The following is a 57,671-nucleotide window of genomic DNA, read 5'->3' as shown; positions in this document are numbered from 1 at the left end:
GAGTGCGGATAACCACAATACAAAGGTGATGCCCATTTCAAACAAGCCGACATAAGTCACTGCTGCCCAGCCTTTGGCTGTGATTTGGCCCCAATTCGCGCCTTCATAAACACTTAAACCAATCGCAAATGGAATCGCAACCAAGAAGCCAAGTAAGACACCTACCACAGGGTCGGCTTTGTTTTTGGTATTAAGAATCCAGTAGCTTGCCCAAAGCAGGGTCGAAAGTAATGCCAAGCCAACACCCAGTGGGCTTTCAAAATCCATTCCTAACACATTACCTTTAGTCGCAATCACAATCACGCCGAGGTAACTAAAACCACAAGCGATCCAGTCTTTACCTCGGATTTTCTGACCCAAGAAAACCGCCGCCATTAAGGTAAGGGTGATTGCCCAACTGTAGTTAATTGCTTGTGCTTGAGACGCAGGTAGCAAGTCATAAGCTTTGAATAAGATCAGGTAATAAGCCAGTGGGTTAATCAAACCAAGCAATAGGTAATACCAAGGGTTAGATAAAAATGTGTTACCCAACTGGTTGAGCTTGCCCTGTGCACCACACACAGTGATAAGTGCGATAGCCGAAACAATACTCGCTATGGTAAGCATCTGAATCGGTGTGAATTCCGCCAAAGTCAATTTAAATGCGGTCGCTACTGTTGACCAAAGTAATACCGCTGATAGCCCAAATCCTAGGGCGCGACGCTCGTTCATGATACCTCTGTGTGATGAAGTGCTGCTCATTGATGCTGATTTGAGCTTGGGTGAGTATGTTGTACGGAGCGCCTAGTGTATGCGAGGATTTTTCATCCAACAAACTGGACATTTATCCAGTATGTAAATACCATTATTAAAGATAAAAAACACAGGCTAACTCGCTATTATGCAATGGATTCTTGAGTATCAATCTCTCATTCTGTCTTCTCTTTTTACCGCGACCATCAGCGGTGTTGCAGTGGGTTGGTGGGTTAAACAACGCTTTGCCACGCAAACTCAATTGCTCGAACAACAGCTCTCCTCTGAAAAACAGCTTCATCAACAACAACTTGAACAGGTGAAGCAAAGCCTTGCCGAAGCACAGCAAGAACTCGATGAGCTTGATGACGAGCGCGACAAAGCAGCATTCGAAGTGCGCCAAACTCACGGTAAATTGATGGCCGCGATGGAAAAGCTGCGCTATTTCGAAGCGGTGAAGCAAGAGCGTCAGCAGTATTTTGATGAGCTAGGACAGATGCGTGAACACAAATCGCGTCTTGAAACCCAGCTTGGTGAGCAGCAAGCGCGACACGAACAAATCAACCAAGCCAATGCTGAAAAACTGCAAATTCTTGAGCAAGCAGAAGTGCGTTTGAAGCAGCAATTTGAACACCTAGCGAATCAGTTGTTTGAAGAGAAAACCGCCAAAGTCGACATGCAAAACCGTCAGAGTTTGGAAGGTTTGCTGTCTCCACTCAAAGAGCAACTGGAAGGGTTCAAGAAACAAGTCAACGACAGCTTTAGCCAAGAAGCCAAAGAGCGTCACACCTTGGTGCATGAGTTGAAGAACCTGCAACGTTTGAATGAGCATATGACCCGAGAAGCGGTCAATCTGACTCAAGCTTTGAAAGGTGACAACAAGCAGCAAGGCAACTGGGGTGAAGTGGTTCTGGCTCGTGTATTGGCAGAATCTGGTTTGCGTGAAGGGCACGAGTACCAAACTCAGGTGAGCTTGCAAAACGAAGCAGGCAAGCGCTATCAGCCGGATGTGATAGTTCACTTACCGCAAAACAAACAAGTGGTGGTCGATTCGAAAATGGCGCTGGTGGCGTACGAGCGCTACTTCAACGCAGAGAACGACATTCAACGAGATCAGGCGCTGAGCGATCACCTAGCCGCGCTGCGCGCGCACATCAAAGGCTTGAGCCTTAAAGATTACCATCAGCTAAAAGGCATTCAGAGCCTAGACTACGTACTGATGTTTATTCCGGTGGAACCTGCATTTCAAGTGGCGATACAAGCTGACCCGAGCTTGGTCAAAGACGCGATGGAGCAAAACATTATTTTGGTCAGCCCTACCACTTTGCTGGTGGCGCTACGTACGATAGATAACTTGTGGCGTAACGAACGCCAAAATGAAAACGCTCAGTTGATCGCTGAACGAGCGGCAAAATTGTACGACAAACTGCGTTTGTTTGTTGATGATATGGAAGGGCTGGGCGGTGCACTAGACAAAGCCAACCAAACGTACCAAGGCGCAATGAATAAGCTAGCAACAGGGCGAGGCAACGTGATCCGTCAAGCGGAAAGCTTTAAGCAACTAGGAGTGGAAGTAAAACGTCCAATCTCGCCAGATCTTGCTCAGTTGGCGCAGACAGAGTCATTTTCGGAAAATGCTTCTTTAGTAGAAAGACATCCGGCTGAGGATAAAGTAAACTAATCGCCCGCAGTACAGTGGGCGACCCTATTTGTTATCAACCGCCCCGAAGTGAAAAAGTGCTGCCCAAGAGGAATCAGAATGACGGACACAAGTGTGCAATCAAATACAGCGTTAGATAACGACACTACCCACTTTGGTTTTACCACAGTGGCAAAAGACGAAAAAGTGACCAAAGTTGCCGAAGTTTTCCACTCAGTGGCAGCAAAATACGACATCATGAATGACTTGATGTCAGGTGGTGTTCACCGCCTTTGGAAGCGTTTTACTATTGATTGCAGTGGCGCTCGTCCGGGACAACGCGTTCTCGATCTAGGTGGTGGTACAGGCGATTTAACAGCGAAATTCTCACGCATTGTTGGCGACCAAGGTCACGTGATCCTAGCGGACATCAACAACTCAATGCTGAATGTCGGTCGTGACAAACTGCGTGATAACGGCATTGTGGGTAACGTGCATTACGTTCAAGCGAACGCAGAAGAACTGCCGTTCCCAGACGATTACTTTGACGTGATCACTATCAGCTTCTGTCTACGTAACGTCACCGATAAAGACAAAGCGCTGCGCTCTATGTTCCGCGTATTGAAGCCAGGTGGTCGTTTGTTGGTACTTGAGTTCTCAAAACCAATCCTAGACCCACTATCAAAAGTGTACGACGCGTACTCGTTCCACCTATTGCCAAAAATGGGTGAGCTAGTGGCAAATGACGCAGACAGCTACCGTTACCTAGCAGAATCTATCCGTATGCACCCAGACCAAGAAACACTGGAAGGCATGATGAAAGAAGCGGGCTTCGAAAACACCAAATACTACAACCTAACGGGTGGTATTGTGGCGCTGCACCGCGGCTACAAATTCTAAGGATAAGCGGTATGCCATTTGAACCTCTTATCACTGCCGTTATTGAAACGACACTAAATACGCTGATTAAAGACGATCCTGAATTGGATCGTCGTTTGTCACGTCTTAAAGGTCAGGTGATTCAAATTCACCTCAAAGAAATCAATAAGACGCTGACGTTCATCTTCAGCCAGCAAATCGATGTTTTGGGCAATTACGAAGGTCAGCCAGATTGTTATCTGTCGCTGAATCTAAGCGTACTTCCTGAGCTGCGCGATCAAGCCAACATCACTCGCCTTATCAAGCAAGACAAACTTGAGCTTGAAGGTGATATCCAACTTGCACAGAAATTCTCTCAATTGATGGTCGATTGCAAGCCAGATATTGAAGAGTGGCTGTCTCGAGTGACGGGGGATGTCGTGGCACATACCTTTGTGCAAGGCACCAAAAACGTCGGCGGTTTCTTTGCTTCTCAAGCGGAAAAACACCAACGCCACCTTGCTCAAGTGGTAACAGAAGAATGGAAATTGGCGCCAGCACCGCTGGAAATCGCCCACTTCTGTGACCAAGTGGATGACGTTCGTAGCCAAGCTTCTCGTGTCGAAGCGCGCCTAAACGTACTACTAAATAAGTTCGACTCGGATAAGCCTGCGCTGGAGAACTCATGACGCCAGCAGAAATAAAGCGCTTATATCAAATCATTAAAGTTCAGCTAGAATACGGCTTGGATGAGTTGTTGCCTGATCATCAACTGACCAAAGCGCCGCTTTTGATGCGCAAAAGCTTATTCTGGATTAAGAACAAGCACCCAGAGAAACCGTTAGGTGAGCGTCTTCGTCTCGCTCTGCAAGAACTAGGTCCGGTTTGGATTAAGTTTGGTCAGATGATGTCGACCCGCCGTGACCTTTTCCCTCCACATATCGCTGATCCTCTTGCGCTTTTGCAAGACCAAGTTGCGCCATTTGATGGGCAGTTAGCGAAAGAGCAAATGGAACTCGCTCTGGGCGGTCCATTAGAAAACTGGTTTACTGAATTTGATATCAAACCGTTAGCGTCTGCGTCGATTGCTCAGGTGCATACCGCGCGATTAAAAGACACTAACCAAGAAGTGGTATTAAAGGTCATCCGTCCAGATATTCGTCCGGTCATTGATTCAGATCTAAAACTGATGCACCGAATGGCGCGTATAGTCGCCGGAGCGATGCCTGAAGCACGTCGTTTGAAACCAGTTGAAGTGGTTCGCGAGTACGAAAAAACCTTACTTGATGAACTCGATTTGCGTCGTGAAGCGGCGAACGCGATTCAACTGCGTCGCAACTTCGAAGGCAGTGAAGAGCTTTACGTACCAGAAGTTTTTCCTGACTTTAGTAATGAAACTGTCATGGTTTCTGAGCGAATATATGGCATCCAAGTCTCTGATATTGAAGGCTTGGAAGCGAATGGCACCAATATGAAATTGCTCGCGGAACGCGGTGTGAGTGTCTTCTTCACTCAGGTGTTCCGAGACAGCTTTTTCCATGCCGACATGCACCCAGGCAACGTGTTCGTTAAACCGGAGCATCCAGATAATCCGATGTGGATTGGGCTGGATTGCGGGATCGTTGGTACACTTAACACTGAAGACAAACGCTATCTGGCGGAAAACTTCCTCGCTTTCTTCAATCGTGATTACCGCCGCGTAGCGGAATTGCACGTTGATTCGGGGTGGGTACCTGCCGATACCAATGTCGATGAATTTGAATTTGCGATTCGCATCGTGTGTGAACCAATCTTTGCTAAACCACTGTGTGAAATCTCTTTCGGTCACGTACTGTTGAATCTGTTCAACACTGCGCGTCGATTCAATATGGAAGTGCAGCCGCAGCTTGTATTGCTACAAAAAACGCTGTTGTACGTCGAAGGACTGGGTCGCCAGTTGTACCCGCAACTAGATTTGTGGGAGACCGCGAAACCTTTCCTTGAAGAATGGATGATGAACCAAGTCGGTCCGCAAGCTTTAGTGAATGCCATTAAAGACCGTGCGCCGTTTTGGGCAGAGAAGTTACCGGAACTGCCGGAGCTGCTTTACGATAGCCTTAAACAAGGTAAAGCCATGAATCAACGCATGGATCAGCTTTATCAAAGTTACCGTCACAGCAAGCGTCAGCAGGCGACAGGAAAGTTTTTATTTGGTGTTGGAGCCACTTTAGTCGTATGCTCGGCAATATTGGTGGATAACGCTTATGAGCAGCTATCGATGGCCAGCGGTATCGCAGGTGTCACATTTTGGCTGCTTAGTTGGCGAGCTTATCGTCGATAGACGTTAAACTCTTGAAATAATTTTGTTTAAAGACCCGAGGTAAAAAGAATGGGTGGTATCAGTGTTTGGCAACTTTTAATCATTGCTGTAATTGTTGTATTGCTATTCGGAACTAAGAAACTGCGCGGTATCGGTGGCGATCTGGGTGGTGCCGTTAAGGGCTTCAAGAAAGCGATGAGCGAAGATGATTCTGCGAAGAAAGAAGACAAAGACGCAGACTTCGAGCCAAAAAGTTTAGAAGAGCAGCAAAAGAAAGAAGCTGCTCCTGAAACGAAAAAAGACAAAGAGCAGGCGTAAAACGTGTTTGATATCGGTTTTTGGGAACTGGTATTAATATCTGTTGTTGGTCTGGTTGTTCTTGGTCCCGAGCGTTTGCCACATGCCATCCGCAGTGTCTCTCGTTTTGTCGGAGCAGCGAAGAGTATGGCAAATAGCGTCAAAGACGAATTGTCACACGAGCTAAAAGTCCAAGAACTGCAAGAAAACTTGCGTAAAGCTGAGCAAATGGGGATGGATGATCTGTCTCCTGAGCTAAAGTCTTCTGTTGAAGAACTGAAGAAAGCCGCGCAATCTGTAAACCGCCCTTACGCGGAACCAACCAAATCAGACGCAGAGCCGCAAGAAGCTGCAAAAGCGACTGAAACCGTTGAGAAAGCGGAAGAGATTAAGGTTACAGCGGCAGATAAGAAAGCCGAATAGTCTCATTAGGAGGAGCTACTAGACATTGGTAGCTCCTTTTTGATCTGGTTTTTAAAAAGAGGTTTGCCATGTCTACCGTCGAGCAGACACAACCTTTAATTAGTCATCTATTAGAACTTCGCAATCGACTGCTAAAAGCAATTGCCGCAGTATTGGTCGTGTTTGTAGGGCTAATTTATTTCTCCAACCACATTTATGAATTTGTTTCTGCACCTTTGGTAGAGCGTTTACCTGAAGGCGCGACGATGATCGCAACCGATGTGGCTTCACCCTTCTTTACACCGCTGAAGCTAACGCTTATCGCATCGGTGTTTGTCGCGGTGCCGTTTATTTTGTACCAAGTTTGGGCATTTGTGGCGCCCGGGTTGTACAAGCATGAACGTCGTTTGATCATGCCATTGTTGTTCTCAAGCTCGTTGCTGTTTTACTGCGGTGTGGCGTTCGCGTACTTCGTGGTATTTCCGTTGGTGTTTGGCTTTTTTACTGCTATCTCATTGGGTGGAGTAGAGTTTGCAACCGACATTTCGAGCTACCTCGATTTTGTACTAGCGCTGTTTATGGCGTTTGGTATTGCGTTTGAAGTACCAGTCGCGATTATCTTGTTATGTTGGACAGGCGCAACGACACCACAAGATCTGAAAGAGAAGCGTCCATACATTATTGTGTGTGCGTTTATTGTCGGCATGCTATTGACGCCGCCGGATATGATCTCGCAAACCCTTTTAGCAATCCCAATGTGTTTGCTGTTTGAGGTAGGCTTGTTCTTCGCACGTTTCTACACTCGCAAAGATGAAACGGAAGAGGCGGAAGCAGAAGAGTAATCTCTCCTTCTCAATAGAGAAAAGCGGCTTTTTCGAGCCGCTTTTTCGTTTTCTAAACCTAGCCAAATTATCTCACACGCTTGATGTATCCACATCGTGAGCAAACATACACCTCTTTAATCCCCATTAATTTCTCCCAAAGCCTGCGCTGACGACGCTGTAAGTAACCCCCATGTTTGCACATACATATCCCTATTTTTATTGGTTGTTTATTTGGGGGACTTTATGTGATGTTAGTTCCATTGTTAAATAAAGCTTCTGTATGTGATTCAGTAGGTTATCTATCAAATCAATACAGTCATATTTAACGGAATAAAGTTCTAATTATCTGAGATGGAAGTATGGTGCACGTTTGAAACGAGTTTAAAGGTTATTAGGTGAAGTGAGTTTGACTGTGTAACGACTTGTAATGGTTGAAAGCGGGAAAGGCGACCCATGAAGAGCCACCTTATTGCGGTTGGATTGGACTGAGCCAATTATCTCAGCTTAAGGACATAACCGCATTTAGAACAGACATAAACTTCTTTAATGCCGATTAGTTTTTGAATCCAACTGCGCTGCTGACGTTGCAAATAAACTCCATGATTACACATTATGAGTCCCATCTATTTTGATTTTATAAGCCGACGGGCATTTTATGTGAAATTATTTCCATACTGCAATGATGTGAATAATATAGTTATCCATCTCAAATATATGATTTTTCTATACTATACGTAAAGATCCCATACGAGCTCAAAGTCAGACGGAGGTTCATAACGTTTTAGTCCAAGTTGTTCGCTTTGAAGTCGGGATAAAAAGTGTGACAAGTAGAGAAGAAATTATTTAACTCTGAGCATATATCCACATCGTGAACAGACGTAGACTTCTTTAATTCCGATCAGTTTTTGCCAAAAAGTTCGTCTGTGGCGCTGTAGGTAAATATTGTGTTTGCACTGTTCCATAAATTGCCCAACTCAATAAGTGTATGAGCAATACTAGGAATCTTAATGGCTCTGTCTCAATAGCACGGATTTTTGAATTTATCAGCCGGTGCTATAGAAATAGAGTAAGGTGACTGAATGTGAGGTCTATAACCCTGAGGCTATTTGAGGTTAAACAGCGCTTCTGCGTTTTTGGTCGTTAGAGTATCAATCACTTCAAGGCTTTCCCCACGCAGTTCGGCCACGCGCGCCGCCACTAGAGAAGTATAAGCTGGCTCGTTGCGTTTACCACGATGTGGTACAGGTGCAAGGTAAGGACAGTCTGTCTCTAGAATCACCCAATTCATGTCCAAATACGGGATAACTTTATCCATGCCGCCGTTTTTAAACGTAGAAACACCACCTAGACCTAAGTGGAACCCTAGCTCATTGATCGCTTGCGCTTCTTCTACGCTGCCACCAAAACAGTGGAATACGCCACGCAAGCGACCGTCTTGTTCTTGACGCAGTAAGGTCAGCGTTTCTTCAATCGAGTCACGTGTGTGGATAACGACAGGCAAATCCATCTCTTTTGCCCAGTTTAACTGAGTCACAAACGCCATTTCTTGTTTCGCGCGGAAGGTTTTATCCCAGTACAGGTCGATACCGATTTCACCCACTGCAATGAAGTTGTGCTTTTCAAACCAACCACGAATGATTTCTAGTGTTTGCTCAACATTGCCATCTACATAACATGGATGCAGACCCATCATTGAGCGACAAACCTCAGGATAAGCCGCCTCGGTTTTTAGCATCGGCTCAATAGATTCAAGATCGATGTTTGGTAGCAGAATTCTATCAATGCCTTGTTCTAAAGCACGTTTCACCACCTCGTCGCGGTCGTTATCAAATTCGCTAGCGTAAATATGAGCGTGAGTATCGATCATGGTTGGTCTCTATGGTTCATCGGTGTATGGAATTAGTGAGAAGTATACTTGAGTGTGAGTGCTGGGTCATTTTCGGTTTTTTTCATGCCGTTTTTCCATATTGCTGCTCGCAAGGTGCATCAAGAGTGATATGATTTTGCCACCAGATGATTTGATCATCGTAACCTTCCAGACAAGGAGAAAGTGGTGTCTGTATCAATTCAAGGTCCATTCCCTGCACGCCGTATGCGTCGTATGCGTAAGCACGATTTTAGTCGTCGTCTGATGGCTGAAAACCAAGTTTCAGTAAACGATCTGATTTACCCAATGTTCATTTTGATGGGCAAAGATCGTCGTGAAAGTGTTGAATCGATGCCGGGTGTAGAACGTTTGTCGATTGATTTAATGCTAGAAGAAGCACAATACCTAGCAAACCTAGGCGTACCAGCAATCGCGCTTTTCCCTGTCGTAAACCAAGACGCTAAAAGCTTATGTGCTGCTGAAGCTTACAACCCTGAAGGTTTGGTTCAGCGCGCAGTACGTGCATTAAAAGAGCACGTGCCTCAAATCGGTGTGATCACAGATGTGGCACTCGACCCGTTCACTACTCACGGCCAAGACGGCATCATCGATGAAGATGGCTACGTGATGAATGATGAGACAACCGAAGTTCTCGTAAAACAAGCGCTTTCTCACGCAGAAGCAGGCGCTGACGTGGTTGCACCATCAGACATGATGGATGGTCGTATCGGCAAAATCCGTGAAGCACTAGAAGAAGCGGGTCACATCCATACTCAAATCATGGCTTACTCTGCGAAATACGCATCAAACTACTACGGTCCATTCCGTGATGCCGTTGGTTCATCAGCGAACCTAAAAGGTGGCAACAAGAAAAACTACCAAATGGATCCTGCTAACACGGATGAAGCGCTACATGAAGTGGCTCTTGATATCAATGAAGGCGCTGACATGGTGATGGTTAAGCCAGGCATGCCTTACCTTGATGTGGTTCGCCGTGTTAAGACTGAGCTTCAAGTTCCAACGTTCGCTTACCAAGTTTCGGGTGAGTACGCGATGCATAAAGCAGCCATCATGAATGGTTGGCTGAAAGAGCGCGAGACAGTGATGGAATCGCTACTTTGCTTCAAACGTGCAGGCGCAGATGGCATCCTGACTTACTTCGCGAAAGATGTAGCAGAGTGGCTAGCGGAAGAAAATGCACAAGCTGCAGAGCATCTAGTCAAAGCGCAAGAAGCGACAGACGAGTAATTATCGCTCAATGAGAAAAGCCAGACCGACAATTGTTGTCGGTCTGAATATACCCAAGTAACCTCAAGACGGAATACACACGGCTTGAAGTTACTTGGGTATATTTATTTCTGGAGAGTAAGACAATGACAATGCTGATTCGTGAAGGCACGCTGGAAGAGGCGATCCAAGTGGTAGCTCGTGTTACTGAGTTTGCACATGGTGAGACGGTTGAATCCATGGCTGAGCGCCTAGGAGATAAAAAAAGTTTAATCCTAGTGGCTGAGAAAACAGGGACGATCCTAGGTTTTAAAATCGGCTACGAGTTAGATGAATATACTTTCTACAGTTGGTTTGGTGGCGTAGCACCAGAAGCGCGCAATGAAGGCGTGGCGCAAATGTTATTAGAAGCGCAAGAGGAATGGGTAGTAGAGCAGGGCTACAAAACTTTAAAAGTGAAATCTCGTAACCAATTTCCTGCCATGCTTCGCTTGTTGCTAAGAAATGAATACATTATTGAAAAGTTTGAAGAAAAACCAAACTTACGTGAGTCTAGAGTGCACTTCATTAAGGCGCTATAAAAAATAAATGAGATTTTTTCTCATTTAGGTATTGACTGTTAAATGAGAATCATTATTATTAAACCTGTCTTAGGGAATGAGGAAAGTTCACAAGGACGTTGAATTGCTAATTAACCGAGTGTTGAGAAGGTAATGAGACATTCTCCCCAGAACTTGCACTAATTCTTTTTGACACGACATTGCTCACATTGCTTCCAGTGTAATTTATAGCTTCTTGGTTAAGCTGCCATACAAATGGAAATAGCTTTACCACTTCTGCTAGGCGACCCAATTGGGTCGCTTTTTTCTTTTCTGTGATTTCTAATTGACGCCTCTATCGGCAACTTTTCCACATGTCATGATCATTTCAGGATCGTTGATCTTGTCTTTTGTTTTAAAATAATTACCATTAAAACAATGGTTTATATTTGTTTTTTTCTGTCTTTATTTCCATGGGATAACCAGTGGATAATTTCTATAAACAGAGTTATCCACAGTGGGAGGTGTTTTTCGTGAATAACATCGGAAAATTTCCGCGAACTTGATCGAGCGAACAAGATAGATTCGGATCAGCAGTCATGGCATTCTAAGCAGATCTATTAAGTACTGATTTGGATACAGACAATTATGGCAAGTATTCCTGAAAATCCGTTGATTCTGATCGACGGTTCTTCTTATCTATATCGCGCTTTTCACGCTTACCCAGGCACGATGAGTAACGGTGAAATTCCAACTAACGCAGTTTACGGTGTGGTGAACATGTTACGCAGTATGATGCGTCAGTTTGCTTCGGATCGCATTGCGGTGGTTTTCGATGCGAAGGGTAAAACCTTCCGAGACGATATGTACCCAGAATACAAAGCGAACCGTCCACCAATGCCGGATGATCTTCGTTGCCAAATTGAGCCACTGCATAACGTCATTCGAGCAATGGGTCTGCCACTGATCTGTATTCCTGGCGTAGAAGCTGATGATGTTATCGGAACTTTGGCTTATCAAGCATCACAACAGGGCATGCCGGTTTTGATCAGTACAGGCGATAAAGACATGGCTCAGCTTGTCGATGATAACGTCACCTTGATCAATACCATGACTAACGTCGTGATGGATCGTGAGGGGGTGATTGAGAAGTTTGGTATTCCACCAGAGCTGATCATCGATTACCTAGCGTTGATGGGCGATAAAGTCGACAACATCCCCGGCGTTCCGGGTGTTGGTGATAAAACTGCAACTGCACTTCTGCAGGGGATCGGCGGTCTAACTAAGCTGTATGAAAACCTCGACGATATCGCTGCGCTTGGTTTCCGTGGTTCCAAAACCATGGCGAAGAAGCTTGTGGACAACAAAGACGATGCGATGATGTCTTATGAGTTGGCAACCATCAAGTTGGATGTGGATCTGGAAGAGACGCCAGAATCATTGCTAAAAGCAGAGCCAAGCACAGATGAGCTGATCAAACTGTACGGTCAGTTGACGTTCAAGTCTTGGTTGAATGAGTTATTAGAAGGCGGCACAGGTGTCGTAGAAGCGGATGAATCAACCGGCGCAGTGCGTGGTGGTTCTGCTTCATCTAAAGCAGATATGGACACCTCAGCAGTAAAAATCGACCGTAGCCAATACGAAACCATCCTGGATGAAGCTTCATTTAATGCTTGGTTAGATAAACTAAAAGCGTCTGAGTTATTTGCGTTTGATACCGAAACCGACAGCCTAGATTACATGGTGGCAAACCTAGTAGGTCTATCATTTGCGACCGATGAAGGCATTGCGGCTTATGTACCAGTGGCCCATGACTATCTAGATGCGCCTCAGCAACTTGATCGTGATTGGGTACTCGAACAGCTTAAGCCAATTCTTGAAGATGAAGCTCAATCGAAAGTTGGTCAAAACTTAAAATACGACGCATCTGTGCTAGCTCGCTACGGCATTGAGATGAAAGGTATCAAGCACGACACTATGTTAGCGTCTTACGTTTACAACAGCGTAGGTGGCAAACATGATATGGACAGCTTGGCACTGCGCTTTCTACAACACAGCTGCATTTCATTCGAGCAAATCGCAGGTAAAGGTAAGAATCAACTGACCTTCAACCAAATCGATCTGGATGAAGCTTCACCATACGCCGCGGAAGATGCGGACGTGACACTTCGTCTACATAACCGTTTGTTTGCCAACATCGAGCAAGATGAGAAGCTAAAAACCGTATACGAAGAAATCGAAATGCCACTTGTACCAGTGCTGTCTCGCATTGAACGCACAGGTGTACTGATTGATGACATGAAGCTTAGTGCGCAGTCGGTAGAGATCGCCGCACGTCTGGATGAGCTTGAGCAGAAAGCCTATGAGATTGCAGAGCAAGAGTTCAACATGAACTCACCGAAGCAGTTGCAAGCACTTCTGTTTGAGAAAATGGGTCTGCCAGTCATCAAGAAGACACCATCAGGGACGCCTTCTACTAATGAAGAGGTGCTGCAAGAACTGGCTCTGGATTACCCACTACCAAAACTGATTTTGGAATACCGTGGTCTGGCGAAGTTAAAATCAACGTACACCGACAAATTACCGAAGATGATTAACCCATCAACGGGCCGTGTGCATACTTCTTACCACCAAGCGGTTACTGCAACGGGACGTCTATCTTCAACCGATCCTAACTTGCAGAACATTCCAATTCGTAACGAAGAAGGTCGTCGTATTCGTCAGGCATTTATTGCACCGACGGGATATAAGATCTTGGCAGTCGACTACTCTCAAATTGAATTGCGTATTATGGCGCACCTGTCAGGTGACCAAGCGCTGCTTGATGCGTTCCGTGATGGTAAAGATATCCATGCAGCAACGGCGGCAGAAATCATGGGTGTTTCTATCGACCAAGTCTCAAGTGAACAGCGTCGTCGTGCAAAAGCGGTTAACTTTGGTTTGATTTACGGCATGAGCGCATTTGGCTTAGCAAAACAGCTCGGTATTCCGCGTGGTGAAGCGCAGGCTTACATGGACAAGTACTTCGAACGTTACCCTGGTGTAATGCAGTACATGGAAGACACGCGTAGTACTGCTTCTGCACAAGGTTACGTAGAGACGATTTTTGGTCGTCGTCTGCATCTTCCAGAAATTCAATCTCGTAACGGTATGCGTCGTAAAGCTGCTGAGCGTGCCGCGATTAACGCGCCGATGCAGGGTACCGCTGCGGATATCATCAAGAAAGCGATGTTATTAGTGGATGAGTGGATTCAGCAAGAAGGTAATGGTCGAGTGAAACTTCTCATGCAAGTGCACGATGAATTGGTTTTTGAAGTTGAAGAGTCTTCTTTGTCCGAAATTGAAAATAAAGTACAGAATTTGATGGAATCTGCAGCAGAACTGAAAGTGCCTCTAGTGGCAGAAGCAGGTCACGGTGATAACTGGGACCAAGCACACTAGTCACTTTTAAATCAATTTTACTAATTAAATATGAGCCAGCGCACAAACGCTGGCTTTTTTGTGCTAATAAAAAAGCAATTCAATTGTGAGAATTATTGTTGCTTAATAAAACTTTCATGAAAAAAAATTACAAAAATTCTTTGCAAATCTGACCAATTGTTGTACATTATCTCTCGTAGGGTACAGAGGTAAGATGTTCTATCTTTCAGACCTTTTGTTTCACGTTATTGGATTAGGCTGATTCAGCCGCCCCAGTCAGTTTTTGACTGGGGCGTTTTTTATTGGGCGAAAGGAAATTTTTCTTTTTGATCAATAAGTTAAAATAGTCCACAAAAATGCACTTCTTTAGACCTCTCTAAGTTACTGTCAAATCTAGCTTTTTCATTCCAATTTATTGCGTTATTCATGCTGTAAATTTACGCCAGTCACACTATTATTTTTTCTCGAAAGAAACTAAGTTATGTCTTTTTGATGTTCTGCTTAACTTAACTATATGAATAATAGGGCTATTGTGTCGTGTGGGTGAGGATGTTTGGTTTGAGGTAGAAGATAAGATTGCTTTTTAACCTATTGAAATCGAATCTCAGTTCAGTAATGCTTCGCCACATAACAATAATTACCAATTTTTCTCTCCCGTTATCCCTGCCAGGAAGGTGGGGATTTTTATTGCCTGAAATTCACCTTTCTTGCCCCCAGATAAGCAAAAGCCCCACCAAAAGGCAGGGCTGTGTCGAAAAAATTTAACAAATTTTGTTAATTATTCTTCGTTGCTCTCTTGAGCGTCATCTTGTTCGTCTTCTTCAAGAAGGTGTGCGATTGCCGGTGCAAACCAAACGTCCAGTTTGGCACGAAGCTGATCAACTCCCAGACCTTTCAATGAAGAGAACACATCAACCGATACATCGCCACCAAACGTCTCTGCTTGTTTGCGAATTTTCAGTAGTACCTGTTTACGAGCGCCGCTTTTTAGCTTGTCAGCTTTAGTCAGCAGTACTTGCACAGGGATGCGGCTGTCGATTGCCCAGAAAATCATTTGCTGGTCGAGATCTTTCATTGGGTGACGAATGTCCATTAGAACCACGAGACCTTTTAGACACTCACGTTTCTGTAGGTATTCACCTAATGACTTTTGCCATTTGTTCTTCATCTCAACCGGTACTTGAGCGAAGCCGTATCCTGGCAAATCGACGATATGACAACCTTCTTGTACTTTGAAAAGGTTGATCAATTGAGTACGACCTGGGGTCTTTGATGTCTTCGCTAGACTTTTTTGGTTAGTCAGGCGATTCAGTGCACTCGATTTACCAGCGTTTGAGCGTCCTGCAAACGCAATTTCGACACCTTCGTCCTCCGGTAAGTGACGAATATCGGGTGCGCTGGTGATGAAATGCGTGTTTTGGTAATGAATTTTTACGCTCACTGTTAACTCCATCTCGACTTTGTGTAGTCGATTGATTACTTTTTTGTGAAATTGTGTAAAATAACCGTGCTCGGCATAAGGTCGCCTATTGTACCATGAGTGTACGCGGTATGTTCACATTCCGTGGTACTGGAAGCTTGATAATTATAATGGAATGTCATGAAGAAATTAGCGCTAATTTTGAGTCTTTTAGCCAGTTGCTCAGTATGGGCCCAAGGTAATATTGAAGCTGGTAAAGCAAAATCACAAACCTGTGTCGCCTGTCACGGAGCAGATGGTAACAGTGCACTAGCAATGTACCCGAATCTTGCAGGCCAACACGCTAAGTATCTTGAGAAGCAATTAAAAGATCTAAAACTAGGTATGACTAGTGGTGGTAAACAAGGTCGTTACGATCCTGTAATGAGTGGTATGGCTATGCCACTAAGTGATGAAGACATCGCGGATCTATCTGCTTACTATGCCTCTTTACCTATTGCAGAGAGCTCAACCCCTGAAAATGTGGTCGAGCAAGGTAAGGTACTTTACACCGCTGGTGATGCAGAGCGTGGTCTAACCGCATGTATCGCGTGTCACGGTCCTCGTGGTAACGGCACTGAGCTTTCAGGTTTCCCTAAAATTTCTGGTCAGCAAGCTGACTACATCAAAGCTCAGTTAGAGAAGTTCCGTGATGGTGCTCGTGGTAATGATATGAATGCCATGATGCGTGACATCGCAAAGAAAATGACAGACGAAGACATCGAAGTTCTGTCGAAATACGTTGGCGGTCTGCACTAAGCCCCTACACCGCGTTCGAGCAAAGTTATACAGGAATGCCCCAACTATTGGTTGGGGCATTTTTGTTTGTGGCTTTGTGTGATCTCGATCTTATTCAATGTTAAACATAAAAGTGATAGATAGCTTGAAGCCTTGTGAGACATTTGCCATACGTGATCGATGCGATTTCTCTCTATAACTTTTAAGTTATTGATAAAATGGGTTATTTATTTATGGCAAAAAATTAGTGTCATTAATTGCTTTTGGTGACTTGTTGGTTTTTACGAAACCCGTAAAGTAGATGGTGTTCACAAGGAGTGAACCTCAGGAATTTAGACCATGGATATAAGGTCTCCAAGGACGCAAGCGAAGGACGTTTGGTAGTTGGAAAAGGGACTTAGATAGGCAAGGAGCCTATCAGATATGGATGGTCATCTAGTCTAACGGTTAAGACAGCGAAACGGATCAGGCTTCAGGAAGTAGCTCAGTAAACAGGAAGTGAAAGGATAGCCAAAACTCATCAGGAAGATGAAGAACAACACTTTTTGGCAGGGAAAGCTTGAAAAACAAAAGGATTCTTGGTGCACCAGATGTGTGCAACACAGTTTCGCCACTTATTCGTGGCATTCAGAAAGCGACAGTCTCACTGTCGCTTTTTTTATATTCATTTTTGCCAATCAAAGTTTTTTAACAAAAACTGCTGAAAAAGTATCCAGCAACACTCCAATCTGTGTCCACTTTCTGGTATGTTTCGCATCCCTGTTTGAGGAAGTCAGCATGCACACCTGTCCTTTATGCCAGAATCAGCGCACTCACCACTTTTTTGAAGATAAGCGACGCGAGTATCTTCAGTGTGAACAGTGCAGTTTGGTATTCGTCAATCCAGACCAACGTTTGGATGCGAAAACTGAAAAAGCTCACTATGATCTGCATGAGAACAATCCTGAAGATATGGGATATCGACATTTTTTGTCGCGAATTGCTGACCCAATCGCAGAGCGAATTTCACCACAATCGAACGGAATCGACTTTGGTTGTGGTCCAGGCCCTACGCTTTCATTAATGTTAGAAGAAGCGGGGCACAACATGGCGTTGTATGATCTTTACTATCACCCTAATACATCGGTGTTAGAAAAGCAGTATGACTTCATGACAGCAACAGAGGTGATCGAACACCTCTACCACCCCGATGTGGTGTGGAAGCAATGGTTGAATTTAGTTAAGCCAGGTGGCTGGATAGGCCTGATGACGAAAATGGTCATCGATGTAGAAGCCTTTCAATCATGGCATTATAAGAACGATCCTACTCACGTGGTGTTCTTTAGCCGTGAAACGTTCCAGTTCCTAGCTGAGCGGGATAAGCTCGAACTCGAATTTATTGGTAATGATGTAATTTTACTGAGGAAAGCCCAGTAATGAGCCGTAGTAAAAAATCTAGAAAGCCAGGTGCAGCAGGCGCACCTGAGTTTGTTGTCACTCGTAACCGCACAGAATCTGACGTTGAAGGCCGTCTACGCAAGCGCGCTAAAAAGCGTAAAGGCTTGAAGACAGGTAACCGTAACTCAGAAGTGAATGAACAGAAGAAGCAATCGGCTGCCCAAAATCGTGATCCACGTTTAGGTAGTAAGAAGAAAATTCCTCTGATCGTTGAGCCAGCGAAGAAGATGACAAAACAAGAGCGTCGCCTATCGGCTGAGCAAGAGCTAGAGATGCTAGAAAACGATGCGCAATTGAACGTGTTGTTGGATCGCATTGAAGCGGGTGAGAACCTAGGCACGGGTCTACAGAAGTTCGTAGATGAGAAGCTAGATCGCATCGAAAAACTGATGGACCAACTTGGTCTACTTGAGCCGGAAGAAGAGGAAGACTTCACCGCTCCTGCTGCTAAAGGTACTCGCAACGACGATGACCTACTAGCGGATTTCGATGACATCAACTTCGACGACTACAAAGGATAAGTAATTCATGAACGTAACCTTATTAGCGATTGCGGGTGCTGTGATCATTATCGCGCTGGCTTCATATGCAGGTTACCTTCTGCTTCAATTGAAAAAGCAAAAGGAATTGCAGCTGAAGCATAAAAAATTGGCGATCGATAAACGTAACGCCAACATTTTTGAGAACGTGCATACTTTGTGTCAGGCTGGCATTCAAGGCCAGTGTGATTTATCTGAAATCAGCATTCGTGTATACAACATCATGGACTATGTTCAGGGTGAAGACCGTGTGGATTTTGATAAAACGTACCCAGCGATTTCTGAGCTTTACCATATTGTGAAAGATATGGCGCGTGGTGAAGACCGACAGCAACTTGCGAAGAAAGAGCGTATGCAACAAAACTTGGATCGCCATAAAGCAGAGCAGCGCTTGACGGATACGATCGTAGAAGAACTCAAAGTGTTGCAAAAAAACGTCCAGCCACTGAATAACCAAATCAATATTCAGATGATCTAGTTTGTATCCCCAATGGTTTCCTTATTGCTATTGGGGGTATCGTGATCACGCTAGCACTTCTTTGGTTTTATACTTAAAAAGCCACCTGCGGTTACCGTTGTTGCCTTTGTCATATGGCAAAATAACGACCTCTGAATATTGGGTAACGATTTTCGTTGCCCTCGCATTTAACGGAAAGTACCACCATGTCGAATCAACATACTGAATCGAAGCAGCAAATTGTCTGGGATCAAGCGGTATTGGATAAGTACAACTATTCCGGTCCTCGCTATACGTCGTACCCAACGGCGCTGGAGTTTCATGAAGCATTTACCATTTCAGACTACGATATGGCATGCACTCAATACCCAGATCGTCCGTTATCTTTGTACGTTCATATTCCGTTTTGCCACAAGCTTTGCTACTACTGCGGCTGTAACAAGGTCATTACTCGTCATTCGCACAAAGCAGACGAATACCTAGACGTACTGGAGCATGAAATTCGTCAACGCGCATCGTTGCTTGGTGAGCGTACAGTCACTCAACTGCACTTTGGTGGTGGTACACCAACTTTCTTGTCTGAAAAACAAATCACTCGTGTGATGGATTTATTGCGCCAAGAATTTATCTTTAATGCGGACGCTGAAATCAGTATTGAGGTGGATCCGCGTGAAATCGAACTAACCATGCTGGATCATCTGCGCAGTGAAGGTTTCAATCGTCTGAGCATTGGTGTTCAGGACTTCAATAAAGAAGTTCAGCAGCTTGTGAATCGCGAGCAAGATGAAGAATTTATCTTTGCAATGGTCGCACGCGCCAAAGAGCTTGGCTTTCGTTCAACGAACCTCGATCTAATTTACGGCTTACCGAAGCAAACGAAGGTATCCTTTGCTAAAACACTTGAGCAAGTGTTAGAAATGCAGCCGGGTCGTTTATCTGTGTTTAACTACGCGCATATGCCTCAGCTATTTGCTGCGCAGCGTAAGATTAAAGACGAGGATTTGCCGAAAGCTGAAGAGAAGATGGCGATTCTGCAAGACACGATCGCGACACTTACGGGAGCTGGCTACCAATTCATCGGTATGGACCACTTTGCGATGCCAGATGATGAACTTGCCGTCGCCCAGCGTGAAGGTATTTTGCACCGCAACTTCCAAGGCTACACCACGCAAGGTGAGTGTGATTTGGTCGGCTTTGGTGTTTCTGCGATTTCCATGATTGGTGATGCGTACGCGCAAAACCAAAAAGAGTTGAAGAAGTACTATGCTCAAGTGAATGACTTGCGTCATGCACTCTGGAAAGGGGTTTCTTTAGACTCAGATGATTTGCTACGCCGTGAGGTGATTAAGCAGCTTATCTGTAACTTTAAACTGGATAAGAAAGCGATTGAGTCTGAGTTTGCAGTGAAGTTCGAACAGTACTTCAAAGAAGATCTACAGCTTCTACAAACTTTCGTTGATGACAAGTTAGTAGAAGTGGATGAGCGTGAAATTCAGGTGACACTTCGTGGTCGCTTATTGATTCGTAATATCTGTATGTGCTTCGACAAGTACCTACGAGCGAAAGCGCGTCAGCAGCAATTCTCTCGCGTTATCTAAGCTCTCAATAGATTCCGGATATAAAAAAATGCCAGCAAATGCTGGCATTTTTTATGTCTTTCGTGGCAATTAAACGCGATCTTTCACTTTCTCTTTCAGTTCAGTTTTTTCTGCATCTGATAGGAAAGCGATGTCTAGACCGTTGATTTGCGCTTGGCGAATTTGCTCTTTAGTCAGACCTGCTGCTGGTGCTGCCACTTCGTATTCGTATGGCAGTTCAATACCTTCAACTGCTGGGTCGTCCGTGTTCAGACACGCCAGCACACCGTGCTCTAGGAATTGCTTAAGCGGGTGGTTAGCTAGCGATTCAACCGTACTCGTTTGGAAGTTTGACGTCAGGCAAGATTCAATACCAATGCGGTTTTCTGCTAGGTAATCCATTAGTTTAGGATCGTGAATCGCTTTTACACCATGACCGATACGAGTTGCACCTAACTCTTGAATTGCCTGCCACATGCTTTCTGCGCCCGCCGCTTCACCCGCGTGAACAGTAACACTTAGGCCTGCATCACGGACTTGCTTGAAGTGAGAGACAAAACGGTCACCTGGTTGGCCAAGCTCATCACCTGCTAGGTCAACGGCTACGATGTGATCTTTTTGGCTCAGGATACCATCCAGCTCTTGCTGACAAGCATCAGTACCAAATGTACGGCTCATAATGCCAATCAGGTTCGCCTTGACACCGAAATCACGCATACCCGCTTGCACACCATCAACCACGGCTTCCACAACGCCTGCCACTGGCAGTTTGTGTTTCATCGCCATGTAGTATGGTGAGAAGCGAAGTTCAGTGTAGTCGATTTGTGCGTTTAGAGCGTCTTCTACGTTTTCATAAGCGACACGACGACATGCGTCTAGATCGCCCAGTACTGCCACACCCCAGTCAAGCTTAGAAAGGAAAGCAACAAGAGATGGCTCAGCTTCAACAATTTGAACGTGTGGAGTAAGAGACTCAATATCATAAGCTGGTAGCGCAATACCAAACTGCTGACCAAGCTCAAGAATAGTCTTAGTGCGAATGTTACCGTCAAGGTGACGGTGCAAATCAGTCAGGGGAAGATTCTTAGTTATCATTATGTCGATCCGGGTTGTATGTTGTGAACAGGAACTCAGCCCAAACATTATCGATGACAATACATGGGGAAGATTTGCAGTTAAGTATAAATAACAGTTAGGTAGATTGTCAGTAGATGATGACTAGGAAATCAACGATTTCAGCTCTTTTCTACTTCATGTTAACCAAATGTGTTGGCCAGTCTTCCAGCGGTAATGGGCGGCTATAGTAAAAACCTTGTACTTGGTTACAACCTAATGCGCTAAGCAGCTTTGCCTGCGTGGCTGTCTCTACGCCTTCTGCAACGACATTGGTTTTCATGCCTTTGGTGATGTTAACTATCGCGGCAACAACAGAGCTGTCGAGGTCTTCTTCAGTGAGTCGGTTGATAAAGGTGCGATCTATCTTCAAGCATGTAAATGGTAGCGCATGAAGGTACGCTAAAGATGAGTAACCAGTACCAAAATCATCAATGGCAATCCCTAATCCCATTTGACGCAGTTTGATCAGGTTATCCAATGTTGTTGGTGCACTATCAATGATACGAGACTCAGTAATTTCTAATGTGACATTATTGGCTGGCAATTGAGTCGTTTTCAGGACGCTGCTGACGGTGTCGACAAAGTCAGGACAAGAGAGTTGGTTTACTGAGACATTCACATGCAATTGGAAGTTCTCAGGCCACTGTTTTTTGTCGATGGCTTTACGTGTGTCACGGCATGCTTGGAAGAGTATTTGTTGCCCTATTGCTTTGATCATGCTGCTTTCTTCTGCGATCGGGATGAAATCTAATGGAGAAACCATTCCTGATTCACTGTGCCAACGAGCTAAAGCTTCTGCGCCACAAATGTTGCCGCTTGCCAGATCGACGATAGGTTGATAGTAGGGCACGAATTCACGATTATCGATGCCCGTCTGAATCTTGGCCTGCATTTGAGTGCGGAACTTTGAGGCGCTGGCCATTTCTGGACTGTAGTGACAAACGCTAGCTAGCGAATCTTGCTTCGCATAGCTTAAGGCGATGCTTGCGTTGCGTAGCCACAGTGACATCGATTGCTCTGATTTTGTTCTGACTACCCCTATCGAAACCTTGATTACTACTGTTTCACCATCGAGTATGAAAGGCGCAGCAAGCAATTGCTGTAAGCGTCTTTCCATTAAACGAATATCAACGTCGCTGTGCATGTTTGGCATAAAGACCGCAAACTCATCACCACCAATACGAGCTAGCGTCGCTTCTTCTTTCAACTGTTGCTTAAGGCGCTCTGCAACATGGATCAGGAGCTGATCACCATTGTGATGGCCGACACTGTCGTTGATATCCCTAAATTTGTTGATCCCAATAAGATACAAACTGCCTTGCTCTGCATGTGAGTTGTTTTCACTGACTTCAATGAGTCCTTGGCGGCTGTAGAGACGGGTTAATGAGTCGAATTCGAGCTGCTCTCGCAACGCTTTGAATGACGCTTTTAGATTACTGGCCATTTCATTAAAGGCTTGTACAAGGATGGTGGTTTCGTAGACATAGCCAGGGCGAGGCATCGTACTGTCCCAATCCCCTTTAGCCAGATGCTGCGCTGCTGTAGCGGTAGCATTGATAGGACGAGTGACGCGATTGAAGATCAGTAGACTGACAACGATGCCAAATAGACTCACTAAAAAGCCAACCATCCAGCTCCTTTGTTGGCTCTTGGGCAAGGTGCCGAGTAATTCACTCTCAGAGATGGAGGTGCCGATAAACCAAGTTAAGCCATTGCTGTCATGATAAGGCGTGATACGACTAAAAGTGCGCTGACCATTAAAGTCGAATTCGAACGTATAGGGTTTATCAGTGTAATTCAACACCTGTCCGCTAACTCGAGCAGCACTCATTTTTATGATTGGGTCGGCACTCTCTGATGCAAGCAAACGCTGGCCCTTATCGGAGAACTTAGTACCCCATGAAATCACACTGCCTTGTCCTGAGTGAGCAACTAAACGATGCTGTTGGTCCATGATATAGACGGAAGCATTGGTCTCTTGCTTTAACTCTTGTAAGAACTGATTGAAAGTGTTGATGCGTATATCTGTGACCAAGACGCCAGCAAATGTACCCATTTCGTAAACCGGTGTCATCGCAGAAAGAGTGATGTCTTGACGCTCATCAGCATTGGCATAAATCGATGACCAATGGGCTTTATGGTCTTGTGCTACGGGTTGATACCAAGGGCGAGTTCTTGGGTCATAAGGGGCGATGATAGTACGAATATCATCACTGACTTCTTCACTACCATAAATCACCAAACTGCCTTTGGTTCGGTAGTCTTGCACCATCAGGGTATATGCATCGGCTGACTCGCGGCGAAAACCGGTAAAGTCACCCGTTTCTGAGCCAAAAGCGATCACATCGAGTTGCGGTATCGAGTGGTACAGATCTTTAAATGCGCTGAGCAAATAGGATTGAATGTCTTTCGTGTCATTCGGGTGGTAAAGGTTGTGATAACTGACGTTGTGGCCGAGTGCAGCGACGGCGGTAAAAGGTTTGCGTAAGTAATCATTCAAATGGTCGTGAACACTTTCTGTGAGTACAGAAAGTTGTTTATCACTGATGTCGGTAACAACTTCTTCGTAGCTCTGCTTTTGGACGTAAACAATCACACCGATAGCCAGCAAAAAAATCATCACAAAGGGGATGAGAACAGCAGTACGTAGTGTAATTTGAGTCGTCGCGTTAGACATTGCCTAGTCACAAAAGGGATGGTGTGCCGTAATTGTACTGACATTTAGGTTATCAAGCGAGATGAAAAATTTGCGCTTGATAACCATGCTCTAACGTCGTGACCGCTCGAAATCAGTACAGCTCTTTTAACTTTCTGGTTAAGGTATTGCGTCCCCAACCTAGTACTTTAGCGGCATCTTGCTTGTGACCTTTAGTATGTTCTAACGCAGCTTCCAATAAAATGCGTTCAAATTCTGGTAAAGCGAAGGAAAGTAGTTCTTTATCCCCAGCTTCTAACGCATGGCGTGCCCAGTCCGCTAATTGTTCTTGCCAACTGCCACTGCTTGTCTCGGTGATGATTTTTTTCTCTTCCAATAATTCTGCGGGCAGATCGCTTGGTAGCACTTCACTACCACTTGCCATTACGGTTAACCAACGACAAATGTTTTCTAATTGGCGCACGTTACCCGGCCAATCAAGACGATTAAGAATGTCGACAGAAGAAGGGTGCAAGGCTTTGGTTTCGACACCGAGCTCATCAGCCGCACGAACCAAGAAGTGTTGCGTTAACTTTTCGATGTCTTGTTTACGCTCTCTTAGCGCGGGGATTTGAACTCGAATAACGTTCAAGCGGTGGAATAAATCCTCACGGAAATCGCCTTCGTGGACCAATTTTTCTAGGTTTTGGTGGGTAGCGGCGACAATACGAACGTCGACTTGAATGGGTGAGTGGCCACCCACTCGATAAAACTGACCGTCGGCTAAAACACGTAATAAGCGAGTTTGAATATCTAATGGCATATCACCAATTTCATCCAAAAACAGCGTGCCACCATTGGCTTGCTCAAAGCGACCTTGGCGAACACTGTTTGCGCCAGTAAATGCGCCTTTTTCATGGCCGAACAATTCCGACTCAATTAAGTCTTTTGGAATCGCGGCCATATTGAGAGCAATAAAAGGTTTGTTGGCGCGCGGACTATGGCGGTGCAGAGCATGAGCTACCAGTTCTTTACCTGTACCTGATTCGCCGTTGATCAAAACGGAAATGGAAGAGCGAGATAGGCGACCGATGGCGCGAAACACTTCTTGCATCGCCGGTGCTTCACCGATGATTTCTGGTGTGTCGGTTGGAATCTCTTCTGGGAGCAATTGCTCACGTTTGTTTTCTTGGCTGTGGGCTATTGCACGTTCAACCAGAGTGAGGGTTTCATCAATATCAAATGGTTTTGGCAGATATTCGAATGCGCCTTTTTGGTAAGCATTTACAGCGGCGTCTAAATCCGAATGTGCCGTCATGATGATGACAGGTAGATCAGGATAGTCATGCTGAACTTGCTTTAGTAGCTCTAGTCCGTCGATACCCGGCATACGGATATCCGAAACCAACACGTCTGGTACTTCGCGCTCTAGCGCCATCAGTACACTTTCCCCGTCCGCGTAGGTTTCGCATTTAATGTTGGCTGATGAGAGTGTTTTCTCCATCACCCAGCGAATCGAACTGTCGTCATCGACGACCCAAACATATCCTTTACTCATGTATAAATCCTTGCAGCGAAAGCCTAAAAACTGACGAATACCAAAACCATTTAGCGTGGTCAGATTGGCAAATAAATCGTAAAAGTGGTGTGACCAGGCCAGCTTTCGACATCAATCTTGCCGTTGTGCTGGTCGATCAGGTTTTGTGAGATAGACAGTCCGAGCCCTGTTCCACCTTCACGGCCACTGACCATGGGATAGAACAACGTATCTTGTAATTCTGGTGGGATACCCGGACCGTTATCGGTGATTTCTATGCGAGCAGCGAGTTTGCAGCGTTGGCCGTGAATATTGGCTTGGTGCACCGTTCTGGTGCGTATGGTGATTTTACCGTGTTCTTGGTGAGACAGTATTTGTGCGGCATTACTAACAATATTGAGCATCGCTTGCTCAATTTGGTCTGCATCCATTAGCAACTCTGGCAAGCTTGGGTCGTAATCGCGTTCAACTACAACCGAATGCTGAGATTCCAGCTCAACCAATTGGCGTACCTTCTCCAACACTTGGTGAAGGTTCTCTTGCGTTTTCTTACCTGGTTTTTGTGGCCCAAGTAGGCGGTCTACCAAGGCTCTCAGGCGATCTGCTTGTTCAATGATGATATGCGTATATTCGGTTAGAGACGGATCGGCCAGCATTTTCTCCAATAGCTGTGCCGCGCCGCGTAGACCGCCCAGTGGATTCTTGATCTCATGTGCTAAGCCTCGCACCAACAACTTAGCCGCTTGTTGTTGAGCGTGTTGATTAAGCTCTTGAGTGAGTCGGCGTTGTTGATCTATCTTGCGCATCTCAACCAACAGCATTAATTGTTTTTGCCATGTGATTGGGCTGACGGTGACCTCTAACATTAAAGGCCGGCCATCGACAACAAAGGTAACGTCGCTGTCGGTAATACTTTGACCGCTTTGTAGTGGCTGGGTCAGTAAAGCCAGATCCAAAGACGCATGTTGAATCAATTGAGACAGTGATTGCTCGACAATGCGCTTAGCGCTTTGTGAAAACAGCAACTCAGCCGAAGGGTTGGCATAACGTACCGCCAATCCATCATCGAGAATCAACGTCGCTGTCACCATGTTATTGAGGATGGCACTGGAGAGACTAGTATCCACATTACGTCCTTGTTTGCGTTGTGATTGTGCGCTGCACTATATTGGTGCAATAGAACGTAAGTATGGCGAATAAATCTCAGAAGAAAAAGTGAAAAGCAGCGCGAGCGTGCGTTTTTTCTCACTTAATATTCTACTTTGCCCCTTTAATGGTCGGCTTGATACTCGCTCTATGTAAATGCACAGTTATAGGGCTAGTAGATGCAATAAGCTTGCCGCTTCTTTTCGCTTGTACCGCAAGGGTGTGAGTACCACGGTCAATGTTGCTGAGTTGCCAAGTGAGGCGGCTTTGAGGGGCTCCATAAGGCTTGCCATCAAGGATGAGTTGCAGTTGCTCTCCAATCCCTAGTTTGCGGTTGGCATCCAGTTGGATGTTGATTAACCCATTGTTACTTCTTATGGTTTCGTCATGTTGAGGTGTGATCATGGATAGGGAAAGCGGCACAGGTTTTTCGGTTTTTGCTTTCGGTGTATCAGCAGTCTCTTTTGGTACGCTGGCTTGAGGTGTTAAAGACTCCGTACTTTGTACCCGAGGAGCAGGTGCACTAGCCTCTAGGTTGGGAAGTGAAATGGTTTTTGCACCTTGATAGGGGGTGTCACTAAAGTGGATGACCCCGTCCTTATCTACCCAAGTGTAAGCGACTTGGGCACCAGCGGTCGACGCCATCAGCAAGGTACTGAGCGCGTACAGGGTTGGTAAAAGCTGAACTTTCATTGCTCACCTTCTTTTGATCGATGATTTCACGTTTCGGTTGCCTAGAACCTTGATCCATAAAGATAAAAGATTCAGGCGTATTTTTGTTATCTCTCCATGTTAAACGGGCAACTTAGTTGAGCGTATACAAAAAAGGCCCGCCTGCGAGGCGAGCCTAATATTTTGTAACTGTGTTTACATTTTACACAGCTTAGACCTTATACAGAGTAGTAAAGTTCGAACTCAAGTGGGTGAGTTGTCATGTTTACTTTCTCAACATCTTGCGCTTTCAGGCTGATGTAAGAATCGATGAAGTCATCAGAGAATACGCCGCCAGCTGTTAGGAACTCACGGTCTGCATCTAGTTCTTCTAGAGCGTCTTTTAGTGAGTAAGCCACTGTTGGGATTTCTGCTGCTTCTTCTGCTGGAAGGTCGTACAGGTCTTTATCCATAGCTTCGCCTGGGTGGATCTTGTTCTTAATACCGTCAAGACCAGCCATTAGCATTGCTGCGAAACATAGGTATGGGTTTGCTGCTGGGTCACCAAAGCGAACTTCAATACGACGTGCTTTAGGGCTTGGTACCACTGGGATACGGATAGAAGCAGAACGGTTACGCGCTGAGTAAGCTAGCATAACTGGTGCTTCGAAGCCTGGTACAAGACGCTTGTACGAGTTCGTTGATGGGTTAGCGAATGCGTTGATTGCACGAGCGTGTTTGATGATACCGCCAATGTAGTAAAGCGCCATTTCAGATAGGCCGCCGTACTTATCACCAGCAAATAGGTTAACGCCATCTTTTGCTAGAGATTGGTGAACGTGCATACCAGAACCGTTGTCACCAACTAGTGGCTTAGGCATGAATGTCGCTGTCTTACCAAATGCGTGTGCAACGTTGTGTACAACGTACTTGTAGATTTGGATTTCGTCTGCTTTTGTTGTTAGCGTGTTGAAGCGAGTTGCGATTTCGTTTTGACCCGCAGTTGCTACTTCGTGGTGGTGCGCTTCAACAACTAGGCCCATCTCTTCCATTACTAGACACATTGCAGAACGGATGTCTTGAGATGAATCCACAGGAGCTACTGGGAAGTAACCACCTTTAACGCCTGGACGGTGACCTTTGTTACCTTCTTCGTAATCAGAACCTGTGTTCCATGCTGCTTCTACGTCATCAATCTTGAAGAAAGAACCAGACATGTCAGTTGCGAACTTAACGTCGTCAAATAGGAAGAACTCTGGCTCAGGACCGATAAGTACTGTATCAGCAACGCCTGTAGAGCGCATGAAGTCTTCAGCGCGTTTAGCAATAGAGCGTGGGTCGCGATCGTAGCCTTGCATTGTTGCAGGCTCAAGGATGTCACAACGGATGTTTAGCGTTGCATCTTCAGTGAATGGGTCAAGCACTGCAGAAGATGCATCTGGCATCATAACCATGTCTGATTCGTTAATGCCTTTCCAGCCAGCAACTGATGAACCATCGAACATTTTACCTTCTTCGAAGAAGTCTGTGTCGATCTGGTGAGCAGGGATAGAGATGTGCTGCTCTTTACCTTTTGTATCAGTGAAGCGTAGGTCAACAAACTTAACTTCGTTCTCTTGGATCAGTGATAAAACGTTTTCTACTGACATCGTGGATAACCTCCAGTGTTAATAAAGCGGTAAAGCTCGATTTATGAAATCTTGATTAAATCCAGCATTGATTAATCTGTTTGACATTTTATTAATCGATGCTGGTTTCTCTAAAGCCAAAACCGTGCCAAAAAAAATATTCCATTAATTTCAAGGGATTATGTTTTCAGATCCTAGTTTGGTGCAAACGACTGCACCAAAATGATCTGACTTTGCACTAAAATGGTGCGCATTTAAATTATTGCACCACAATGTGACAAACACGTTGCTTATTTAGTCCAGTTTTTGAGCGAGAGTCAATTTGTATTACGCAACGATTGGAATAAAATTGCGTTGAATCAATTCGCTTTAATAAGGAAAGTGGGCATTAAGCGTAAATTTCGCAGAAAAGCTCGGGAGTAGATCACATATTTCTATGCTTTTTGCTAAAATCTGGTACATTATGGCCGTTTTTTTAATCAGCAAATGTCACCAGAGAGCACCCGTTCTCAGCGTGGGGACATTTCATCTATCTAAGTGAATCAAATCCATGGCTACTCCACAGATTGATAAATTAAGAAATATCGCGATCATCGCGCACGTTGACCACGGTAAAACAACACTGGTTGATAAACTACTGCAACAATCAGGTACTCTAGAGTCTCGCGGCGAAGCTGAAGAGCGAGTCATGGACTCAAACGACATCGAAAAAGAACGTGGTATTACCATTCTTGCTAAAAACACAGCAATTAACTGGAATGATTACCGCATCAACATCGTAGATACTCCGGGACACGCGGACTTCGGTGGTGAAGTAGAACGTATTATGTCGATGGTAGACTCAGTACTACTTATCGTTGACGCTGTTGATGGCCCGATGCCTCAAACGCGTTTCGTAACACAAAAAGCATTTGCACACGGCCTTAAGCCAATCGTTGTAATCAACAAGATTGACCGCCCAGGTGCTCGTCCTGATTGGGTTATGGACCAAGTATTCGACCTATTCGACAACCTAGGTGCAACTGACGAACAGCTAGACTTTAAAGTTGTTTACGCTTCAGCACTAAACGGTTGGGCTACTCTAGAAGAGGGCGAAACTGGCGAAAACATGGAACCGCTATTCCAAACTATCGTTGATGAAGTAGCCGCTCCAGAAGTTGACCTAGACGGTCCACTACAGATGCAAGTTTCTCAGCTAGACTACAGCTCTTACGTTGGTGTTATCGGTGTTGCTCGTGTAACTCGCGGTAGCGTTAAGCCAAACCAACAAGTAACAGTTATCGGTGCTGACGGTAAAACGCGCAACGGTAAAGTGGGTACGGTAATGGGTTACCTTGGTCTAGAGCGTCACGAAGTTGAGCAAGCGAACGCTGGTGATATCATTGCAATCACTGGTCTTGGTGAGCTGAAAATCTCTGACACTATTTGTGCTCAAAACCAAGTTGAAGCGCTACCAGCACTTTCTGTTGATGAACCAACAGTAACGATGACGTTCCAAGTAAACACGTCTCCATTCGCGGGTAAAGAAGGTAAATTCGTAACTTCACGTAACATCCTTGAGCGTCTAGAGAAAGAATTGGTACACAACGTAGCACTGCGCGTTGAGCAAACAGACGATCCAGACAAATTCCGCGTTTCAGGCCGTGGTGAACTTCACCTATCTATCCTGATCGAAAACATGCGTCGCGAAGGCTTTGAGCTTGCTGTATCTCGTCCAGAAGTAATCATCAAAGAAGAAGATGGTCAGCTAATGGAACCGTTTGAAACAGTAACGATTGATGTTCTTGAAGAGCACCAAGGCGGCATCATGGAAAACATCGGCCTACGTAAAGGTGAGCTGAAAGACATGGCACCAGACGGTAAAGGCCGTGTGCGCATGGACTTCGATATGCCTTCTCGTGGCTTGATCGGTTTCCAAACTGAATTCATGACGCTAACGTCAGGTTCTGGTCTTCTTTACCATACGTTTGATCACTACGGTCCACACAAAGGCGGTAACATCGGTCAGCGTATCAACGGCGTACTAATCGCTAACGCAATGGGTAAAGCACTGACTAACGCACTGTTTAACCTTCAAGAACGTGGTCGCCTATTTATCGGTCACGGTGTAGAAGTTTACGAAGGCATGGTTATCGGTATTCATAGCCGCGATAACGACCTAACAGTAAACGCTCTGAAAGGTAAGCAGCTAACCAACGTTCGTGCATCTGGTACTGATGACGCTCAGGTTCTAACTCCACCAATCAAGCACACTCTTGAGCAAGCTCTAGAGTTTATTGATGAAGATGAACTAGTAGAAGTAACGCCAGAAAGCATCCGTATCCGTAAGAAATTCCTAACAGAAAGCGACCGTAAACGCGCTTCTCGTGCAGGTAAATAATCTGTTTTAACGGATTCGATTAAGAAGAAACCCCGAGTTATGCTCGGGGTTTTTTGTATCTGAAGGGAAAAGAGTACATGAGGCCAATTGTGATTACGGGTGGCCCAGGCGCCGGCAAAACGACCTTGTTGAATGCGCTCGGTCATTTAGGGTATGCGACGTTTGCTGAAGGCTCACGTATTTTGATAGAGCAACAAAGTCAGTTAGAAAATGGCATCTTGCCTTGGAGTAACCTACCCGAGTTTGCCAACTTATGTCTTGAGTTTATGGGTAAGCAAAAGTGTGAGTCGCTGAGTCATCAGGTGGCTTTTATGGATCGCGCGATTCCCGATATTGTGGCTTATCTGCAAGTTGGAGGGTGTCTCGTTGAGCAAGCCTTCTTAACGGAGAGTGCTGGGTACCATAGTCAGGTGCTAACTTGTCGACCTGAAGCATCAATCTATGTTCAAGATGAAGTACGCCCACACAGCTTTGAAGAAGCGCTTCAGATTCATCACGCCCTTGTCGAGACGTATGCTGAGCTGGGTTATGAAGTGGTTGAAGTACCATGGGGAACAATACCAGAAAGGGTCGAGTTTGTTCGAAGAGTCACAGGCTTAGTGGTCGAGAGCACAAACTAAAAGCTCCTCACGAAGAGGAGCTTTTAAAGGCTTACTTTTGATTCAGCTGTTGCAGGAACTTATCTGATTCTGCGATCGCGGCATTCATTTGTTTGATTGCGTATTGGATGTCTTTCTCTAGGCTAGAAAATTCACCTTTTAGAGAGCCAATCGCGCTCGCGTTTAGATTGTGTTTTAAGTAAAGCGTGTTGTCGCGGAGTGTGTTGAGTACTGGCGTCATCTTGTCTTCAGCACGCTTCATCGCACTGAGCATGGTTTTGTAAGATGCTTTGGTCTCACGCAGCTTTTGTTCACTTGAGCGACGTAGCTTCGCGCTGGTGTACAAGTCTAGTTCGCCCTGCCACTCATCAAACAGCGCATCGGACACGTCTTCAATTGCAGCAATACGATCGCGCACGTCTTGTGCTGCTTTTTCGCTGTCTTCGTATTTATCGTTTATGTTGTTATAGACGCTTTCCAGTTCACCACCATCAAAATTGGTTAAGGCAGAAAGTGCTTCGAGTGCACTGGTAAATTCTTCTTGTGCGTCTTGTTGTGATTCTTTGGCGTCTTCAACGCGATCAACCATGATGTCACGCTTGTGGTATCCCACTTGCTCCATCGCTGAATAATAAGCGGACTGACATCCTGTTAAAGTGAAAATTGATAGTACAATTGCTAATAAATAAGGCATTCTTATGTCCTCGACGCTAATTTATGGGATGAACTATGAACCAGTTATCAGAGAGTTACAAGGTGAGATTGACTAGGCTTGTGCCGGGGAGCGTCGCGTTTTCCAAATATCTTCTCAAACGAATGACGCACGATCGCGTCAACGTCAATGCTGGCTATCTAGCTTATATTACTTTGCTGTCTATTGTGCCGATGTTGACGGTACTTTTGTCGATATTGTCGAAGTTTCCGGTGTTTGAGAATGTGGGTGAAACCTTGCAAGGTTACATCATTGATAACTTTGTCCCAGCTTCTGGTGATGCAGTAAGAACGGCGCTGCAAGAATTCGTTTCGAATACAGGAAAAATGACTGCCGTGGGCGGTGCTTTTCTATTTGTTGCGGCTTTGATGTTGATTTCAAATATCGATAAGAACTTAAACTACATTTGGCGAGTAAAAGACAAACGCCGCCCTGTCTTTTCTTTCTCAATGTATTGGATGGTGTTGACCCTTGGTCCGATTTTGGTCGGCGCAAGTATTGCTGCGACGTCTTACGTGACGTCCCTTAAGTTGATTGAGAACGAAACGCTATCGGGCGCTTACAACCTGTTTTTGCGTTGGCTGCCTTTGTTGTTGTCCTTCTTTGCGTTTATGGGCTTGTACTTTTTAGTGCCAAACAAAAAGGTATACCTATCCCATGGTGCAGTTGGCGCTGCTATTGCTGCTGTGCTGTTTGAATTGAGTAAGAAAGGCTTTGCTTTCTACATTACCCAGTTTCCTTCTTATCAGTTGATTTATGGCGCGTTAGCGGCCATTCCAATCTTGTTTGTGTGGGTGTATTTGTGTTGGCTCATTGTTTTGATTGGTGCGGAAGTCACCGCGGCTTTGGGAGAAAGAGAGCACTGGAGTGATGACCTAGAAATGATACACTCGACGGCAGAATTGCAATTAACAGATGAAGGAAGCGAGAGTCGTGATAGCGCTAATCCAACGAGTCAGTGAAGCCGCCGTTCGCGTGGACGGTGAAGTTGTCGGTGAAATCGACCAAGGTCTACTTGTTCTACTTGGTGTAGAGAAGGACGATGATGAAGCAAAAGCAAAACGTTTGATGGAGCGCGTAACCACTTATCGAGTGTTTGAAGACGATGACGGTAAAATGAATCTCAACGTCAAACAAGTGAACGGTAAGGTGTTGGTGGTGTCTCAATTTACGTTACCAGCAGACACCAAAAAAGGCACTCGCGCAGGCTTTTCTCGTGGTGCACACCCTGCGGATGCAGAACGTCTGTATGATTACTTTTCTGATTTGTGTGAGCAAGAGCTACCAACGCAACGTGGCCGCTTTGCTGCTGATATGAAAGTGTCATTAATTAATGACGGCCCGGTGACTTTCTGGCTACAGGTCTAATCTGGTAACTCCAATATCATGGTCTAAGCTTTAAGCCCAAGCGAATTGAATTTGCTTGGGTGTTTTCTCCTAAGGCTTTCATTTGATTTGTACTTTCAAGGATTGATATGTTCAAACTCATAACTCCAAAAACAGAAAATCAGCTCAATAAGTACTATCAATTTCGCTGGCAATTGCTACGTGAACCGTGGCGTATGCCGATAGGATCAGAGCGTGATGAGTACGATGGCATGAGCCATCATCGCATGATTACTGACAGTCGTGGCCGCCCTATGGCAATTGGTCGTTTGTACATTACCCCAGATAATGATGGTCAGATCCGCTACATGGCAGTGAAAAATAACCGTCGTAGCAAAGGCATGGGCTCATTAGTGCTCGTGGCGTTGGAATCTCTGGCGCGTCAAGAAGGCGCGAAGCGTTTGGTGTGTAATGCGCGTGAAGATGCGATTGCCTTCTACGAAAAGAACGGTTTTGAGCGAAGAGGTGAACTGACCGATGAACGTGGACCGGTGCGCCACCAACAGATGGTCAAACACCTTGACCCAATGGCTGATGTACTTCGCCGTCCCGACTGGTGTACCGAGCTACAAGAACGCTGGGAAGCGCAGATCCCAATTGCAGATAAGATGGGGATCAAAATCAATCAATACACGGGTTACCAGTTTGAGTGTAGCGCACAGCTCAATCCAAACTTGAATCCGCATAACACCATGTTTGCAGGCTCTGCCTTTACTCTGGCGACATTGACGGGGTGGGGTATGACGTGGTTGTTGATGAAAGAGCGTGGTTTGCACGGCGATATCGTGTTGGCAGACAGTTCGATTCGCTATCGCCATCCGGTTGAGCAGAATCCTGTGGCGAGTACCTCACTTGATGGTATTAGTGGTGATTTGGACAGGCTTGCGTCAGGACGTAAAGCGCGCATTGTTATTCATGTGGTGATTTACAGTGGTGACGTACCAGCAGTGGACTTTGTTGGTACTTACATGCTGCTACCGAATTACTCTAAGTTACTCAGCTGTTAGTGTTTCTTGTGGCGCGTCTGTGTTTGTAGATGCGCCTTTTTCAGATGTTAGGTCACGGCCTTGCGGGGCAGCGTTAGTTTCTGCCGCGCTTTCTTTAACTGGACCTTTAGTCGAGTCTTCTTGATTAGAGATAAGTTGCTTTTCTGAGTGCACCGTTGCGTGAGGCTCTTCCTCTTCGACCACTTCTTCGCTCAGTTCTTCTTCATGGTGCTCTAGATTAATTGCGTCAATCGTTTTGCTGCTTGTTACTTTCGATGAAGGCTTTTCTGATTCGATTGACTCAGGCTTCTTTGGCTTAATTGCACATTCATTGGTTTCGACGTCGCCACTCAATATGTCACCTTGAACTTTTCCACACACTTCTTTGAGCTGATAAATCACACCGCTCAGTGGGTTATTCGCCATATCAAACTCACCCGATAGGTTACCCGAAATGGCTTTGCCGGAAATGGTCACTGGTTGAAGCTTTACTTCGCCTCGCTGAGCTTGCAGTCGCAATGGGCTGAAAGTGACTGACTTTAGTGAATCGTCCGCTTGCGATTTCAAGGTGGTATCACGCAAGTTGGCTTCGACTTCTCCCGATAAGCTGTAAGAAAGCATGTTTTGATCGCCCGCCAATCCTTTTAAATCGAGACTTAAGTCAGAGAAGCCATTGACCGCAAGTGCTGTTGGTAAGTATGGGTGAAGTAATTGCAGGGGAATACCATCTGCATTGAGGTTTAGTGCCCATGGTTGACTGGTGGTACTGAGATCGATTTGCCCCAAGCCTTCGATATAGCCTTGCTCTAATGGCGCAAACAAACGTGTTAGCTGCCAGAAGCCATTTTCACTTTGGGTTGCGATCGCAGCATGCGAGGAAAGGACTTGATCGTAACTGGCATTCACGACGCTTGCATCAAGCTTGCCATTCCAAATACCCCAGTGACCATTGCTGCGTTTTACTTCGATCTGGTCACCCTCCAAATTCAAGCCAGAAAGCTGCCAGTAAGGTTGTTTGGATAACTGGATTACTTGACTGCGTTCAATCTCTAACTGCTTAACATCGACTTGCTGGAGCTTCTCTGTCGTTGTTTGCCACCAATCGGTTTTATCTCCTGGATGGATGGCCCATTTTAATCCAGTGATGGTGGCGTTGTTAATTTTCCAATGCTCTGGCTCAAACTCGCCTGATATCTGAACGGTACCCTGTTGCCAATCTAAGCTTAGTTCTTGCAGTTGAATGGATCCTGGCTTGAATTGAGCATTCAAGCGAGGCTCAACCGCGGTTTGATCTTGGAAACTGACGCTGTCAGCTTGCAGAGATATTTGTGCTGTTGTATTCCACAATGACAATGGGAGAGATGCATCTTCTACCGACAATTCTAAATTCTGCCAATGCCAATCTCCGTATTCCACGTCTGCATTCAGTAGGTCGAGGCTGTTAATGTGACTTATGTTAATCGGTAGAGCATGCCATGGTTTCGCTAACAAGGATTGTAACTGAGTGTTGTTGATTTTGAGCCTGTCAACAGTGACATTCACCAGCGACCAACCTTGTGGATAGTGCTCCCCTTGGCCTGAAATCTCACTGTCTCGCCAATTAAACGATGCGCCGTAAAGGGTGCTGTCCTGTGCTTTATAATCGACATCGACCAAAACATTGTTAAAGGTCTCACCATTCCAGTACCACTGCTCGGCAGACAGTTGGATTGCACCGAAAGGAACGAGTTGGTCCTTGCCATTCCATTGTGGATCTTGGATTTGTAGACTTAAACCATTAATACTGAATGCGTCATCCGCATAATCGAGGTTTTTTAGCGCCACCTGATGAAATTGGACATTTGTTAATTGAGGGAGAGTCGGCATGCCTTGTTGCAAGCTCAGACCATCAATAAGCAAACTATCGACAACCCACTTTCCATTGTGACGAACATCGGGGTTGAGCCAGACATCAACTTGTTCGATATAAGGCCATTGTTTATCTTTTGATGTGACGCCTTGCAGTTTCAGGTGGTAAGGAAATTCGTATTGGACACTTTCTGCTTGCAAAGGGAGCTCAGTCGACTCTGACAGCAGGTTCCAGGTTTGTTTGGAGTACGAGGTCGTCAGTAAGGCGATAAAAGCAGTTGGTACCGCGATCGCCAATACGAATATAAGAATTAGAATTCGACCTGCTGTTTTCATCCTTGCCAAAACCTGTGCGCAAAATAATGGTTAACCCGATGAAGAGATGTCTCTTGAGCAACCTAGATAGGCTTAAGCTTGTATCAATCTGGGGTGGGATTCAATAAAAAGCCCCTAAAAAGAGGGGCTTGACGATTATTTTTGTAGCTAAGTCACGCAGACTTCGTTGATGGTTTAATCCAACTGAGGTCCTGCTGCCACCAAAGATTGGCCTTCAGCATTGTCAGTGTACTTATCAAAGTTGTTGATGAAGCGTTCTGCCAAATCTTTCGCTTTGCTTTCCCATTGAAGTGGATCAACGTAAGTCTCACGTGGGTCAAGGATGCTTGGATCGACACCTGGAAGTGAAGTTGGCACCTCTAGGTTGAAGATAGGAATATGCTTGGTTTTCGCATCTTCAATTGAGCCGTCAAGGATTGCATCGATAATGCCGCGTGTATCTTGGATAGAAATACGCTTGCCGCTGCCGTTCCAACCAGTGTTGACTAGGTAAGCTTCTGCGCCAGCTGCTTCCATGCGTTTAACCAGTACTTCTGCGTACTTAGTTGGGTGTAGGGTTAAGAACGCTGCCCCGAAACATGCCGAGAAGGTTGGTGTTGGTTCAGTGATGCCACGTTCTGTACCGGCTAGTTTAGCGGTAAAGCCAGACAAGAAGTGGTACTTAGTTTGCTCAGGAGTCAGTTTAGAAACCGGAGGGAGTACGCCGAATGCGTCTGCTGATAGGAAGATCACCTTATTCGCGTGACCGCCTTTTGATACTGGCTTAACAATGTTGTCGATGTGATGCAGTGGGTAAGAAACACGAGTGTTTTCTGTCTTAGACCCATCATCAAAGTCGATAGAACCATCACTACGAACTGTAACGTTCTCTAATAGTGCATCGCGGCGGATTGCGTTGTAGATATCAGGCTCAGCTTCTTTCGATAGTTTGATGGTTTTCGCGTAACAGCCACCTTCGAAGTTGAATACGCCGTCGTCATCCCAACCGTGCTCATCATCACCAATCAGTGCACGTTTAGGGTCTGTAGATAGCGTTGTTTTACCTGTGCCAGATAGACCAAAGAAAATTGCTACATCGCCTTCTTCGCCCATGTTTGCACTACAGTGCATTGATGCGATGTCTTTCAGCGGAAGGAAGTAGTTCATCAGGGCGAACATGCCTTTCTTCTTTTCACCGCCGTACCAAGTACCACCGATCAGTTGCATGCGCTCTGTTAGATTGAACACCGTGAAGTTTTCAGAGTTCAGGCCTTGTTCTTCCCACTTGTCGTTCGTGCACTTCGCACCGTTCATTACGACGAAATCAGGTTCAAACGTTGCCAACTCTTCTTCTGTTGGACGGATAAACATGTTTTTTACGAAGTGCGCTTGCCATGCGACTTCTGTAATCACTCGAATACTCAAACGAGTGTCTGGGTTTGCACCACAATAACCGTCAATCACAAATAGGCGTTTACCAGAAAGCTGGTTGGTCACGAGCTCTTTTAGATCGTCCCACACTTCTTTGTTGATGGCTTTGTTGTCGTTTTTCACTGCATCAGAAGTCCACCACATGTGCTCTTCTGTGGTTGCATCTTTTACGATGTACTTATCTTTTGGTGAGCGACCAGTGAAGATACCAGTGTCTACGGCAACCGCGCCGAGTTCCGTAACGACACCACGTTCATAACCTGTCAGGTCAGCACGGGTCTCTTCCTCGAATAGCATTTCGTAGCTTGGGTTGCGAACAACCTCTTTAACGTTGTGCAGTCCGTGTTTGGTTAGATCAAGTGTTGCAGCCTTTGTATGTTCCATAACGGTCATAGGTGCTCCTTATAAGGATTTTTGTAGGGATTTTGTAATAATGTTTTAATTTTTATCTGCTCACCATGCTAGCAACGGGGCGGGGAGAAAACAGGGATGTAGCTCAAAAATTATCCATGATTTCAGTAAGGTTTTAGGTAACCCGTCACATATCGGTACGAATAGTTTATCGTGCGCGCAAACCTTTGCGCTAGGCCAAAAGAATTATTAATTACTTAAAATTAAGCGGTTGCTTTATTACGTGTGAGGCTAGGTATTACGAGGGTTAGATCACAAAAAGGCCAGCGTGATGCTGGCCTTTTGAAAGGTAAATTACAGGCTTGCTAAGCTATGAAAATTAATGCAGGGTTTTCTTTTCAGGAGCCGCTTGCGCATAGAGTTCGGTAATCTCTGATTCATCAAACGAGTATGACGTGCCACAGTAATCACAATGTAAAGAAACTGATCCTTCTTCGGCCAAAATGTCATTAATTTCAGCACGGTCCACGGTAATGATTGCTGCACCACTGCGCTCACGAGAACAACCACAATGGAATTCGACTGGTTGAGGTTCGTAAAGACGAACGGTGTCTTGGTTATATAGACGGTATAGCAGTTCGTTCGCAGGTAGCGTGAACAGCTCTTCGTTCTTCACTGTGTCTGTCAGTTGCTCTAGGTGATCGAAATCTTCTGGTGCACCAGTGCCGTCTGGCATGATTTGAATCATCATACCAGCAGCGTGTGCTTTACCTTCGTGTTCACCAGTGCGGATCCATAGACGCGTTTTTAGCTGTTCAGAGTTTGCGAAGTAGCCTTCGATAACTTCAGCTAATGTGTCACCTTCTAGGCCAACGACACCTTGGTAACGCTCGCCTTTTTTCGGTTCGATGGTGATCACTAGGTAACCTTTACCCATCATCTCGTGCAGTGTCGCGTTGTCAGCGATATCGCCTTCCCAACGTGCAACGCCGCGGATCTTTTGATCATGATCGCCATTGATGACTGCTAGAGAGACAGGGCCGTCACCTTGCAGCTGGATCGTGATTGAGCCTTCGAATTTCAAAGTTGCCGTTAAAAGTGTGGTTGAAACGAGTAGCTCACCCAACAGTTTTTGCAGCGCTGCCGGATATTCCTTGCTGGAGATAATACGTTGGTATGCTTCATCCAATTGTACCAACTCGCCACGAACTGAAAGGTCTTCAAATAGGTAGCGGTGTAAAACATTATTTGCCATGGAGTGCTTTCCTCGTCGGTAATTCCGGCGTTTATTGATGTTTGAACTTAATGATGTCGCGGCGCTGCTTTTTATCTGGGCGGCGTTCCGGACTAGGGTTGTGGGCGTTGAGTTTACGTTGTTTCGCGAACTCTTCGCGTTGATTAACACTGTCTTCAGTTTCGCGGTAGAGCGTTTGAGCGATGGGTGCGCCCATGCGACGATCAGAGATTTTTTCGATGATCACCGTTTTTTCTTCATTACCTTGACGAAGACGAATCTCAGCGCCCAACTCAACGATTTTACTTGGTTTGCTTCGTTGCCCATTATAGTGGACTTTACCGCCATCGACCATATTACGTGCGATAGAGCGGGTTTTATAGAATCTGGCAGCCCACAACCATTTATCTAGCCTTACGGCTTCATTTTCGGAACTCATAGAACTCGATGCTATCTAATCACTGCACTGATAGCGCAATGCTGGTGGATTATTCACCTACAGATGGTGCCAAGGCGTATTTTTTTCAAGGGAGTTGGCAAAAACTGCATAAGAAAAAGGTATGAAATATAAGTTGTGATATAGTTCACTGCTCTTTGTTGAGTAGTAATTTTATTGCAATTTTAGCAAGATAGAGTCGGCTGTCTTTATTTAGATTCAGGCTGACAGACGTAAGAATAAAGGAATCAATTCAGTGAAGCGTTTAGAGCTAAGTGCAGGATTATCAAGCAGCCCGCTACTGGCTCAGATCAAGTCCAACAATCATACCATTCAAGCGAAACTTAGTTTGCTACTTACTTGTCTATTTATAGCAATGACAGGTTGGATACTCGGTAAAGTGGTGTGGTTAGCAATGCCTCAAACTTCTGATGTGACTCAATGGAGACCGTCAGCAAGTGCTGTTGTGTCTGGTAATAAAAAAGACGCGATTGATTTCAATGCCCTCCAAAATGCCAACTTATTCGGAAAGTACACCGAGCAAAAGCCGGTCGTAGTAGAGCAACCTGTCGTGCAAGATGCGCCTAAAACACGCTTAAACCTAACGTTAGTTGGCGCGGTTGCGAGTAGTAACGCAAAAACCAGCTTGGCGGTGATTGCCAACCGAGGCAAACAAGCGACTTATGGCATCGGCGAAGAAATTGATGGAACGCGAGCAGAATTAAAAGCGGTGTTGGTGGACCGAGTCATTATTGACAACCAAGGCCGAGATGAAACCCTTATGCTTGAAGGGATTGAATACAAAAAGCTGTCTGAAACTCGTCAGGCAACTCGACCACAAGCGGCGAAGGCAAACAAACCTTCTGCTGTGGGTGAAAAGTTAGATCAAATTCGAGCGGAAATCGCAAAAGATCCGCAGAGCGTATTTAAGTACATCAACATTTCACCGGTTAAGAAAGACGGTGGAATTGTCGGCTATCGCGTCTCACCAGGTCGTGATGCGGCTTTGTTTAATGATGTCGGTCTAAAACCTGGTGATATTGCGGTGCAACTAAATGGGATCGATTTAAGTGACCCTTCATCTTCAGTACAACTGATGCAAGTGATGAACGACCCGCAAGAACTGAATTTGACTGTGGACCGTGATGGTCAGCAGTACGACATCTACATCCAATTGTAATACTTAGGCAACCAGCGTAAGTTCAGGGAGACATACGTGAAACATTGGTTTAGCAAAAGTGCTTGGTTACTTGCAGGGACTCTTCTCTGCGCACCGGGTGCGATGGCGAACGATTTTAGTGCTAGCTTCAAAGGCACTGACATTCAAGAATTCATCAACATTGTTGGTCGTAACCTAGAAAAGACCATCATCGTTGACCCGTCAGTACGCGGCAAAATCGACGTACGCAGCTATGACGTTCTTAATGAAGAGCAATACTACAGCTTCTTCCTTAACGTGCTAGAGGTGTATGGCTATGCGGTTGTAGAAATGGACAACGGCGTACTTAAAGTCATTAAAGCAAAAGACTCAAAAACATCTGCCATTCCAGTCTTAGGCGACGGCAGTGCGAAAGGCGATAGTGTCATTACTCGCGTGGTCGCGGTTCGTAACGTATCGGTTCGCGAACTTTCTCCACTACTGCGTCAGCTGATTGATAACGCGGGTGCCGGTAACGTAGTGCACTATGACCCTGCTAACATCATTTTGATCACAGGTCGTGCCGCGGTCGTAAACCGCCTTGCGGAAATCATTAAACGGGTTGACCAAGCGGGTGATAAAGAAATCGAATTAGTCGAGCTACGCAATGCTTCTGCTGCTGAGATGGTTCGTATCGTTGATGCCCTGAACAAAACGACGAATCAAAAAAGTACGCCTGAATTCCTTGAACCTAAAATCGTTGCTGATGAGCGTACCAACTCAATCCTGATTTCTGGTGATCCCAAAGTGCGAGCACGCCTTAAGCGATTGATTCGTCAACTTGACGTTGAAATGGCGACGAAAGGTAATAACCGCGTGGTTTACCTCAAGTATGCGAAAGCCGAAGACTTGGTTGACGTATTAAAAGGGGTGTCTGACAACCTACAAGCTGAGAAGCAAGCGGGTCAAAAAGGAGCATCAAGTTCACAACGTGGCGAAGTGGTGATTGCCGCTCACGAAGCGACCAACTCTTTGGTGCTGACTGCGCCGCCAGATATCATGATGGCGCTACAAGACGTGATTTCTCAACTGGATATCCGTCGTGCACAAGTTCTGATTGAAGCGTTGATCGTTGAAATGTCTGAAGGCGACGGCATCAATCTTGGCGTTCAATGGGGTAACCTAGAAACAGGTGCGGTTATTCAATACGGCAACTCTGGAGCGTCAATTGGTAGCGTAATGGTTGGTCTTGAAGAAGCAAAAGATCAAACACGAACTGAATACTACACAAACTCAGATGGTGAACGTACGCCATATGACGTTACTGAATCTGGTGACTACTCAACTCTGGCATCTGCACTTAGCGGTGTAAATGGTGCAGCGATGAGTATTGTCATGGGTGACTGGACTGCGTTGATCAGTGCCGTCTCATCAGATTCAAACTCAAACATTCTATCATCCCCAAGCATTACAGTGATGGATAACGGTGAAGCGTCCTTTATCGTTGGTGAAGAAGTGCCTGTGATTACAGGTTCGACAGCCGGATCGAATAACGACAACCCATTCCAAACGGTTGACCGTAAAGAAGTTGGCATCAAACTTAAAGTCGTACCTCAAATCAACGAAGGTGATTCAGTACAACTGACTATTGAGCAGGAAGTGTCAAACGTTCTGGGCGCGAATGGTGCGGTGGACGTACGTTTCGCGAAGCGTCAGTTGAATACCTCTGTGATGATTCAAGATGGTCAGATGCTAGTTCTGGGTGGTTTGGTTGATGAGCGTGCGTTAGAAAGTGAATCGAAAGTGCCGCTACTGGGTGATATTCCTGTAATAGGTCAACTGTTCAAGTCGACTAGCACGCAAACAGAAAAACGTAACCTGATGGTATTCATCAAGCCAACCATCATCCGCGATGGTATGACGGCTGATGGCATCACTCAGCGTAAGTATAACTTCATTCGTGCAGAGCAGCTTTATAAAGCGCAAGAAGGCTTGAAGTTGATGGATGACTCTAAGATTCCAGTCATGCCTGAATTTGGTGAAGATCGTAAACACCCTGCTGAAATTCAAGCGTTCATCGATCAGATGGTAAAGAATAATGGTTGATATGTTAGACACAGCGCCAAGCATGCGCCGTCTGCCATTCAGTTTTGCCAACCGCTTTAAACTGGTATTGGAGACGGAGCACCCTGAGCGCCCTCCAATCCTGTATTACGTCGAGCCGCTCAATCCTGCGGCTTTGGTTGAAGTACGCCGTGTACTGAAACAAAACTTTATTCCTCAACCGATGGACAAGGAAGCGTTCGATAAAAAGCTAACTGAAGCTTACCAGCGCGACTCTTCCGAAGCCCGTCAGTTGATGGAAGACATTGGCGCAGACAGTGACGACTTTTTCTCATTGGCAGAAGAGCTGCCGCATGATGAGGACTTGCTAGAGTCTGAAGATGATGCGCCAATCATCAAATTGATCAATGCCATGCTCGGTGAAGCGATCAAAGAAGGCGCATCGGATATTCATATCGAAACGTTCGAGAAAACCCTGTCAATTCGTTTCCGTGTCGATGGTGTATTGCGTGAAGTCTTAACCCCAAGCCGTAAACTCGCCCCTTTGCTGGTTTCTCGTGTGAAGGTAATGGCAAAACTAGATATCGCAGAAAAACGTGTTCCTCAAGATGGCCGTATTTCTCTGCGTATCGGTGGTCGAGCAGTAGACGTTCGTGTTTCTACCATGCCTTCATCGCATGGTGAGCGTGTTGTAATGCGTCTATTAGACAAAAACGCAACGCGTCTAGATTTACACAGTTTGGGTATGACGCCATCGGTGCACGATAACTTTGGTCGCTTGATTCAACGTCCACACGGTATCATCTTGGTGACCGGTCCGACAGGTTCGGGTAAATCAACAACCTTGTACGCGGGCTTGCAAGAGATCAACAGCAACGAACGTAATATTCTGACGGTAGAAGACCCAATCGAATTCGATATCGATGGTATCGGCCAGACGCAGGTTAACCCGAAAGTCGACATGACGTTTGCGCGCGGCTTACGTGCCATTCTTCGTCAAGACCCGGATGTGGTGATGGTCGGTGAGATCCGTGACTTAGAGACTGCACAGATTGCAGTGCAAGCGTCTCTGACTGGTCACTTGGTAATGTCGACGCTGCACACCAATACGGCAGTGGGCGCTATTACGCGTCTACGTGATATGGGCATCGAACCTTTCCTCATTTCATCTTCATTGCTTGGTGTGCTTGCTCAACGTCTGGTTCGTACCTTGTGTTCGGACTGTAAAGAGCCTTATGAAGCTGATAAAGAACAGAAAAAACTGTTTGGTTTAGAAGAGCATGAATCTCTGGTTTTACATCGTGCGACAGGGTGTGAAGTCTGCAATCAGAAGGGCTATCGTGGTCGTACTGGTATTCATGAACTTCTGATGGTTGATGAGCAAGTTCAGGAGTTAATTCACAGCGAAGCGGGTGAACAAGAAATTGAAAAAGCCGTCCGTCAGCATACACCAAGTATTCGTAGCGATGGCCTAAGCAAAGTGAGCCGCGGCATTACCTCACTTGAAGAAGTCATGCGAGTGACCAAGGAAGCGTAATGGCAGCATTTGAATACAAAGCGCTGGATGCGAAAGGCAAGCAGAAGAAAGGCACAATTGAAGGGGATAACGCTCGTCAGGTGCGCCAACGCCTAAAAGAACAGGGCATGATTCCTGTTGAGGTGATGGAAGCCAAAGCAAAAGCGGCTAAGTCTTCAGGCGGGTCAGTCGGATTCAAGCGTGGTATCAAAACCGCAGAACTTGCACTGATCACACGCCAACTTTCAACACTCGTTCAATCGGGTATGCCATTAGAAGAGTGTTTGAAAGCGGTATCAGAACAAGCAGAAAAGCCGCGTATTCGTACTATGATTGCCGCCGTGCGTTCAAAAGTCACGGAAGGTTACCCTCTGGCAGATAGCCTGGGGGATTACCCGCATGTTTTCGACGAACTTTACCTTTCAATGGTTGCCGCGGGTGAAAAATCCGGTCACTTGGACACGGTGTTAGAGCGCTTGGCTGACTACGTAGAAAACCGTCAGAAAATGCGTTCTAAATTGCTGCAAGCCATGATTTACCCGGTGGTATTGGTGGTGTTTGCCGTTGGTATCGTCTCTCTGTTGCTCTCTTCTGTTGTTCCGAAGATCATCGAACCTATCATTCAGATGGGACAAGAGTTACCTCAATCAACGCAATTTCTTTTGTCTGCGAGTGAGTTTGTCCAAGAGTGGGGGCTGATAATCTTTATCGTGGTGGTAGTACTCTTCTACGGGCTTAAACTGGCACTACAAAAACCGAACTTTCGTTTAGCGTGGGATAGAAAAATCCTTAGCCTACCGCTGATTGGTAAGATTTCTCGTGGCTTAAATACGTCGCGATTTGCGCGTACGCTATCGATTTGTACATCCAGTGCTATTCCGATTTTGGAAGGCATGCGAGTCGCGGTTGATGTTATGTCCAATCGTTACGTGAAACAGCAAGTTTTGGTCGCGGCAGATAACGTAAGAGAAGGTGCAAGCTTACGTAAAGCATTGGATCAAACTCGTTTGTTTCCACCAATGATGCTGCACATGATTTCTAGTGGTGAGCAGAGTGGTGAGCTTGAGAGTATGTTGACTCGTGCTGCGGATAACCAAGATCAAAACTTTGAATCTACGGTCAACATTGCACTTGGCATTTTCACTCCAGTATTGATTGCATTGATGGCAGGCTTGGTACTTTTCATCGTAATGGCGACATTGATGCCAATGTTGGAAATGAATAACTTAATGAGTGGATAAAATTCGAGTTAAGCTGTGTCTACTGATGATATAGCTTGAATCTAACTTTCGGAGATAATAATGAAATTTAAGCGTAGTAAACAACAAGGCTTTACACTTTTAGAAGTGATGGTTGTTGTGGTTATCCTAGGTATTTTGGCGAGTGTTGTTGTTCCTAACTTACTTGGTAACAAAGAAAAAGCGGACCAACAAAAAGCGATCACCGATATTGTTGCATTAGAAAATGCACTGGATATGTACAAGTTGGATAACAGCGTTTACCCAACAACAGACCAAGGTCTTGATGCGTTAGTAAACAAACCATCGAACCCAGAACCACGCAACTACCGCGATGGTGGCTACATTAAGCGTCTACCGTCTGATCCATGGGGCAATGAGTACCAATACCTAAGCCCTGGTGACAACGGTACGATTGATATCTTTACTCTAGGTGCAGATGGCCAAGAGGGCGGTGAAGGCCCTGCGTCGGATATCGGCAACTGGAACATGCAAGATTTCCAATAAGATAAAGTTCAAACCAGCACTAATGAAGCAAATGCAAAAACATCGTGGTTTTACATTAATAGAAATTCTATTGGTGCTGGTTTTGTTATCTCTTACCGCAGTCGCCGTAATAGCGACCCTGCCTACCAGTCAGAAAGATCTTTCCAAACAATATGCTCAAAGCTTTTTCCAGCGCTTACAACTACTGAATGAAGAAGCCGTACTGAGCGGCAAAGACTTTGGTTTACGTGTTGATGATGTGAAATCCACATACGTCTTGCTCAGCTTGACTCAAGATGGATGGCAACCATTGGAATTGAAACAGATTCCTAGTGAGACCAAATTGGAAGGCGATATCTCGCTGCAATTGGATCTTGGTGGTGGCGCATGGGACGATGACGACCGACTATTTGAACCTGGTTCTTTGTTTGATGAGGACATGTTTGCGGAAGAAGATGACAAAGAGAAAAAGAAAGTGAAGCCACCTCAAGTATTCATTTTCTCTAGTGCGGAAGTTACGCCATTTAGTTTGTCTTTCTTTCCTGAAGATGGCGACGCATTTAACGATGGTTGGCGCATTATTGGTAAAGAAACCGGCGAAATCTTGTTACTAGAGCCTGGTGAAGAATTGGAAGACGACAACAATGCGACATTCTAAGCAAAGCCGTATCGGTTCTTCTTCGCTTCATACTAGAGGCATGACGTTGTTGGAAGTGTTGGTCGCATTAGCGATTTTTGCGACGGCGGCAATCAGTGTGATTCGCTCGGTGAGTCAACACATTAATACTGTCAGTTATTTAGAAGAAAAAATGTTTGCAGCCATGGTTGTGGATAACCAAATGGCCAATGTGATGCTCTCGACTGAAAAACTCAAAGCCAAAAAAGGCACTGAAGAGTTAGCGGGGCGAACTTGGTATTGGAAGGTAACTCCTGTTGCCACCGCGCAGCCATTGCTGAAAGCATTTGATGTCAGTGTCGCAACTGAAAAAGAAGCGAGTCCTGTTGTGACGGTGAGAAGCTATGTTGCGGAGTAATAAGCGATATAAGGCATCAAGTATGAAATCGAATCGAGGTTTTACCTTGATCGAAGTGCTCGTCTCGATTGCTATTTTTGCGAGCTTAAGCGTTGCTGCCTATCAAGTGGTCTCGCAGGTGCAACGCAGTAATGTGTTATCGCAAGAACGTACGCAGCGTTTGAACGAGTTGCAACGTGCAATGGTGATGATGGATAACGATTTCCGCCAAATGGCCATGCGTCAGATGCGAACCAATGGCGAAGAGCCATCAAAGCAGTTGTTGTTTTGGTCGGAATACCTGCTTGATTCGGATGCGAAAGGCGTGATGTTTGCGCGTTTGGGGTGGCACAACCCTCAGCAGCAATTCCCACGTGGTGAAGTCACGAAAGTTGGCTATCGCATTAAAGATGAAGTTCTACAGCGTATATGGTGGCGTTACCCAGATACACCCGTTGGACAAGAAGGTATTGTGACACCGCTTCTGACTCAGGTCGAAGAATTTGATATGCGTTTCTACGATGGCAAAGCGTGGAAAAAAACATGGGAAAGTAAGCAAGAGTTACCGAAAGCGGTTTCTGTTGTTTTGAAACTCAAAGACTACGGTGAGATCAGCCGTACTTACTTAACCTCTGGAGGCAAGATCAGCGCCTCTGGGCAAGATGACTCATCCAATGATGAATCCTCCGGAGGCAATAATGGCTAAGCGACAACGTGGTGTAGCGCTTATTATTGTTTTAATGCTACTGGCGATTATGACGACCGTTGCAGCAAGTATGTCTGAACGATTGTTTTTGCAGTTTCAGCGAGGCGCGAACCAGATCAATTACCAACAGGCGTATTGGTATAGTTTGGGGGTTGAGGCGTTGGCTGAAATTGGTATTGAGCAGAGCTACGAAGACAGCGATACCATTAATATGAGCCAGCCCTGGGCAATTAAAGAACAAGTGTATCCGCTAGATTATGGTCAAGCGGCCGGACGCATCGTAGACAAACAAGCTTGCTTTAATATGAATGTATTAGCGAGTGTTCAGCCATCGGGTGACTCGACAAATCGTCCTTATTTGGTGCAAGTGTTCCAGCGCTTGATGGAAGAGATGGACGTGGAACCATACCAAGCGGAAGTGATTGCTGATTCGACTTGGGAATACGTCGATAGCGACAGCACAGTGCGCTCCGCTGCTGGTGTAGAAGACAGCACTTATGAGGCAATGAAGCCTGCGTATTTACCACCCAATGGCCTGATGGCTGATGCCAGCGAACTGAGAGCGGTATATCAAGTCACGGGGGACATTTATCAGAAGATCGCACCGATGATTTGTGCTATTCCGACAGACGATTGGCGTTTGAACGTAAATACTATTGAAGTCGAACAAGCGCCGATCTTAGTCGCGATGTTTACTCCTGGCTTGAGTTCTAGTGATGCGGTGCAGTTAATTGAAAAGCGCCCTTTCGATGGTTGGGATAGTGTTGATGAATTTTTAGCTGAGTCAGAATTAGCTGGCTTGAGCGATGATGTAAAGAAAAATGCTAAAGGCTACTTAGGAGTCGATAGCTCCTTTTTTGAATTGGACGCACAAGTACTGGTGGATGAATCCCGAGTACGTATCCGTAGTCTTTTACAAAGTACAGATAGAGAAACGGTGACTGTCGTTCGCCGTCGTTTTGGAGGAATCAGTGAGCGAGTTTCTGACCGTTCGGCTGAGTAGCGAACAACAAAATACCATTCCATGGTTGGTGTGGTCGACACAGCAGCAAGACGTGATTGCCAGTGGTGAACTCGCCGGATGGGAACATCTGGATGAGTTGGCGTCTTACGCTGATCAGCGACAAGTGATTGCCTTGTTAGCCAGTAATGATGTTGTGCTGACAGAAGTAGATATCCCGCCGGGTGCTGCTCGTCAGTTTGATAGCATGCTGCCTTATTTGGTGGAAGATGAAGTCGCACAAGACGTGGATAACCTGCATTTCACAGTATTAGATAAGCAAGCAGAGAAAGCGCAAATTTGTGCTGTTGAGCGTGCTTGGGTTCAAACCATTTTGCAGCGTTTTTCCAGTCAAGGTATTGTAATTAAGCGTATCCTTCCTGATGTGCTGGCGTTGCCTGTGCATGAAGAAAACAGCTCTGCGGTGGCGTTGGGTGAGCAATGGCTAATTCGTCATTCTAATACTCAAGGTGCGGTGGTCGATGCGTCGTGGCTAGATTTATACCTTTCTGCTTATCTGCAAGCGAATGAAGGATGGAAACTTGATTGTTACAGTTCGATTCCTGAATCTTCACTCCCAGAGGCTTGGGTCGCAAAGCCTGAAGAAATGGCGATGGCACTACTTGCTAAAGGTGTTTCTGAAAGCAAGGTCAACCTATTAACGGGTAGCTTCAAGCCAAAATCGTCTTGGGGTAAGTACGTAAAAGTCTGGCAAAAAGCTGCTATCGCTGCGGGTGTGCTATTGGTTGTTCTTGTGGGGCAGCAATTGCTGGTGGTCCATAAATATGAGGCGCAAGCGCAAGCCTATCGTGAAGAAAGTGAACGCATTTTCCGCCAAATTTTCCCGAACAAGAAGCGAATTCCAACGGTCAGTTACCTGAAGCGTCAGATGACCGATGAAGAGCGTCGTCTTTCTGGTGGTACAAGTGAAACTGCAATGCTGTCTTGGATAGCTGCACTGCCAACGACACTGGGTCAGGTTAAAGATCTGGAGATAACCAGCTTTAAATACGATGGCCAACGCGGTGAAGTACGCATTCAAGCAAGCAGTTCAGATTTCCAACCGTTTGAGCAAGCGCGTGTGAAATTGGCAGAAAAGTTCACTGTTGAACAAGGTCAGCTGAATCGCAACGGAAATGTTGTGATAGGCAGCTTTGTACTAAAACGTTTGTGAGGTGATGATGAAGAATTTAATCGCTCAGGCTCAAGCTTGGTGGAATAGCATCTCACAACGTGAACAACGTTTGGTGATGGGTGGTGGTGTGATTGCCATTATCGGAATGATTTATTGGGGGCTACTACAGCCAATGAATCAACGAGCTGAACTCGCTCAGACTCGAATTCAGTCAGAAAAACAGTTGTTGAATTGGGTGCAAGACAAGGCTGATGATATTACTGCTCTACGCAAAAGTGGTGGAGTCAGCTTCTCTAATCAACCTCTGAACCAATTAGTTTCTTCTTCTGCTCGTCGTTACAAAGTGGAGCTGATTCGAGTTCAACCACGTAATGAAAGTGTTCAAGTTTGGATTAAGCCATTGGCATTTAACCAGATGGTGGATTGGCTGCGTTACCTAAAAGAACAACAAGGTATTGAGGTGGAATTTCTCGATATCGATCGTACAGACCAAGCAGGCATGATTGATGTGAATCGCCTGCAATTTAAGCGAGGTTAAGGTGAAGCGAGCAATACTTTACGTTGTTATATTCATAGCCTTTTTCTCCACAAGTTTGATTGTTGGATTGCCTGTTTCTTGGGTGCTTCAACAAGTACCGACGGTAAGAGGGTTAGAAATTCAAGATGCCCAAGGCTCTGTGTGGCAAGGCCGTGCTTCTAACATCAGCTGGCAGCGTCAAAATCTCGGTGAGGTAAATTGGGATTTCCAACTATCAAGCTTATTCACTGGTAAAGCGGAATTCGCCGTACGTTTTGGCCGTGGAAGTGATATGGACGTTCGTGGTCGTGGTTTGGTTGGCTATAGCCTAACTGGTGGTCCATATGCTGAAAGTTTGGTTGCATCGATTCCGGCTGCCAAAGTAGTGGAGCAAGCGCGTATTCCTGTGCCAGTTGGCGTTGATGGTCAGCTTGAGCTCAATATCCGTCATGCGACTTACGCGGCACCTTGGTGTAAAACGGGTGAAGGTACACTAGTTTGGAATGCGAGTGGCATTCAAAGCCCGCTCGGTAGCCTTGAACTTGGCCCTGTGATTGCCGATCTGAACTGTAAAGACAGCGTACTATCGGCATCAGGTGAGCAAAAGAGCAAGCAAGTGTCCGCAGTGTTTTCTGCCGAGTTGATGCCAAATCAGCGCTACTCTACTAAAGCGTGGTTTAAACCTGGGGCGGAGTTCCCATCAGGGATGAATGACCAACTGAAATGGTTGGGCAACCCGAACGCTCAAGGCCAATACGAGTTTGATTACAAAGGGCGTTTCTAGTCAGTTTTAGAAACCATCCCATTATTGAAGAGCTGCTAATGTGCAGCTCTTTTTGCTTTTAGATCATAGTAGGCCAAACCTGCTATTCGCTGTACAGGAAATTCAGTTGGTTATTTGCTGTTTGTCTAAGCTTCTGATTTTTAAGTGAATAACATGAGAGTGTACAGCTGAGTAAGTACTTAGAACATGGTAGGCTAAATACTCCTATCGCTGTACAAGAGATAAAAAGAAAGGCCACGAAGTCGATTCGTGGCCTTTTAAAATCTAGCTATGCAGTTTGGATTGTGATCAATCTTTGCGTTGTAGAATCTCGTCCCAAGGTAAGTCAGCATCGCCTAGTACGATGAAGTTCGGATTTTCTAACGTCTCGCGCTCGTTGTAAGACAGCGGCTCAAGTTGTGTGCTGAGAATACGTCCGCCCGCTTCTTCAACAATACACTGCGTAGCCGCAGTATCCCACTCGCCAGTTGGACCTAGACGTAAGTAACAGTCCACAGCACCTTCAGCGACAAGGCATGCTTTAAGTGCGGCAGAGCCGAGTGGAATTAAATCGTAGTTCCAAGCACTGCTCATACGACTGGTAATGCGGTTGATGTCTTGACGACGACTGATTGCGATTGCGATGTTTTGTCCCGGTTGTTCATGTTTGTGGGTATGAATTTTCACACTCTCTGACATGTCTGGGATCTTCCATGCACCTTTGCCATTGTAAGCATAGTAAGTTACGCCAGAAACTGGACCGTAAACTACTCCCATGGTTGGCTTGTTGTTGTCGATCAGAGCAATGATGGTCGCGAAGTCACCACTGCGTGCGATGAATTCTTGTGTACCATCAAGAGGGTCAACTAACCAGTAACGTTCCCACTGTGCGCGTTGTTCTAAGCTAATGTCCGCTGCTTCTTCTGAAAGCACGGGGATATCAGGTGTCAGCTCGCTTAGGCGTTCTGTAATTAGCTTATGTGCTGCAATGTCGGCACTGGTGACCGGTGTCTCATCACTTTTGATGTAGGCTTCGTACTGCTTTTTTTCGTAGATATCTAAAATCAATTGTCCTGCACTACGCGCGATCTCGATGACTTGCGGGAGCAGGTGAGATAAATCTTTTGTCATTGGCATAAGTAATGGTCCTTTCTCACAATTATGGCTCGGCTCTTTGACCGTTATTGGTTTTGGTTGTGAGTGGTGTTTTGTAAGTGTTTTAGTGCCAACATCAACGCCGTGATGCTTCTTGCTTCACAAAAATCCAAGTGCGTTAATAATTCTTCGGCTTGAGCAAGTGGCCAGCGAACAATTTCTAATGGCTCTGGCTCGTCACCTTCTTGTTTTTCAGGGTAAAGGCTTTGTCCTAAGAACAAGGTCATCTTGCTGGAGAAATAAGAAGGAGCAAGAATGACTTGTTTGAGTGGTGTTAGCGTGTTAGAGCCAAAACCAATTTCTTCTTTAAGCTCACGATTTGCCGCTTGATGCGGAGTCTCCCCTGGGTCAATCAAACCTTTCGGAAAGCCGAGCTCGTAGCGTTCTGTGCCTGCTGCGTATTCGCGTACGAGCAGTAAATCGCCTTGCTCCGTAACAGGAACAACCATTACAGCATCGCGCCCACTGGGTTTCATACGCTCGTAGGTACGCAACTCACCATTAGAGAAGCGAAGGTCTAGGGCTTCCACTGCAAACAGTTTAGATTGTGCGACCGTCTGACAAGAGAGTATCTCTGGTGGGGTCCTTTTCGACATAACGCCGGCTCCTATGTGTCGTTGACTCTTTAAAGCTAATGAGATTTCTTAATATATGAGAAGAAGGCTCGAGTTTCTAGCGTGATGATTCAGCTTCGTTCGATTGAAAACAAAAATGGGAAGCAAACGCCTCCCATTTTTCGTCAATGTACACTTTTACTGGCTCTCAAAGCCGAGTTCTTTTGAACGTTTAGTAGTAAGAGTGATCACCACGGTCATGTTCTGTTGCGTCGCGAACCGCTGTCAATTCACCAATGAATTGGTTCAGTAGTTCTTTCTCGATGCCTTCTTTTAGTGTCACATCAACCATTGAACAGCCGTTACAGCCGCCACCGAATGCAACGATAGCGATACCGTCGTCAGTGATTTCAACAAGGTTTACGTGACCACCATGACCTGCTAGCTGAGGGTTCACTTGAGTTTGGATTACGTACTCTACACGCTCTACTAGAGGTGCGTCGTCAGACACTTTGCGCATTTTTGCGTTAGGTGCTTTAAGCGTCAGTTGAGAACCCATTTTGTCTGTTACGAAATCGATTTCAGCATCTTCCAGGAAAGGTAGGCTTAGCTCGTCAACGAAAGCAGAGAAACCGCTGTAAGGGATTTCGGTGTCAGTGCCTTCAATGGCTTCTGGTGGGCAGTAAGACACGCCACACTCTGCGTTTTGTGTTCCTGGGTTTACAACGAAAACTCGAATGTTAGTACCTTCAGGTTGTTGGCCTAAAAGGTTGGCGAAATGCGTTTGCGCAGTTTCTGTAATAGTAATATTTGACACGACGAATACCTGAGTAAATTTGTAGGCTATTGCTGCTATTCTACTCCTGTTACCGCCTTGGTCTAGTCTTTTTGATACTAAGGCATTGCCAAGCGATCTAGCCTGAACCAGGGGCAGGAGTTCTGCAGATGCAGTAAATATCGATGCTTTCTACGCCAACTTCAAGTAGTAAATGACATAATTGTCGGACGGTACTGCCTGTTGTGACAACATCGTCCACGATAGCAATGTGGGAAAAGTTTACCTCACCGTGTAGCGCAAATGCTGCTTTCAAATTTTGCTCGCGACCGGCTTTTTTATTTCCACGTTGAGATTGTGCGCTTTTGACGCGTTTAAAAACGCGATTGCGATAGTTGCTATTCAAGTGGTGCGCTAAATGTGTCGCCAAGACATGACTCTGATTAAATCCTCGCTTTAAGTAACGTTGCCAATGCAAAGGGACACTAGTAATGATAGGAGCAGGATGCTCGATTCGTTCCGCTAACAATTGAGTTAGGGCGGTAACATGCCAAGATTCACCATTATCCTTAAAGCGTTGTACTTGATGAGAAAGGGGGAAATCATAATCTCCCAACGTATACAAACGTTGCCAAGGCGGTGGCTCTTTCAGGCACTCACCGCACTCCGTGGAGGTTTGTGACGCCTTCTCTGTCATTTTTAAACCACAGCGAGTGCACCGTTTGATGGGTGTAAGGTGTTCAAAACAATGGTCGCACCAACGCATTGGGTTTGGTTTCTGTTCAGCGGAAATCGGAAATCGACACAAACCGCATTGATTGCCAAGTACACGGTGCATGATGTTTTGCCATTGATCAGATAACATACAATCCATCCAAGGTGAGCGAGTCATCAGATTAAAGCTTGGAATGTCTAGTAAGGAATAAGATAAGTGGGAGAGAACGAGAACATGAGCACGAATTTACACTGGCAGTCGTTTGGTCAAGGACCAGATTTAGTGTTGCTTCATGGATGGGGCATGAATGGTGCGGTATGGCAGCAGACGGTCGAGTCTCTTCAACCTTATTTCCGAGTGCATGTGGTCGATCTTCCGGGGTACGGACACAGCGCAGAATCTCACGCCGAAGACTTAGCAAAAATCGTTGACCTTGTTCTGCAAGACGCGCCAGAAAAAGCAGTGTGGCTTGGCTGGTCACTAGGTGGCTTGGTGGCAACCTACATTGCACTTAATGCACCGCAGCGTGTGAGCAAGTTAATCACGGTAGCAAGTTCACCAAAATTTTCTGCTGAACGTCCTTGGCGTGGCATTCAACCTAACGTATTGACCGCATTCACCGATCAATTGCTGGAAGACTTCTCGGTCACTATCGAGCGCTTTATGGCGCTGCAAGCGATGGGCAGCCCGTCTGCGCGCAAAGACGTTAAACAACTCAAACAAGCGGTACTATCGCGTCCGCAACCAAACCCTGATTCATTGTTGGTTGGTTTGAACATTCTTGCCGATGTGGATTTGCGCGATTCTTTGGCTTCCCTTTCTATGCCGATGCTACGCCTTTATGGTCGACTTGATGGTTTAGTGCCAATCAAAGTGGCAAGTGACTTGAGTGAGCAGTTGCCAAGTTCTCAGCAGTTTGTTTTCAACCAATCTTCCCACGCGCCGTTCATGACCGAACATGAAGCGTTTTGTCTTCAAGTGCGAGAATTTGCCGCTTAATTAGCGAGTCTACAAATCTAAGCGAATAAAACCCTAAAGCTGTTTAAAAATTGGTCGATATAAGTTTTAGTGAACTCTTCTTGTAGGAGGAGTTTGCTGTATTGACGAGTTGGGCGACTCTGAGGAGGGTTCGCAATGATTGTGTCACCGGCTAACGTAAGCGTGCCACTGATCGCCCCATCCGTTAATGTGCAGACGGAACAAGCTGCTCGTGACAATAAAGTCCGAGAACCTGTCACGCCAACAGTCGCACTGGCAAAAACCAATGCGGAGCGCAAAGTAAAAAGTGATGAGAAGCGGCGACGCCAATCCTCGTGGGACCCATCGGAGCATCCAGGTTACGAAGTGGAACCCGAGGTGGATACCCGTTATCACGAAGAACCTGAAGACACGCTAGAGCGTCTCTTCGGTTTGCTTGCGCTCAAGAGTTACAGCGAAGATCAGGGTAAGGGCTACGCGATACGCTTTCGATTACCTAAGCGCATTTTGGATGCTGCGGTCAAAGAGGGATTGATGGAAAAGCGCAGGAAGGTGATTAAGTTTCATTATGGTCACTCGGTCGCGCCCCATACACCGTCAGAAGTGATAGCAGTATTATGACGACTCAATATCCTACTCAAACAAAAACGCTCCAAGCAGATTCACTGATTGGAGCGTTTTCTTTTTAGTTGTGAAAATTCGTTAGTGGTGAAGTCTCGTTATTAGTAGTGAAGCCTTGGCGAGATTACTTTTTCGCTTTAGCAAACGCTGCGGCAAAAGCACCGCCCATCGCGTTGTTAGATGACGAGTCATCACGGCGAGGTTGACGACGCTGCGGTTGGTCATTACGGCGCGGCGCTGCTGATGAGCGTTGGCTACGGTTGTCTTGACCCGGTTCGTCGTTCATACGCATTGAGAGACCAATACGCTTACGCTGCACGTCCACTTCCATTACTTTCACTTTAACGATGTCGCCCGCCTTCACCACTTCACGTGGATCAGACACAAAGCGATCTGTCAGAGCAGAGATGTGTACTAGACCATCTTGGTGAACGCCGATATCAACGAAGGCACCAAAGTTGGCTACGTTCGATACTACGCCTTCTAGGATCATACCCGGTTCCAAGTCAGAAACTGAGTTTACACCTTCTGCAAACGTCGCCGTTTTGAATTCTGGACGTGGGTCACGGCCCGGTTTATCCAGTTCTTTGATGAT

Annotated in this window: 53 protein-coding genes (2 of these 53 only partly in view); 34 read left to right on the top strand and 19 right to left on the bottom strand. The window is 45.7% G+C overall.

Annotation, left to right across the window (positions count from 1 at the left end):
* On the bottom strand, positions 1–711 hold the 5' portion of the coding sequence (locus tag ATB76_RS09465; protein ID WP_045399501.1) for a DMT family transporter. Its footprint begins 198 nt before the window's first position; 711 of the gene's 909 nt are visible here — the first part of the coding sequence; its start codon is at positions 709–711; the stop codon falls past the left edge of the window.
* Positions 712–880: 169 nt separating this feature from the next.
* Between ATB76_RS09465 and rmuC the strand changes: the two genes are divergently transcribed.
* From rmuC to tatC, 7 genes are all read left to right on the top strand, one after another.
* The gene (gene rmuC, locus ATB76_RS09460) at positions 881–2,413 is read left to right on the top strand and encodes a DNA recombination protein RmuC (RefSeq protein WP_061035068.1); all 1,533 of its coding nucleotides are present in this window, start codon (positions 881–883) and stop codon (positions 2,411–2,413) included.
* A 78-nt stretch (positions 2,414–2,491) separates the two neighbouring features.
* Positions 2,492–3,271, top strand: coding sequence for a bifunctional demethylmenaquinone methyltransferase/2-methoxy-6-polyprenyl-1,4-benzoquinol methylase UbiE (gene ubiE / locus ATB76_RS09455; protein ID WP_038869997.1), 780 nt, complete (start codon positions 2,492–2,494; stop codon positions 3,269–3,271).
* Between the two features lie 11 nt (positions 3,272–3,282).
* A complete protein-coding gene (locus tag ATB76_RS09450) occupies positions 3,283–3,918 on the top strand; it encodes an SCP2 domain-containing protein (RefSeq protein WP_038869999.1) in 636 nt (211 codons plus the stop codon).
* On the top strand, positions 3,915–5,549 hold the full coding sequence (gene ubiB, locus ATB76_RS09445) for a ubiquinone biosynthesis regulatory protein kinase UbiB (RefSeq protein ID WP_061035067.1): 1,635 nt from the start codon (positions 3,915–3,917) through the stop codon (positions 5,547–5,549). The genes ATB76_RS09450 and ubiB overlap by 4 nt, the downstream gene beginning before the upstream one ends.
* Positions 5,550–5,597: 48 nt before the next feature.
* Positions 5,598–5,846, top strand: a complete 249-nt coding sequence (gene tatA / locus ATB76_RS09440; RefSeq protein WP_038870001.1) for a Sec-independent protein translocase subunit TatA — start codon at positions 5,598–5,600, stop codon at positions 5,844–5,846.
* Positions 5,847–5,849: 3 nt separating this feature from the next.
* A complete protein-coding gene (gene tatB / locus ATB76_RS09435) occupies positions 5,850–6,248 on the top strand; it encodes a Sec-independent protein translocase protein TatB (RefSeq protein ID WP_038870003.1) in 399 nt (132 codons plus the stop codon).
* A gap of 68 nt (positions 6,249–6,316) precedes the next feature.
* Positions 6,317–7,069, top strand: coding sequence for a twin-arginine translocase subunit TatC (gene tatC, locus ATB76_RS09430; protein ID WP_038870004.1), 753 nt, complete (start codon positions 6,317–6,319; stop codon positions 7,067–7,069).
* Between the two features lie 1,084 nt (positions 7,070–8,153).
* Here tatC and ATB76_RS09425 read toward each other — a convergent pair.
* Entirely contained in the window at positions 8,154–8,918 is a 765-nt protein-coding gene (locus ATB76_RS09425; protein ID WP_061035066.1) for a TatD family hydrolase, read from the bottom strand.
* Between the two features lie 186 nt (positions 8,919–9,104).
* Between ATB76_RS09425 and hemB the strand changes: the two genes are divergently transcribed.
* The 3 genes from hemB to polA all read left to right on the top strand — a co-directional run bounded on the left by hemB (position 9,105) and on the right by polA (position 14,125).
* Positions 9,105–10,166: a porphobilinogen synthase gene (hemB, locus tag ATB76_RS09420; RefSeq protein WP_061035065.1), complete on the top strand. Its 1,062-nt coding sequence runs from the start codon at positions 9,105–9,107 to the stop codon at positions 10,164–10,166.
* A 125-nt stretch (positions 10,167–10,291) separates the two neighbouring features.
* Positions 10,292–10,726: a GNAT family N-acetyltransferase gene (locus ATB76_RS09415; protein WP_061035064.1), complete on the top strand. Its 435-nt coding sequence runs from the start codon at positions 10,292–10,294 to the stop codon at positions 10,724–10,726.
* Positions 10,727–11,332: 606 nt separating this feature from the next.
* Entirely contained in the window at positions 11,333–14,125 is a 2,793-nt protein-coding gene (gene polA / locus ATB76_RS09410) for a DNA polymerase I (RefSeq protein WP_061035063.1), read from the top strand.
* 757 nt (positions 14,126–14,882) lie between these two features.
* Here polA and yihA read toward each other — a convergent pair.
* Entirely contained in the window at positions 14,883–15,545 is a 663-nt protein-coding gene (yihA, locus tag ATB76_RS09405) for a ribosome biogenesis GTP-binding protein YihA/YsxC (protein ID WP_038870014.1), read from the bottom strand.
* Between the two features lie 159 nt (positions 15,546–15,704).
* Here yihA and ATB76_RS09400 point away from each other — a divergent pair, with 159 nt between their 5' ends.
* The 5 genes from ATB76_RS09400 (at position 15,705) to hemN (ending at position 20,332) form a co-directional block, all read left to right on the top strand.
* Complete coding sequence (locus ATB76_RS09400; RefSeq protein WP_038877007.1) at positions 15,705–16,322, top strand: c-type cytochrome; 618 nt, start codon at positions 15,705–15,707, stop codon at positions 16,320–16,322.
* A gap of 756 nt (positions 16,323–17,078) precedes the next feature.
* Positions 17,079–17,717, top strand: coding sequence for a class I SAM-dependent methyltransferase (locus tag ATB76_RS09395; protein ID WP_038877099.1), 639 nt, complete (start codon positions 17,079–17,081; stop codon positions 17,715–17,717).
* Complete coding sequence (yihI, locus tag ATB76_RS09390; protein WP_038870017.1) at positions 17,717–18,259, top strand: Der GTPase-activating protein YihI; 543 nt, start codon at positions 17,717–17,719, stop codon at positions 18,257–18,259. Before ATB76_RS09395 ends, yihI begins: the two co-directional genes overlap by 1 nt.
* 7 nt (positions 18,260–18,266) lie before the next feature.
* The gene (locus ATB76_RS09385) at positions 18,267–18,755 is read left to right on the top strand and encodes a DUF2489 domain-containing protein (RefSeq protein ID WP_038870019.1); all 489 of its coding nucleotides are present in this window, start codon (positions 18,267–18,269) and stop codon (positions 18,753–18,755) included.
* A 185-nt stretch (positions 18,756–18,940) separates the two neighbouring features.
* Positions 18,941–20,332, top strand: a complete 1,392-nt coding sequence (hemN, locus tag ATB76_RS09380) for an oxygen-independent coproporphyrinogen III oxidase (protein ID WP_038870022.1) — start codon at positions 18,941–18,943, stop codon at positions 20,330–20,332.
* 69 nt (positions 20,333–20,401) lie between these two features.
* Here the strand turns inward: hemN and add are convergent, their stop codons facing one another.
* The 6 genes from add to glnA form a co-directional block, all read right to left on the bottom strand.
* A complete protein-coding gene (gene add, locus ATB76_RS09375) occupies positions 20,402–21,406 on the bottom strand; it encodes an adenosine deaminase (RefSeq protein ID WP_038870023.1) in 1,005 nt (334 codons plus the stop codon).
* 151 nt (positions 21,407–21,557) lie between these two features.
* Positions 21,558–24,104, bottom strand: a complete 2,547-nt coding sequence (locus ATB76_RS09370; RefSeq protein WP_061035062.1) for an EAL domain-containing protein — start codon at positions 24,102–24,104, stop codon at positions 21,558–21,560.
* A gap of 112 nt (positions 24,105–24,216) precedes the next feature.
* On the bottom strand, positions 24,217–25,620 hold the full coding sequence (glnG, locus tag ATB76_RS09365; protein ID WP_038870027.1) for a nitrogen regulation protein NR(I): 1,404 nt from the start codon (positions 25,618–25,620) through the stop codon (positions 24,217–24,219).
* Positions 25,621–25,679: 59 nt separating this feature from the next.
* A complete protein-coding gene (gene glnL / locus ATB76_RS09360) occupies positions 25,680–26,726 on the bottom strand; it encodes a nitrogen regulation protein NR(II) (RefSeq protein WP_061035061.1) in 1,047 nt (348 codons plus the stop codon).
* A gap of 130 nt (positions 26,727–26,856) precedes the next feature.
* Positions 26,857–27,438, bottom strand: a complete 582-nt coding sequence (locus ATB76_RS09355; protein ID WP_061035060.1) for a DUF4124 domain-containing protein — start codon at positions 27,436–27,438, stop codon at positions 26,857–26,859.
* A gap of 197 nt (positions 27,439–27,635) precedes the next feature.
* On the bottom strand, positions 27,636–29,045 hold the full coding sequence (gene glnA, locus ATB76_RS09350) for a glutamate--ammonia ligase (protein ID WP_038870033.1): 1,410 nt from the start codon (positions 29,043–29,045) through the stop codon (positions 27,636–27,638).
* Positions 29,046–29,574: 529 nt separating this feature from the next.
* Here glnA and typA point away from each other — a divergent pair.
* Positions 29,575–31,404, top strand: a complete 1,830-nt coding sequence (typA, locus tag ATB76_RS09345) for a translational GTPase TypA (RefSeq protein WP_038870035.1) — start codon at positions 29,575–29,577, stop codon at positions 31,402–31,404.
* 77 nt (positions 31,405–31,481) lie between these two features.
* Entirely contained in the window at positions 31,482–32,024 is a 543-nt protein-coding gene (locus tag ATB76_RS09340; protein ID WP_045422170.1) for an AAA family ATPase, read from the top strand.
* A 31-nt stretch (positions 32,025–32,055) separates the two neighbouring features.
* On the opposite strand, the gene ATB76_RS09335 is transcribed toward ATB76_RS09340, so the two are convergent.
* A complete protein-coding gene (locus tag ATB76_RS09335) occupies positions 32,056–32,697 on the bottom strand; it encodes a DUF2959 domain-containing protein (protein WP_005434517.1) in 642 nt (213 codons plus the stop codon).
* A gap of 35 nt (positions 32,698–32,732) precedes the next feature.
* Between ATB76_RS09335 and ATB76_RS09330 the strand changes: the two genes are divergently transcribed.
* The 3 genes from ATB76_RS09330 to ATB76_RS09320 all read left to right on the top strand — a co-directional run bounded on the left by ATB76_RS09330 (position 32,733) and on the right by ATB76_RS09320 (position 35,108).
* Complete coding sequence (locus ATB76_RS09330) at positions 32,733–33,677, top strand: virulence factor BrkB family protein (protein WP_038870039.1); 945 nt, start codon at positions 32,733–32,735, stop codon at positions 33,675–33,677.
* Positions 33,649–34,083 carry a D-aminoacyl-tRNA deacylase gene (dtd, locus tag ATB76_RS09325; RefSeq protein ID WP_038870041.1) on the top strand — a complete coding sequence of 145 codons (435 nt, stop codon included), beginning with the start codon at positions 33,649–33,651 and terminating at the stop codon, positions 34,081–34,083. The genes ATB76_RS09330 and dtd overlap by 29 nt, the downstream gene beginning before the upstream one ends.
* A gap of 107 nt (positions 34,084–34,190) precedes the next feature.
* Positions 34,191–35,108 carry a bifunctional GNAT family N-acetyltransferase/hotdog fold thioesterase gene (locus ATB76_RS09320; RefSeq protein ID WP_038870043.1) on the top strand — a complete coding sequence of 306 codons (918 nt, stop codon included), beginning with the start codon at positions 34,191–34,193 and terminating at the stop codon, positions 35,106–35,108.
* Here the strand turns inward: ATB76_RS09320 and ATB76_RS09315 are convergent.
* From ATB76_RS09315 to hslR, 4 genes are all read right to left on the bottom strand, one after another.
* Entirely contained in the window at positions 35,094–37,271 is a 2,178-nt protein-coding gene (locus ATB76_RS09315; RefSeq protein WP_061035059.1) for an AsmA family protein, read from the bottom strand. The genes ATB76_RS09320 and ATB76_RS09315 overlap by 15 nt on opposite strands.
* 174 nt (positions 37,272–37,445) lie before the next feature.
* Positions 37,446–39,074, bottom strand: coding sequence for a phosphoenolpyruvate carboxykinase (ATP) (gene pckA / locus ATB76_RS09310; RefSeq protein WP_061035058.1), 1,629 nt, complete (start codon positions 39,072–39,074; stop codon positions 37,446–37,448).
* Positions 39,075–39,411: 337 nt separating this feature from the next.
* A complete protein-coding gene (gene hslO / locus ATB76_RS09305; protein ID WP_038870048.1) occupies positions 39,412–40,287 on the bottom strand; it encodes an Hsp33 family molecular chaperone HslO in 876 nt (291 codons plus the stop codon).
* A 31-nt stretch (positions 40,288–40,318) separates the two neighbouring features.
* Positions 40,319–40,705, bottom strand: coding sequence for a ribosome-associated heat shock protein Hsp15 (gene hslR / locus ATB76_RS09300; protein ID WP_038870051.1), 387 nt, complete (start codon positions 40,703–40,705; stop codon positions 40,319–40,321).
* A 253-nt stretch (positions 40,706–40,958) separates the two neighbouring features.
* On the opposite strand from hslR, the gene gspC reads away from it, so the two are divergent.
* From gspC to ATB76_RS09240, 12 genes are read left to right on the top strand one after another with little or no spacing between them, the layout of a single operon-like run.
* On the top strand, positions 40,959–41,882 hold the full coding sequence (gene gspC / locus ATB76_RS09295; RefSeq protein WP_038870053.1) for a type II secretion system protein GspC: 924 nt from the start codon (positions 40,959–40,961) through the stop codon (positions 41,880–41,882).
* A 36-nt stretch (positions 41,883–41,918) separates the two neighbouring features.
* Complete coding sequence (gene gspD / locus ATB76_RS09290) at positions 41,919–43,946, top strand: type II secretion system secretin GspD (RefSeq protein WP_061035057.1); 2,028 nt, start codon at positions 41,919–41,921, stop codon at positions 43,944–43,946.
* Positions 43,939–45,441 (top strand): type II secretion system ATPase GspE, encoded by a 1,503-nt coding sequence (gene gspE, locus ATB76_RS09285; RefSeq protein WP_038870057.1) that lies wholly within the window; start codon positions 43,939–43,941, stop codon positions 45,439–45,441. Before gspD ends, gspE begins: the two co-directional genes overlap by 8 nt.
* Positions 45,441–46,661 (top strand): type II secretion system inner membrane protein GspF, encoded by a 1,221-nt coding sequence (gene gspF, locus ATB76_RS09280; protein ID WP_038870059.1) that lies wholly within the window; start codon positions 45,441–45,443, stop codon positions 46,659–46,661. The genes gspE and gspF overlap by 1 nt, the downstream gene beginning before the upstream one ends.
* A 60-nt stretch (positions 46,662–46,721) precedes the next feature.
* Complete coding sequence (gene gspG / locus ATB76_RS09275) at positions 46,722–47,165, top strand: type II secretion system major pseudopilin GspG (protein ID WP_005430189.1); 444 nt, start codon at positions 46,722–46,724, stop codon at positions 47,163–47,165.
* Between the two features lie 31 nt (positions 47,166–47,196).
* On the top strand, positions 47,197–47,802 hold the full coding sequence (gspH, locus tag ATB76_RS09270) for a type II secretion system minor pseudopilin GspH (protein WP_038870061.1): 606 nt from the start codon (positions 47,197–47,199) through the stop codon (positions 47,800–47,802).
* Positions 47,789–48,178: a type II secretion system minor pseudopilin GspI gene (gene gspI / locus ATB76_RS09265; RefSeq protein ID WP_258070277.1), complete on the top strand. Its 390-nt coding sequence runs from the start codon at positions 47,789–47,791 to the stop codon at positions 48,176–48,178. The genes gspH and gspI overlap by 14 nt, the downstream gene beginning before the upstream one ends.
* Positions 48,179–48,200: 22 nt before the next feature.
* Positions 48,201–48,863 (top strand): type II secretion system minor pseudopilin GspJ, encoded by a 663-nt coding sequence (gene gspJ, locus ATB76_RS09260; protein ID WP_095760558.1) that lies wholly within the window; start codon positions 48,201–48,203, stop codon positions 48,861–48,863.
* A complete protein-coding gene (gene gspK / locus ATB76_RS09255; RefSeq protein ID WP_038870065.1) occupies positions 48,856–49,866 on the top strand; it encodes a type II secretion system minor pseudopilin GspK in 1,011 nt (336 codons plus the stop codon). The genes gspJ and gspK overlap by 8 nt, the downstream gene beginning before the upstream one ends.
* On the top strand, positions 49,835–51,037 hold the full coding sequence (gspL, locus tag ATB76_RS09250) for a type II secretion system protein GspL (protein WP_061035056.1): 1,203 nt from the start codon (positions 49,835–49,837) through the stop codon (positions 51,035–51,037). The genes gspK and gspL overlap by 32 nt, the downstream gene beginning before the upstream one ends.
* 7 nt (positions 51,038–51,044) lie before the next feature.
* Positions 51,045–51,536, top strand: a complete 492-nt coding sequence (locus tag ATB76_RS09245) for a type II secretion system protein M (protein WP_038870069.1) — start codon at positions 51,045–51,047, stop codon at positions 51,534–51,536.
* 1 nt (position 51,537) lies between these two features.
* Positions 51,538–52,299, top strand: coding sequence for a type II secretion system protein N (locus tag ATB76_RS09240; RefSeq protein ID WP_061035055.1), 762 nt, complete (start codon positions 51,538–51,540; stop codon positions 52,297–52,299).
* A 288-nt stretch (positions 52,300–52,587) separates the two neighbouring features.
* Here the strand turns inward: ATB76_RS09240 and cysQ are convergent, their stop codons facing one another.
* From cysQ to ATB76_RS09220, 4 genes are all read right to left on the bottom strand, one after another.
* A complete protein-coding gene (gene cysQ, locus ATB76_RS09235) occupies positions 52,588–53,415 on the bottom strand; it encodes a 3'(2'),5'-bisphosphate nucleotidase CysQ (RefSeq protein WP_038870073.1) in 828 nt (275 codons plus the stop codon).
* A gap of 44 nt (positions 53,416–53,459) precedes the next feature.
* A complete protein-coding gene (gene nudE, locus ATB76_RS09230; RefSeq protein WP_061035054.1) occupies positions 53,460–54,029 on the bottom strand; it encodes an ADP compounds hydrolase NudE in 570 nt (189 codons plus the stop codon).
* 190 nt (positions 54,030–54,219) lie between these two features.
* Positions 54,220–54,804, bottom strand: coding sequence for a Fe-S biogenesis protein NfuA (nfuA, locus tag ATB76_RS09225; protein WP_038870077.1), 585 nt, complete (start codon positions 54,802–54,804; stop codon positions 54,220–54,222).
* 97 nt (positions 54,805–54,901) lie between these two features.
* The gene (locus tag ATB76_RS09220; RefSeq protein WP_038870079.1) at positions 54,902–55,627 is read right to left on the bottom strand and encodes an amidophosphoribosyltransferase; all 726 of its coding nucleotides are present in this window, start codon (positions 55,625–55,627) and stop codon (positions 54,902–54,904) included.
* Positions 55,628–55,711: 84 nt separating this feature from the next.
* Here ATB76_RS09220 and bioH point away from each other — a divergent pair, with 84 nt between their 5' ends.
* Together bioH and ATB76_RS09210 are read left to right on the top strand one after the other, a co-directional pair.
* Positions 55,712–56,476 carry a pimeloyl-ACP methyl ester esterase BioH gene (gene bioH, locus ATB76_RS09215; RefSeq protein ID WP_061035082.1) on the top strand — a complete coding sequence of 255 codons (765 nt, stop codon included), beginning with the start codon at positions 55,712–55,714 and terminating at the stop codon, positions 56,474–56,476.
* 135 nt (positions 56,477–56,611) lie between these two features.
* Positions 56,612–57,076, top strand: a complete 465-nt coding sequence (locus ATB76_RS09210; protein WP_038870081.1) for a hypothetical protein — start codon at positions 56,612–56,614, stop codon at positions 57,074–57,076.
* Positions 57,077–57,200: 124 nt separating this feature from the next.
* Here ATB76_RS09210 and ATB76_RS09205 read toward each other — a convergent pair whose 3' ends face one another.
* Positions 57,201–57,671, bottom strand: partial view of a Tex family protein gene (locus tag ATB76_RS09205; RefSeq protein WP_061035053.1) — the 3' portion only. Its footprint extends 1,851 nt past the window's final position; only the last 471 of its 2,322 coding nucleotides appear in the window; its start codon lies off the right edge, out of view; it ends in the stop codon at positions 57,201–57,203.

The organism is Vibrio sp. MOR3 (assembly GCF_001557775.1).
GTDB lineage: Bacteria > Pseudomonadota > Gammaproteobacteria > Enterobacterales > Vibrionaceae > Vibrio > Vibrio jasicida.
The sequence above is the reverse complement of the archived record's forward strand: the minus strand, read 5'-3'. Positions and strand labels throughout refer to the sequence as shown.

What these genes read in the sequence shown, in the direction of transcription:
- rmuC (WP_061035068.1), top strand. Translation starts at nt 881, where the DNA reads ATGCAATGGATTCTTGAGTATCAATCTCTCATTCTGTCTTCTCTTTTT.
- ubiE (WP_038869997.1), top strand. Translation starts at nt 2,492, where the DNA reads ATGACGGACACAAGTGTGCAATCAAATACAGCGTTAGATAACGACACT.
- ATB76_RS09450 (WP_038869999.1), top strand. Translation starts at nt 3,283, where the DNA reads ATGCCATTTGAACCTCTTATCACTGCCGTTATTGAAACGACACTAAAT.
- ubiB (WP_061035067.1), top strand. Translation starts at nt 3,915, where the DNA reads ATGACGCCAGCAGAAATAAAGCGCTTATATCAAATCATTAAAGTTCAG.
- tatA (WP_038870001.1), top strand. Translation starts at nt 5,598, where the DNA reads ATGGGTGGTATCAGTGTTTGGCAACTTTTAATCATTGCTGTAATTGTT.
- tatC (WP_038870004.1), top strand. Translation starts at nt 6,317, where the DNA reads ATGTCTACCGTCGAGCAGACACAACCTTTAATTAGTCATCTATTAGAA.
- ATB76_RS09425 (WP_061035066.1), bottom strand. Translation starts at nt 8,918, where the DNA reads ATGATCGATACTCACGCTCATATTTACGCTAGCGAATTTGATAACGAC.
- ATB76_RS09415 (WP_061035064.1), top strand. Translation starts at nt 10,292, where the DNA reads ATGACAATGCTGATTCGTGAAGGCACGCTGGAAGAGGCGATCCAAGTG.
- polA (WP_061035063.1), top strand. Translation starts at nt 11,333, where the DNA reads ATGGCAAGTATTCCTGAAAATCCGTTGATTCTGATCGACGGTTCTTCT.
- ATB76_RS09400 (WP_038877007.1), top strand. Translation starts at nt 15,705, where the DNA reads ATGAAGAAATTAGCGCTAATTTTGAGTCTTTTAGCCAGTTGCTCAGTA.
- ATB76_RS09395 (WP_038877099.1), top strand. Translation starts at nt 17,079, where the DNA reads ATGCACACCTGTCCTTTATGCCAGAATCAGCGCACTCACCACTTTTTT.
- yihI (WP_038870017.1), top strand. Translation starts at nt 17,717, where the DNA reads ATGAGCCGTAGTAAAAAATCTAGAAAGCCAGGTGCAGCAGGCGCACCT.
- ATB76_RS09385 (WP_038870019.1), top strand. Translation starts at nt 18,267, where the DNA reads ATGAACGTAACCTTATTAGCGATTGCGGGTGCTGTGATCATTATCGCG.
- hemN (WP_038870022.1), top strand. Translation starts at nt 18,941, where the DNA reads ATGTCGAATCAACATACTGAATCGAAGCAGCAAATTGTCTGGGATCAA.
- add (WP_038870023.1), bottom strand. Translation starts at nt 21,406, where the DNA reads ATGATAACTAAGAATCTTCCCCTGACTGATTTGCACCGTCACCTTGAC.
- ATB76_RS09370 (WP_061035062.1), bottom strand. Translation starts at nt 24,104, where the DNA reads ATGTCTAACGCGACGACTCAAATTACACTACGTACTGCTGTTCTCATC.
- glnG (WP_038870027.1), bottom strand. Translation starts at nt 25,620, where the DNA reads ATGAGTAAAGGATATGTTTGGGTCGTCGATGACGACAGTTCGATTCGC.
- ATB76_RS09355 (WP_061035060.1), bottom strand. Translation starts at nt 27,438, where the DNA reads ATGAAAGTTCAGCTTTTACCAACCCTGTACGCGCTCAGTACCTTGCTG.
- glnA (WP_038870033.1), bottom strand. Translation starts at nt 29,045, where the DNA reads ATGTCAGTAGAAAACGTTTTATCACTGATCCAAGAGAACGAAGTTAAG.
- typA (WP_038870035.1), top strand. Translation starts at nt 29,575, where the DNA reads ATGGCTACTCCACAGATTGATAAATTAAGAAATATCGCGATCATCGCG.
- ATB76_RS09340 (WP_045422170.1), top strand. Translation starts at nt 31,482, where the DNA reads ATGAGGCCAATTGTGATTACGGGTGGCCCAGGCGCCGGCAAAACGACC.
- ATB76_RS09335 (WP_005434517.1), bottom strand. Translation starts at nt 32,697, where the DNA reads ATGCCTTATTTATTAGCAATTGTACTATCAATTTTCACTTTAACAGGA.
- ATB76_RS09330 (WP_038870039.1), top strand. Translation starts at nt 32,733, where the DNA reads ATGAACCAGTTATCAGAGAGTTACAAGGTGAGATTGACTAGGCTTGTG.
- ATB76_RS09320 (WP_038870043.1), top strand. Translation starts at nt 34,191, where the DNA reads ATGTTCAAACTCATAACTCCAAAAACAGAAAATCAGCTCAATAAGTAC.
- ATB76_RS09315 (WP_061035059.1), bottom strand. Translation starts at nt 37,271, where the DNA reads ATGAAAACAGCAGGTCGAATTCTAATTCTTATATTCGTATTGGCGATC.
- pckA (WP_061035058.1), bottom strand. Translation starts at nt 39,074, where the DNA reads ATGACCGTTATGGAACATACAAAGGCTGCAACACTTGATCTAACCAAA.
- hslO (WP_038870048.1), bottom strand. Translation starts at nt 40,287, where the DNA reads ATGGCAAATAATGTTTTACACCGCTACCTATTTGAAGACCTTTCAGTT.
- hslR (WP_038870051.1), bottom strand. Translation starts at nt 40,705, where the DNA reads ATGAGTTCCGAAAATGAAGCCGTAAGGCTAGATAAATGGTTGTGGGCT.
- gspE (WP_038870057.1), top strand. Translation starts at nt 43,939, where the DNA reads ATGGTTGATATGTTAGACACAGCGCCAAGCATGCGCCGTCTGCCATTC.
- gspF (WP_038870059.1), top strand. Translation starts at nt 45,441, where the DNA reads ATGGCAGCATTTGAATACAAAGCGCTGGATGCGAAAGGCAAGCAGAAG.
- gspG (WP_005430189.1), top strand. Translation starts at nt 46,722, where the DNA reads ATGAAATTTAAGCGTAGTAAACAACAAGGCTTTACACTTTTAGAAGTG.
- gspH (WP_038870061.1), top strand. Translation starts at nt 47,197, where the DNA reads ATGCAAAAACATCGTGGTTTTACATTAATAGAAATTCTATTGGTGCTG.
- gspI (WP_258070277.1), top strand. Translation starts at nt 47,789, where the DNA reads ATGCGACATTCTAAGCAAAGCCGTATCGGTTCTTCTTCGCTTCATACT.
- gspJ (WP_095760558.1), top strand. Translation starts at nt 48,201, where the DNA reads ATGAAATCGAATCGAGGTTTTACCTTGATCGAAGTGCTCGTCTCGATT.
- gspK (WP_038870065.1), top strand. Translation starts at nt 48,856, where the DNA reads ATGGCTAAGCGACAACGTGGTGTAGCGCTTATTATTGTTTTAATGCTA.
- ATB76_RS09245 (WP_038870069.1), top strand. Translation starts at nt 51,045, where the DNA reads ATGAAGAATTTAATCGCTCAGGCTCAAGCTTGGTGGAATAGCATCTCA.
- cysQ (WP_038870073.1), bottom strand. Translation starts at nt 53,415, where the DNA reads ATGCCAATGACAAAAGATTTATCTCACCTGCTCCCGCAAGTCATCGAG.
- nudE (WP_061035054.1), bottom strand. Translation starts at nt 54,029, where the DNA reads ATGTCGAAAAGGACCCCACCAGAGATACTCTCTTGTCAGACGGTCGCA.
- ATB76_RS09220 (WP_038870079.1), bottom strand. Translation starts at nt 55,627, where the DNA reads ATGTTATCTGATCAATGGCAAAACATCATGCACCGTGTACTTGGCAAT.
- bioH (WP_061035082.1), top strand. Translation starts at nt 55,712, where the DNA reads ATGAGCACGAATTTACACTGGCAGTCGTTTGGTCAAGGACCAGATTTA.
- ATB76_RS09210 (WP_038870081.1), top strand. Translation starts at nt 56,612, where the DNA reads ATGATTGTGTCACCGGCTAACGTAAGCGTGCCACTGATCGCCCCATCC.